This is a genomic window from Cellulosimicrobium sp. BMG9.22 (genome assembly GCF_059159975.1).
Genome location: NZ_JBZGBY010000029.1, coordinates 1 through 52,501 on the forward strand (window position 1 = coordinate 1; position 52,501 = coordinate 52,501).

Here is a 52,501-nt window from a genome sequence, read left to right on the forward strand (position 1 = left end):
AGGAACCACGGTTCTACCTCGACCGACCACGATTCTCCTTCGGCGGGCCGCCCGGGAATCGGAACGCAGCGCGCAGGGTTGCCGCCCGTATGCGAGCCATCACGTACTCCCGCTTCGGCGGACCCGAGGTCCTCGAGCTCTCCGAGCTCCCCACGCCCAAGGTCGGGCCCGACTCCGTGCTCGTGCGCGTGCGCGCCGCGAGCGTGAACCCGGTCGACTGGAAGGTTCGCGAGGGCTACCTGGACCAGGTCATGGACGCCGTGTTCCCGGTGGTCCCGGGGTGGGACGTCGCAGGCGTCGTCGAGCGGGTCGGCCTCGACACCCCGGAGCTCCAGGTGGGCGACGAGGTGTACGGCTACGTCCGCAAGGACGTCGTCGGCGGGTCCGTCGCAGGCGGCACGTTCGCCGAGCTCGTCGCGGCACCTGTCCGCACACTCGCGCGCAAGCCGGCGGCATGGTCGTTCGAGGAGGCTGCGGCGGTCCCGCTCGCGGGCCTCACGGCGTTCCAGACCATCCGTCGCACGGGGTTGGCGGAGGGCCAGACCGTTGTCGTGCACGCCGCGGCCGGTGGTGTCGGGTCGTTCGCGGTCCAGATCGCCCGAGCGCTCGGCGCGCGCGTGATCGGTACGGCGTCCGAGCGCAACCACGACTTCCTGCGCTCGCTCGGCGCGGAGCCCGTGACGTACGGCGACGGCCTCGCCGAGCGGGTGCGCGCGCTCGCACCCGACGGCGTCGACGTCGTCCTCGACTACGTCGGCGGCGATGCCCTGGACTCCGTGCCCCAGGTCCTGCGCGACGGCGGCACGGTCGCCTCGATCACGGACGCGCGGGCGCGCGACGAGCTCGGCGGACACTACGTCTGGGTCCGCCCGGACCCGGCGGACCTCACGGAGCTCGCGCGACTCGGCGACGAGGGGCTGCTCCGGCCGGAAGTGGCGGAGGTGTTCGACCTCGCGGACGCCGCCGACGCGCACCGCGCGAGCCAGTCCGGCCACGTGCGCGGCAAGGTCGTCGTCCGCGTCTGATCCCGCGAGATCGACCCCTGCGTGCCGAGATCGACCCACCGAGGGTCGATCTCGGACGCTCGGGTCGATCCCACGACCGGGCTCAGGCTGCCGGGAGCTCGCGAAGCGGCGACGTCATGTCGCCCCCGGCGTCACCCGTGTTCACGGTGCCCTGCGGCTCGACGAGCACGGCGGCCGTCTCGACGTCGGCGCGGGGGCGGTGCTCGACGCCCCTCGGGACGACGAACACGTCGTTCGGCCCGAGCACGACCTCACGCTCGACGCCGTCCTCGCGCAGGCCGATCGTCAGCTCGCCCGACAGCACGAGGAACAGCTCGTCGGTGTCCGGGTGGGTGTGCCACACGAACTCGCCGAGCACCTTGACGACCTTGACGTCGTAGTCGTTGAGGCTCGTCACGCGGTGGGGCTGCCAGTGCCCGTCGAACGCGTCGAGGACTGCGAAGAGGTTGCGCACGTCGGTCATGTGCTCACCCTGCCACGCGGCGGCGGAGCCGCGGCACCCGCGAGATCGACCCGGACGTTCGAGATCGACCTTCAGTAGGCCGATCTCGCGACGCTCAGGTCGATCTCGACGGCGAGCGGTGCCAGGCTGGCCGCATGACGAGCACCGACGCACGCACGGGGGCCGCGTTCGGCCCCGAGGTCTACGCCGCCCGCCGCGAGCGCGCGGCCGAGCACGCGCGCGACGCGGGCCTGGCGGGGCTCCTCGTCTCCCCCGGGCCGGACCTCGCGTACTTCACCGGGTACGCCCCGCCGGTGACCGAGCGGCTCACGCTGCTGCACCTCCCGGCGGGTGAGCCGGGCACGCCGACCCGTGCGACCGTCGTCGTGCCGCTCCTGGAGCGCGGCGACCTCACGAGCGCGCCCGGCGCGGACGGGCTGGACGTCGTCACGTGGCGAGACGGCGACGACGAGCACGACGCCGCGGCGCGGCTCCTCGACCGGACGGGTGCCTACGCCGTCTCCGACGCCACGTGGGCGCTCCACGTCCTCGGCCTCCAGCGCGCTCTCCCGGACGTGCGGTTCACGGCGTTCACCGAGTCGGTCCCGACCCTGCGCGCCGTCAAGGAGGCGGCGGAGGTCGAGCGCCTCGCCGCGGCAGGAGCGGCGGCCGACGCGGCCTTCGAGCAGGTCCTCCAAGTCAGGTTCGCCGGGCGGCGGGAGAAGGACGTCGCGGCCGACCTCGACCGGTTCCTGCGCGAGCACGGGCACGAGCAGGTCGACTTCACGCTCGTGTGCGCCGGACCGAACGGGGCCGACCCCCACCACGACGCCGGGGACCGGGTGATCGAGCCGGGCGACCTCGTCGTGCTGGACTTCGGCGGCCTGCGCGACGGGTACGGGTCGGACACGAGCCGCACCGTGATGGTCGATGGTGGGACCCACGAGGCGCTCGCAGCCCAGCAGCGGGAGGTGTACGACGTCGTGCGCCGTGCCCAGCAGGCGGGGGTGGACGCCGTCCGCCCGGGAGCGACGTGCCAGGACGTCGACCGGGCCGCGCGCGCGGTCATCGCCGAGGCCGGGTACGGCGAGCAGTTCGTCCACCGCACGGGTCACGGCATCGGCACGACGACGCACGAGCCGCCCTACATGGTCGAGGGCGAGGACCGTCCGATCGAGCCGGGCATGTGCTTCTCCGTCGAGCCGGGGATCTACCTGCCCGGACGGTTCGGTGTGCGGATCGAGGACATCGTCGTCGCGTTCCCGCCCGACGCGCCCGACGGTGCACGTCGCTTCAACACGTCGACGCACGACCTGCAGACGGTCCGCTGACCGACCTCGCCGTCGGTCGACCCGCCGGTCGGGCCCTGCTCACCGGCTCGGCTCGGCCCCCGGACGGTCCGGGGCGTCCTCGACGCCTGCCCCGTCAGACGCCCGCACGCTCTCGTTGCGGATCCCGACCCAGCTGAGGACACCGCCGAGAACCAGCAGGGCAGCGGCGACGAGGAGCGAGCGGTGGAACCCGTCGAGGTCGAGCACGCCGCCCACGATCACGCCCGCGAGGGCGATGACGACGAGCCCCGCGACGCGCGACACCGCGTTGTTCACCGCGGAGCCGATGCCGGCGTCCGCGGCCGGGATGGACCCGAGGATGGCGGACGTGAGCGGCGCGACGGTCATCGCGAGGCCGAGCCCGAAGAGCACGAGGCCGGGAAGGACCTGGGTGACGTAGACGGCGTCCTCGGTGGTGGTGAGCAGGAGCAGGTAGCCCGCCCCACCCACGATCGGGCCCAGCGTCATGAACAGCCGCGGCCCGTAGCGGCCCGCGAGCGCCCCGAACCGCGTGGACAGCACGAGAAGGACGAGCGTCACGGGGAGCTGCGCGAGCCCCGCGGCCGTGGCGCTGTACCCGCCGACCTGCTGGAGGAACAGCGTCACGACGAACCCGCCGAAGTACAGCGCGCCGTAGATCGCCGCGGTCGCGAGGTTTCCCCACGCGAAGTTCCGCACGGTGAACAGGCGGGGCGGGAGCATGGGGTCGGGGGCGCGCCGCTCCCACCAGACGAACGCGACCAGGCATGCCACCCCGACGACGCACGGCCCCCAGACGAGCGGGCTCGACCACCCGAACCGCCCCTGCTCGATGAGCGCGAACACGGTGCCGGCGAGCCCGACGGCGGCGAGGGTCGCTCCGACGACGTCGATCCGGCGCGTGGCGACCGCGCCCACCTCCTCCGCAGCAGAGCGCGGCACGCCGCGCAGCAGCCACAGCGTGACGGCGACGGGCAGCACGTTGATCCAGAAGACCCACCGCCACGAGATCGCGTCGATGAGGATGCCGCCGAGCAGCGGCCCGGCGAGCGATGCCGTGCTCGTCCAGGCGGTCCAGGACCCGATGGCGCGCGACTGCCGCTCGCCGTCGAAGGTGGAGATGATCATGGCGAGCGAGCTCGGCACGAGCAGGGCGCCCGCCACGCCCTGCAGGGCGCGTGCCACGACGAGGACCAGGCCGTCCGGGGCGACCGCGCACGCGACGGACGTCACGGCGAAGCCCACGAGGCCGATCGCCATGATCCGACGGCGGCCGTGCACGTCGGACAGCGAACCGGCCAGGAGGATGAACGCACCGAGCGTGATCATGTAGGCGTCGACGACCCACTGTTGGAGCGCCAGGCCCGTGACCGGGCCGGTCGTGAGCTCGTCCGAGATCGCGGGCAGCGCGACGTTGACCACCGAGCCGTCGAGGAACGACACGAACGACGCGAGGACCGCCACCACCAGCACCCGCTGCTGCACCGTCACCGACCCACCGTACGACGTGACTCTCCTGCCGTACCGACCGAGCGCCCGCCGGGTGTGTGACGGCCGGCGCACGCAGCCGCGACTAGCCACCATACCTAGAGGTAGGTATGGTGGCGACCATGACGACGACCGACGCCCGCGAGCGTCTCGTCGCCGCCGCGCAGGAGCTCTTCTGGGCCCAGGGCGTCGGCGCGACGAGCCCGCGCCAGGTCCTCACCGCGAGCGGCGTGGGCCAGGGCAGCCTCTACCACCACTTTCCCACCAAGCACGACCTCGCCGTGGCCGCCGTGCACGCCACGACGACCGGCGCGCTCGACGCCGCGCACCGCGACCTCGACGCCGGCGGGACCGCCGTCGAGCGCCTGGTGCGCTACCTGGAGCGGCCGCGCCCCGCGCTGGCCGGGTGCAAGGTCGGCCGCCTCGTGAGCGACCAGGCCGTCATGGACGACGCGACGCTCACCGCGGAGGTACGGGACTACTTCCGCGGTCTCGTCGACCTCGCGACCGCCGTCCTCGTCGCGGACGGCCTGCCCGACGACGTCGCGCGCGACCGCGCGCACGCCGCCGTCGCCGTCGTGCAGGGCGGGTACGTCCTCGCGCGCGCCCTCGACGACCCCGACGCGATGGCCGCTGCGGCGCGTGGGTTCGTCGCGCTGCTCGACCCCGGCGAGACCGCCCCTGAGGAGGACGCATGACTGAGAACCCGTCCCTGCGCGACCGCCTGCGCGCCCTGCCGGTCTTCGGCACCGACCTGCCCGGCCTCGACGTCGACACGGCGCCGGACGACCCGGTCGTGCTGTTCGTCGACTGGCTCGAGAACGCGATCGACGCCGGGCTGCGAGCGCCGCACGCGGCGACGCTGTCGACCGCCGACGCGAGCGGCCGGGTCGACGCCCGGACGCTGATCCTCAAGGACGTGGGCGGCGACGGCTGGCAGTTCGCGACGCGCGCCGACTCGCCGAAAGGCGTCGCGCTCGCGCAGAACCCGAACGCGGCGCTGACGTTCTTCTGGCGCGAGCACGGTCGACAGGTCCGGGTGCGCGGGCCCGTCGTCCCCCTCGGGCCGGACGCGTCCGCCACCGACTTCCTCGCCCGCTCCGACTTCTCGCGCGCCACCGCGCTCGCCGGCCCGCAGAGCGCCCCGCTCTCCTCGCATACCGAGTACCGCGCCGGCTGGGACGCCGCGCTCGCCCGGGTCCGCGCCGAGCCCGGCCTCGTCCTCGACGCGTGGACCGCGTACGCGCTCGAGCCGACGGCCGTCGAGTTCTGGGCGTCGTCCGGCGACGGACAGACCCGCCTGCACTACACCGCGTCGACCGACGCACCTCCCGCCTGGACCAAGGAGCTCTTGTGGCCATGACCGACACCCACCCCGTCGCCGTTCCGGACGTCGAGGAGGTGCGCCGGGACGCGCGCGCCGCCCTCGCCGCCGTGACCACCGCGACGCGCGGCCTCTCCGTCGGGGACGCCGTTCCTGGCGTCGCGTCCTCGACGGCGCGTGCGCTCGCCGGGCCGTCGGACCTGCCCGGCTGGTCGCGCAGCCACGTGCTCGCGCACGTCACCGCGATCGGCGAGGCGATGGCCCGCCAGGCGGAGCACGCCGCCCGTGGCGAGCTCGTCGAGGTGTACGACGGCGGAGCGGCCGGCCGCGAGGCCGGCATCCAGGAGGGTGCCCGTCGCACGGTCGACGAGCACCTCGCCGCGCTCGAGTCGCTCGCCGCCCGGCTCGACGCCGCCTGGCCCGAGGCCGCATCGCCAGGGTGGAAGGCGCCCGTGAAGTACCGCGACGGGACCGTCGCCGACGCGCTCGTCGCCTGGTGGCGCGAGGTCCGCATCCACGCGGTCGACCTCGACGCGGGCATCGGCCTCGGCACCTGGCCGCACGCGCTCGGCTTCCACCTCCTCGACTTCCTCGGGGTCCGCCTGTCCGACGACGTCGTGGTCGAGCTCCTGGACGACGCGGCGCCGGGCGAGGTGACCGGAGTCGCCCTCGCCGTCGGGCCGGCCGGGCTCCGCAGCGTCATCGATCCCGACGCAGACCGGCAGACCGAGGCCCAGGCCCAGGCCCCACACCGCAACATCAGCGACCAGCCCACCACTGTCGTCCGTGGGCGACTCATCGACGTCGCCGCCTGGCTCGCCGGCCGCACGCCCGGCGTCGAGCCGTTTGTCCGACGCGGAGACGAGCCGGCACCCCTGCCCGAGATCGGCCCCTGGCCCTCCCCCTACTCCCCGCCGAGGTAGCAACGCGGCGCCCGGCCGGCCGCGCGGGGCGGCGTCGGTGCTCGGGCGCGTTGGGCGTGCTGTGGTCGAGTCCGCGGGCGGGGCGGCGTCGATGCTCTGGCCGAGTTGGGCGTGCTGTGGTCGGGTCCGCGTGCGGGGCGGCGTCGGTGCTCGGGCTGTCCGCGCCGTCACCCTGGTCCGTCGGGCGTGGGTTTCAGGAGCGCGGCCTTGACGCCCTTCGCATCCGACGCCGCCCCACCCGCTCAGCCATCACCTCACCCTGGGCCGACGCTGGGCCGCGAGTCCCCGCGGAGGTAGAGCCCCGGTCCACCGAGGTAGAACCCTGGTCGCCCGAGGTAGAACTCTGGTCGGCCGAGGTAGAACCATGGTCGGCCGACGACGGCGGTGGGCCGGGCGTTGAGCAGACGTCGTCCCCTTTCGCGAGGCCGAGAAGTGAGAATCGGCTCCGGAATCGCGCGATTCCGGGGCCGATTCTCACTTCTCGACAACACCGAACCCGGTGCCCCGCGTGGGAGCGAGCCGACCGACCCGCCCGGCCCAGCACCCGGTAGGCAGTCCGCCGGGGCGAGCCGCCCGACCAACCCAGCCCGGCGCCCGGGCGGTCGCCGGGGTGTGGACCGACCAGGGCGAGACGACGCCGGGCGGGGCGGGTGGGGGCGCCGCGTCGTGGTCGGGCCTGGCGGGAGCCGCGAGGAACGAGCGGCGGATGGTAGACGCGGCGCCCCCACCCACCCCGACCACCCAACCCCGCCACGCGCCGTCAGTCATGACCACGGTTCTACCTCGGCCGACCACGGTTCTACCTCGGCGGACCAGGGCTCTACCTCGGCACCGGAGCGGCCGATGGGTTGTCCGATCGGGGCCTCCGGGACGTTCGTCGTGCGGGAGTGTGACGCACGCGCGTGATGCACCGCACACTTAGTGCACTCTTTCACAAGCGTAGAATCGCAGGGTGTCGAGTCGAGCGAGCAACCCCGCAAGCAGCGCAGACCAGATCGACGTAGCCCTCATCGGCGGTGGCATCATGAGTGCCACCCTGGGGGCTCTTCTCAAGGTCCTGGAGCCCACGTGGACCGTGCGCATCTACGAGCGTCTGGACGCCGTGGCGCAGGAGTCGTCGAACCCGTGGAACAACGCCGGGACCGGTCATGCCGCCCTGTGCGAGCTGAACTACACGCCGGAGAAGGCGGACGGCTCGATCGACATCACCAAGGCGGTGAAGATCAACGAGCAGTTCGAGGTGTCGCGCGAGTTCTGGCACCACCTGCTCACGACGGGCGCGCTGCCGCAGCCCGCGAGCTTCATCTCCCGCACGCCGCACATGACGTTCGTGCGCGGCGCGGAGAACGTCGACTACCTGCGCCGCCGGTTCGAGACGCTGCGGCAGCACCCGCTGTTCAGCGAGCTCGAGTTCAGCGACGACCCGGCCGTGATCGCCGGGTGGGCACCGCTCCTCGTCGCGGAGCGCGAGGGTGACGAGCCGGTCGCGGCGACGCGCGCGACGAGCGGGACGGACGTCGACTTCGGCGCCCTCACCGAGCAGCTCGTCGACCACCTCGTCGCGAGCGGCACGCAGCTCTACCTCGAGCACGAGGTGAAGAACCTCAAGAAGACGAAGGACGGCCGCTGGCGTCTGACGGTCAAGGACCGCTCGTGGAACGCCCCGAAGCGCCGCTCGACGGTCGAGGCCCGGTTCGTGTTCGTCGGCGCGGGCGGCGGCGCCCTGCCGCTGCTCCAGGCGGCAGGCATCCCCGAGGCCAAGGGCTACGGCGGCTTCCCCATCAGCGGCGAGTTCCTGCGCACCGACAGCCCCGAGCTCGTCGCGCAGCACCAGGCCAAGGTGTACGGCAAGGCCGACGTCGGCTCGCCGCCCATGTCGGTGCCGCACCTGGACACGCGCGTCGTCGAGGGCAAGACGTACCTCATGTTCGGCCCGTACGCCGGGTTCAGCCCCAAGTTCCTCAAGAAGGGCAAGTACCTCGGGCTGCTCACCTCCCTGCGCCTGCACAACCTCGGCTCGATGGTCGGGGCGGGCCTGAAGAACATGGACCTCACGCAGTACCTCGTGGGTCAGGTCGTCGCCAGCCCGGAGACCAAGTTCACCGCTCTCCAGGCGTTCATGCCGACGGCCCACCCGAAGGACTGGGAGACCATCACCGCGGGCCAGCGCGTCCAGGTGATCAAGAAGGACGCCGACGGCAAGGGCGTCCTCGAGTTCGGCACCGAGGTCATCGCCGCCGCCGACGGCTCGATCGCCGGTCTGCTCGGTGCCTCACCGGGTGCGTCGACCGCCGTCCCCGCGATGATCGACCTGCTCGAGCGCTGCTTCCCGAACCGCTTCACCAAGTGGCGGCCGGAGCTCGCGACGATGATCCCCAGCCTCGGCCAGGCGCCGTGGGAGGCCGAGGAGCTCGAGGGCCTCGACCAGCTCACCGGTGGCGCGGACGTCGACGCGATCGGCTCGCGCGCCTGATCTGACGCCTCTCCCCCGACGACGGCCCGGACCTCCCCGAGGTTCGGGCCGTCGCGCGTCCGGTATCTACCGAAGACCGACCGGGCTGCGGCCTGCCCTCCGGGCTGTCAGCGCGCGAGCGACGCGCGCCGCGACGAGGTCGACGGTGTGCCCGACGACGGCCGGGCGCAGGCCGGAGAAACACCCCGGACCCCGTCGCGCACCACCGGGTTCGCCACGACGCGCCGCAGCACGAGCTCGGCCGCGACCTCGTGCGGGTCGACCGACGGCGGTCGTGCGTCGGGGCGCGCGGCCGCTCCCCGCAGGTCGACGTCGAGCCGCTGCGCGTCGCGGTCCCCGCGAGCGGTCCGCTCCGCCCGGCCGCGCCACGCGTCTGCGCCCGGCCATGCGCCGTCCGACCCGGCGGGGAACCAGGGCCGCGCCGGGTCCTCGCGCCGTACCGCGAGCGCCGCCACGGTCGAGCCGACGACGAGGAGAAGAGCCACCACACCCCAGAAGATGTCCATGACCCCACCCTCGCGCCGTGCGCACCGGCGGACGAGTGGCAGGACTGACACCTCTCGACAAGATCCCGCCACAGGCGTAGCCTGCGCAGCATGTTGCGCTCCGTCGCGGCCGTCGTGTCCGACGGCCTGGCCCCGTTCGAGTTCGGCGTCGTGTGCGAGGTGTTCGGCCTCGACCGGAGCGAGGACGGCGTCCCGCGCTTCGACTTCCGCGTGTGCGGCCCGGAGGCCGGGCAGCCCGTGCGCACCTCGGTCGGGGCGCAGGTCGTCCCGGATCACGGCCTGGACGCGACCGACGACGTCGACCTCGTCGTGGTGCCCGCCATCCGGATCGGGTCGCACTACCCGCCCGAGGTGCTCGACGCCGTCCGCAGGGCAGCCGAGCGGGGCGCTCTGCTGCTCAGCGTGTGCTCGGGCGTGTTCGTGCTGGCGGCCGCGGGCGTGATCGAGGGACGGCGCGTCACGACCCACTGGATGCACGCCGACGAGCTGCGGCGCCGGCACCCGAGCCTCGACATCGATCCGGACGTGCTGTTCGTCGACGACGGCAACCTCATCACGAGCGCCGGCACCGCGGCGGGGATCGACGCGTGCCTGCACCTCGTGCGGCGCGAGCTCGGCGCCAAGATCGCGAACACCATCGCGCGCCGCATGATCGTGCCGCCGCAGCGCGACGGCGGGCAGCGCCAGTTCATCGAGCGCCCGGTGCCCGAGTGCGAGGAGGACTCGTTCGCCGAGCTGCTCGGATGGATGACCGAGCACCTCGACGAGCCGCTGACGGTCCGTGACCTCGCCCGACGCGCGCACACGTCCGAGCGCACGTTCGCGCGCACCTTCGTCGCGCAGACCGGCACGACGCCGCTCGCCTGGCTCACGTCGCAGCGCGTCGCGCACGCGCAGACGCTGCTCGAGGAGACGCGCCTCGACCTCGAGGAGGTCGCGCGCCGCTGCGGGCTCGGGTCGGCCGCGCTCCTGCGGCACCACTTCCGGCGCGCCGTCGGCATCACACCCACGGAATACCGCCAGACGTTCCGCTTCGCCGCCTGAGCACCGCACGGGCCGTACGGCTCCCGCACCGCTTCTTCACCTGCAGATCTCGCGCGTGCAACCTACGGTCCCGTAGGGTGGGGTGATCTGCACCACGAGCACCCGCTCAACTCCGCGGCTGGGAAGTCGACACCGACCTCAGCGAGGACGTCCATGACCTCAGCCACCGTACGCCCGGGCTTCCGGGCGACCCGCCCCCGCACCGACGACGGCAAGGCCGTCACGAGCACCTTCAGCGCCCTGTCACGCACGGTCCGTGACGCCGGGCTGCTGCACCGCACCCACGCCTACTACCTGTGGATGCTCGCGGTGCTCACGCTGGCGCTCGGCGGGGCCGTCGCGGGCTTCGTGCTCCTCGGTGACTCCTGGTTCCAGCTCCTCATCGCCGGCGCGCTCGGCCTCATCTTCACGCAGTTCGCGTTCGTCGCGCACGAGGCGTCCCACCGGCAGGTGTTCACGTCCGGCCCGGCGAACGACCGCCTCGGGCGCGTCCTGGCGAACGGCGTCGTGGGGATCAGCCACTCGTGGTGGATGAACAAGCACACGCGCCACCACGCGAACCCCAACCAGCGCGGCAAGGACCCGGACATCAACCCGGACGTCGTCGTCTTCGTCGACGAGGACGCGGCCGCCGCCAAGGGCTTCCGCTCCTTGATCAACCGGTACCAGGGGTGGCTGTTCTTCCCCCTGCTCACGCTCGAGGGCCTCAACCTGCACGTCCAGGCATACCGCTCGCTCCTCGCGGGTGGCCGGTCGCGCGGCAACGTCCGGGCCCGGGTCAACGAGCTCGTGATCCTCACGCTGCGCCTGTCGCTCTACGTCGCCGCCATCTTCTGGTTCCTGCCGCTCGGCATGGCGTTCGCCTTCCTCGGTGTGCAGCTCGCCGTCTTCGGCGTGTACATGGGCGCGTCGTTCGCGCCCAACCACAAGGGCATGGCGATCATCCCCGAGGACGCCAAGATCGACTTCCTGTCGAAGCAGGTCCTCACGTCGCGAAACATCCGCGGCGGCTGGTGGATGAACATCCTCATGGGCGGGCTCAACTTCCAGATCGAGCACCACCTCTTCCCGAACATGCCCCGGCCGCACCTCGTGCGGGCGCGCGAGATCGTGCGCGAGCACTGCGCGAACCTCGGTCTGCCGTACACGGAGACGAGCCTCGTGGAGTCCTACGGGATCGTGGTGCGCTACCTCAACCGCGTGGGCCTGTCCGCGCGCGACCCCTTCGACTGCCCGATGTTCAACCAGCTGCGCAAGGTCTGAGGACCTGCGACAGGTGACCTGCCGCCCGACGCCGTGCGGCAGGTCACCCGAGGGTCGTCGGCTCAGGCCGAGGCGGCCTGCCCGTGGCGCCAGTACCCGACGAAGTCCACGTGCGTCTTCGGCACACCACGGTCGTTGACGAGGTGCCGGCGCACGCCCGTCGCGAGCGAGGACTCCCCCACCGCGTAGGCGTAGACCGGCCCGGCGGGGAGCTCGGCGGACCGTACGGCCTCCAGCGCGAGGCGGCCGGGCACGCCGCCGTGACCCTCGCCCGCGTCCGCCCGCGTAGCCGCGTGGCCGTCGCGTGCGATCCAGCGCAGCTCGACGCCCGCAGGCACCCGGAAGTCCTGGATGTCGGCCGTCTCCGGGACCTCGACGACGGCGAGGCCGCGCGCGTCGTCGGGCAGGGACTCGCAGATGCCCGCGACGGCGGGCAGGCCCGTCTCGTCCGCGACGACGAGCGTCCAGTCGTGCGGGACCCGCGGGTTGTAGCCCACGCCCTGGTCGAGCAGGCCCACGCGGTCGCCGGGCTGCGCGGACAGGGCGAACGACGACGCCGGGCCCTCCCCGTCCCCGTGCACGACGAAGTCGACGTCGAGCTCGCGCAGGTCGGGCCGCGTGGCGCGCACGGTGTAGCTGCGCACCCACGGTCGCCGAGCCTTGGGCGTCGCGAGGTACTGGACGTACCAGAGGCCCGAGGTGCGGGTCGGCAGGCTCAGGGCGTCCTGGTCGTCGCGCGCGAGGAAGAGCCGGAACCACTGGTCGAAGCCCATCGGCGTGAACTGGTCCATGCCCTCGCCGCCGAGCGTCACGCGCACGACGTTCGGGCTCACGCGCTTCGACCCCACGACCTCGAGCGTGACGACGTGGGCATCGGTCGGCTTGACCGTCTTGAACGTGGCCACCATCGGCTCCTCGCGGGCGGCCCGGCGCCAAGGCCGGGCGGGACGACACTACCGCGGGCGCGGAGGTCGAAGGCTAGGCTAACCTCTCGTCGTGTCTCGCTCACGCTCCCCGGGCGGTCGGGGTGCTGGGCGTCCTCACGATCGTCTGAGCCCGGCCAGCCGCTCCGGGTTCCGGAACAGCAGGACACGGACGACGCGCTCGCCGTCGTTCTCGACGGTCGCCGCCATGGCAGGCTCCCCGGCGACGGACCACACGCCGCCCAGGGCGCCGTTGACGAGCGCCGGCTCGAAGTCCATCGCGGTCGTCTCCGGCTTCGCGGAGAGACCCACGAGCATCCGCGCCACCTTGTCCGCGCCCGCGACGGGCCGCAGCGCCGCGCGCGCCTTGCCGCCACCGTCGCTCACCACGACGACGGCCGGCGCGAGGACCTCGACGAGCGCGGCCGTGTCTCCCGTGGCGCACGCGACCATGAACCGCTCGACCGCGGCCCGTTGTGCGTCGTCGGGCGGGGTGAACCGCGGGCGGCGCGCCCGCACGTGCTCGCGCGCGCGGTGCGCGAGCTGCCGAACGGCATCGGGCGTGCGGTCGAGCGCTTGGGCGACCTCCCCGTAGGGGACGTCGAACACCTCGCGCAGTACGAAGACCGCGCGCTCGAGCGGGCTGAGCGTCTCGAGCACGACGAGCAGCGCCATCGACACGTCCTCCGTACGCTCGACCTGCAGCGCGGCGTCGGGCGTCGTGAGGAGCGGGTCCGGCAGCCACGAGCCGACGTACGTCTCGCGCCGCGACCGGAGCACGCGCAGGCGGTCGAGGGCGAGGCGGGTCGTGACGCGCACGAGGTAGGCGCGCGGGTCCAGGACGTCGGACCGGTCCGCCGACGACCAGCGCAGCCACGCCTCCTGGACCACGTCCTCGGCGTCCGCGGCCGAGCCTGTCATCTCGTACGCGACCGTGAACAGCAGCCGGCGGTCCTGCGCGAACGGCTCGAGCGGCCCCACGGGCGGCCCGTCGCGCGCCACCTCCCGCGCTGCGGTGTCGTCCTCGGTCACCCCTCCACCCTGCCAGCCGTCCCCGCCGCGCGCAGGGTGCCCGCAAGGGGGATCTCGCAGCGGTCGCTGAAGCCCTGGCTCGACAGGCCCAGTGCCGCGTTGATCCGGCTCCGCAGGTTCTCCAGCGCGACCAGGGCGGTGAGCTCGACGAACGCGGCCTCGCCCAGGTCGTCGACGAGCGCCGCGGCGAGCTCGTCGGTCACGGTGGGCGGGGTCGCCGTGACCGCCTCGGCGTACTCGAGCACGCGCCGCTCGACGGCCGTGTACGCGTCGCTGTCGCGCCACGCGGGCACGTCGTGGAGCTTGCGCGGGTCGACGTCGTCGTGCTCGGACTCCCAGTAGCCGAAGTCGACGCACCACGAGCAGCCGATCTGCACCGCCGACGCCATGACCGCGAGCGCCGTGAGAGCCGGGTCGAGGCTGCGCCAGCGGGCGACGCCCGCCTCCAGGACGCAGTACGTCGTCGCCACCCGCGGGTTGTGCCCGACGGCGGCGAGCGGCTCGAGCACGGCGCCGTACCGACGGCGGGACAAGGCTGCGAGGGCACGGTTGAGCAGGGTGCGGGGCGGGTCGAGCGAGATGCGGGCCACGACGTTCTCCTTCCGTCGCCGGCGCGGGCGTGCGCCGGTCGAGCATGAAGACGCGTGCCGAGCCTGTCGCGTGACATCGCGCGCGGTGACCTCCGTCACTCACGGCGCGTCGGACGACCCGCGCACGACCTTTTGCCCGGGGCCCCGCCGCACCAGGTTCGCGAGCGGCGAGTACCGCGGCACCCAGCGCGCGAGCGCCGCGGCCGAGCCGGCGCCCAGGGCCGCCGTCGCCCACACCCCCGCCGCGAGCGATCCGAGCGCCGCGCCCGCCGACAGGACGAGCGGGCCGAGCGCGTCGCCCGAGTCCTGGAAGAGCCGCCAGACGCTGAGGAAGGTCGGCCGCGCGTCGGGCGGGGCGACGTCGGCGCCGAGCGTCATGACGATGCCCGACCCCATCCCGTTGCCCACACCGAGCAGCGCCGCGACGACCGTGACCGCCGCCACCGTGTGGGCCAGCGGCATCAGGGCGAGCGCGACGGCCATCGTGAGCATCGACGGCACGGCGACCCACAGCCGGCCGAACCGGTCCATGACCTTGCCCGCCGGGTAGAAGAGCAGCATGTCGAGCGCGCCGGAGACACCGAAGACGAGGGACGTGACCTCCGCGTCGAGGCCGAGGTGCTCGCCCCAGAGCGGGATGACCGTCTGGCGCGCACCACGCACGGCGCTCACGAGCAGGATTGCGACGCCGAGCGTCGCGAACAGGTGGCGGCTCTCCCGGGCGACGCTCACGATGCTCACGCGCGGCCCGCGCAGCGAGCCGCGCGTGCTCCGCGAGCCGTCGTGCGGCGTCAGGTCGGGCTCGGGTCGCACGACGGCGAGGACCGCCACCGCGGTCGCCGCCGCCCCGACCCCCAACCAGTACGCACCCCGGACGTCCGTGGCGACGATCACGGCCGCGCCGGCGAACGGACCGAGGAACAGGCCGATGCGGTGCACCCCGGCGAGCGTCGACAGCACCCGCGCCCGCCGCAGCGGCGGGGTGATCTCCGTGAGGTAGGCCTGCCGCGCGAGGTTGAAGACGGCGGTCGACGCCCCGAGCGCCAGGACGCCGGCGGCCAGACCCCACAGGCTCGGCGTGAGCGCGATCGTCGCGAACGCGGCGGCGGCGACGCCACCGGCGAGCAGCATGGCCGTACGGTCGCCGAGCCGCTGGGCGAGCGCGCCCGCCGGGAGGTCGAAGAGGATCTTGCCGATCGGCAGGAGAGCGACGACGAGCCCGGCGACCGTGAGGCTCGCGCCTCGACCCGTCGCGGTGACCGCGACGACGGGGAGCATCGCCCCCACGCCGATCTCGAGGACGAGGGTGGGGACGAACGCACCGAGGACGACGCTGCGCAGCGGGAAGAGGGGCGCGTCGGCGAGCCGGTCCTCGCTCAGGTCCGACACGTGCGCTCACGTCCTGTCTGCAGGGTTCCTCCGCTCGCCGTCGTCCAGGCTAACGTCCGCGCAGCACCGCGACGCCCGCCCTGACGCGATACCCGGGCACGGGTGGTCGAGGTCACGCGCAGCCCGTCGGGACGGCACCGCGGGGCGGTCTAGGCTCGTTCCGTGGCGACCTTCTCGGCAGTGACCCGGCAGCACATCCTCCAGGCGATCGCGGACTGGGACGACCGCGGCCGGGACGCGTTCCTCGGGGTCTACGGCTTCACCGCGACGGCCGGCTTCCCGCTGGTCCACGACGACCGGGTGTACGACGCCCAGGCGGTCCTCGGCGTCGCGCACCGCTACGCCACCGGGCGCGTCGCGACGGCCGAGGAGTTCCGCAGCAGCCCCGTCGGCGTCGCCGACCTCCTGCGTCGTCGTGGCTTCGACGTGCCGGGCGCTGCGCCCACCCCGCCCACCGCTCCGGCCCGTCGTACCTCCGCCCGCGCCACGTCGTCGTCGGCTTCCGGCGCTCCCCGGCGCACGGCCACCTCGCGCTCCTCCGAGCCCGAGAAGCCCCCGGCGATCTGCCCCACGTGCTTCACCGTGCTCCCCGCCACCGGCGTCTGCGACGAGTGCGGCTGACACAGGTTCGCTCGGACGCCGAGGGGCGTCAGTTGACCTCGGACGGGTGCGCGCTCACGCGGCCCGAGCCGTCCCCCGTGTCGAGCGCGTCGATCGCCGCGACCTCGTCGCCCGTGAGCTCGAAGCCGAAGACGTCGAAGTTCTCCGCCATGCGCTCCTTGCGCGAGGACTTCGGGAAGACGATGAACCCTCGCTGGACGTGCCACCGGATGACGACCTGCGCGGGCGTCACGCCGTGCGCGGCGGCGGCCGCGGCGACGGCAGGGTTCTCGAACAGCGGGTACTTGCCCTGCCCGAGCGGGCCCCAGGCCTCGATCTTCGTGCCGTTCGCCTCGGCCCACGCGAGCACGTCACGCTGCTGGTAGGCGGGGTGCAGCTCGATCTGGTCGACGGCGGGGACGACCCCGGTGTCGGCGACGATCCGGTCGAGGTGCTCGGGAAGGTGGTTCGAGACGCCGATCGAGCGCGCCAGGCCCGCGTCACGGATCTCGACGAGCTTCGACCACGCGTGCGAGTAGGTGTCCTGCGCGGGTGCCGGCCAGTGGGTGAGGTAGAGGTCGACGTGCTCGAGGCCGAGCTTGTCCAGGCTCTCCCGGATCGCGTCGTGCGGCTGCTCGCCGGACTGGCGGTCGTTCCAGAGCTTCGTGGTGACGAACAGCTCGTCGCGCGCGAGGCCGCTCTTCGCGATCGCCGCGCCGACGCCCTCCTCGTTGCGGTAGATCGCCGCGGTGTCGATGTGGCGGTAGCCGACCTCGAGCGCCTCGGTGACGGCCTTCTCGGCCTCGTCCGGGGGCACGAGGAAGACGCCGAAGCCGAGCTGGGGGATGGTGTACCCGGAGTTCAGGGTCACCGGGGGAACGCTGGGAGAGGTCATGCGTCCACCCTAGACTCGCGACCCACGAGTCCGACAACCGTGGTGCTGGGCCGGCGGAGCCGACCACGCGGGTTGGACATCTTCTATAACAGTTTGGTTACACTGGCGCGGTCCCGTTCACCGACTCCCGGAGCGCTCATGTCTCGTGGCCGCCACAGCGCCGCACCCGCCAGCCCCGCGCGAACCTTCCGGTTCCCGACGGTCGCGCGGTCGCCCCGGCTCTCGGCGCCCGCACGGTCCCTCCGCCTCCCGGCCCTCGCGATGGTCACGCTGCTCGGGGCCGGAGTCGTCGGCTCGGGTCCGCAAGCGGCCGGTGACAGCACCGACCTCGCGCCGCTGAGCGCCGCACCGAGCACGGAGCGGTCCAGGGACTCTGCGAGCCGGTCCTTCGAGCGCGAGCCGCTCGTCGCCGCGGACGAGGTCGAGGAGCAGGCCGCGACGCCCGAGCCCGTCCCTGCACCTCCGATCGCCGTCGTCCCCGCACCGGAGCCCGCCGCGGCACCCGCGCCTGCTCCGCTGCCCGCCGTCTCCGGTCAGATGTGGACCACGGACGCGGTCAACGTCCGATCCGGCCCGGCGGCGGACACCGAACGCGTCACGACGGCGGCGTTCGCGACGGCCGTCGACGTCACCGGCGCCGCCGAGGGCGAGTGGAGCCAGGTCGTCTGGGAGGGTGCCGTCGCCTGGGTCAACTCGAGCTTCCTCTCCGCCACACAGCCCGAGGCGCCGGCGGCCGCCGCGAGCGCGGCGAGCGCGGGTGGGACCTCCGACGCCGCGTGCTCCGTGAGCGGCGGGATCGAGTCGGCCCTGCAGTCCAACGCGCGCGCGGTGTACCGCTCGGTGTGCGCCACCTTCCCGCAGGTGTCCTCGTACGGTGGCCCACGCGCGGGCGACAGCGGCGACCACGGCTCCGGCCGCGCCGTCGACATCATGATCTCCGGCGAGACCGGCTGGGAGATCGCCCGCTTCCTCCAGGCCAACGCCGGCTCGTTGGGCATCACCTACGTGATCTACGAGCAGCAGATCTGGATGGCGGGCGACCCCACGAGCGCCTGGTCCGGGATGGAAGACCGCGGCGGGGCGACCGCGAACCACTACGACCACGTCCACGTCAGCACCTCGTAGCACGTACCCCCCTGCGCTCCCGGGAGCAACCCGCTCACGCGGTGGCGAGCGCCCGGGCGAGGCCGACCAGCTCGTCCGTGAGCTCGGGGAGGTCTCGGTGCTGGTCGGTGAGCCAGTGCGCGATCATCTCGCCCGAGATCGTCGCGAGCAGCGCGTCGGCTCGCAGCTCGGGCGAGGGAGCTCCGGCCAGGTACAGCAGGTGACGACAGTGGGTGCGCCAAAGGGCGTGCGCCCCGCTGCGGAAGCGGGCGCCGGGGACGGCCGTCTCTGACAGCAGGACCAGCTCCAGCCGTTCGGCGACGAGCTCGACGTAGCCGGCGACGAAGGCGGCCAGGCGATCCACCGGCTCGGCGCCGGGTCCGAGCGGGGGCGGCCCCGAGATCATCAGTTCCTGGAACCGGCGTTCGTGCTCACCGAGCAGAGCCATCGCGAGCCCTGCCCTGTCGGTGAAGCCGCGGTAGAGCGTGCCCACGCCCACTCCGGCCTCCTTGGCGACCGCCTGCATGGTCACCTGCTCCACACCGTCCCGCGCGAAGAGCCGCTCGGCCGCGTCGAGGACCTTGGCGCGGTTGCGGACCGCGTCCGCGCGGCGTGCGCCCGTCGCCCCCGCCGGGGGCGCCGCCGCGAGCGGAAGGGACGACCCGGTTGACGAAGCGGAATCCATTCCGCTAACTTCCCTCATGAAGCGGAATCTATTCCGCTTCGGCGCTGCTGTCCACACGACCCACCGGAGCTGACCATGACCAGACTGTTGCACATCAGTGCCTCCCCCCGCGGCGAGGCGTCCGAGTCCCTCGGGCTCGCCGCGACGTTCCTCGACGCCTACCGGCGGGCCGATCCGGGTGCCCGCGTGGAGCACCTCGACCTGTGGGACGGCTCCTTGCCCGAGTTCGGTCCTGCCGCGGCGCAGGCGAAGATGGACGTGTTCGCCGGTGCGGAGCCGAGCGCCGACGGCGTCGCCGCGTGGGAGCGAGCCCGGACGACGTTCGCCCGGTTCGACGCGGCCGACCGATACCTGTTCAGCGTGCCGATGTGGAACGCGGGAGTGCCCTACGTCCTCAAGCAGTTCATCGACGTGGTCTCCCAGCCCGGGATGGCGTTCGCGTTCGACCCCGTGACCGGCTACCGGGGCCTGCTGAGGAACAAGAAGGCCGTGGTGATCTACACCGGCGGAGTCTGGGGCGAGGGCCGCGGCCCGGAGTTCGGCAGCGACTTCCAGCAGCCCTACGTCGAGAGCTGGCTCCGCTGGGTCGGGGTCGGCGACATCACCAGCATCCGATTCCAGCCGAACCTCGTCACCACGGAAGCCGACACCGCCCGAGAGCGGGCGCGCACGGCCGTCCGCGACGCCGCGGCGTCGTTCTGACCTCGCTGCCGGCTCGGGCCACGTAGCGCCGGGCGTGGTGGCGAGGATGGCCGGGGCGGACCGGTCCGGTGCCAGCGACGACGAAGGGCGGCGATCGGCTCGCACGAGCCGATCACCGCCCTCACACCAGAACCGACGCCTCCCGACGTCAGTGCGTTCTGGTACGTCTCTCCGGTGGAGCTGAGGGGACTCGAACCCCTGACCCCCTGCATGCCATGCAGGTGCGCTACCAGCTGCGCCACAGCCCCGTGGATCTGCGAAGATCCTGGTCAAACATTGGATGAACACTCCCCCGGGCGGTTTCCCGCCCTGCGGAGCGTCGCTAGTCTACGCAGAAACTGGCTCCAGATTCCAATCCGGCCCCGCGTTCCACTCGTCGAGCGGGAACCCTGCCCCGACGTTGTGCGCCACGAGCCGCCATGCGGGCGAGGCCTTCGGCGCGGAGCGGTGCAGGTGCGACCAGTGCACGTTGTGCAGGCCGGAGAGGCCGCGCCACCCGGCGGGGTCGATGCCGAGGAGGGCCGTCACCGCCAGGGTGATGGCCGCGCCGTGGGAGACGACGACGAGCGTGTCGTCGGCTCCCAGCGCCTCGACGTGCTCGGTGACGGCCGCGACCATGCGCGCCGCGACGTCGACCTTGGACTCCGCACCAGCCCGCGTGGGCTCGTCGCCCCGGCGCCACGCCACGTACTCCTCGGGCCAGCGCTCGGCGATCTCCGGCCCGGTCAGGCCCTCCCACTCGCCGAAGCCGCGCTCGCGCAGCCGGGTGTCGAGCGCGAGGTCGGCGCCGACCGCCGCGGCGTAGGCACGCGCCGTGTCCACCGCGCGCACGAGGTCGGACGCGACGACACGTGTCGCGCGGTGCGCGGTCGCGAGCGCCTTGGCGCCCTGCTCGGCCTGCCACTGGCCCACCGCGTCGAGCGGGATGTCGACCTGCCCCTGCAGCCGCATCGACGCGTTGTACGCCGTGCGGCCGTGCCGCAGCAGGACGAGCGTTCCCGCGCTCACGCCAAGGGCTCCCCCGAGAGCCGGATCGCGCCGTCCCCGCCGCGGCCACCGGTGTCGTCGGCGTCGTCGACGGCCCCGTCACCTCCGCGCGCGTCCTCGGGCAGCTCGATGAGCGGGCAGTCCTTCCACAGGCGCTCGAGCGCGTAGTACACACGGTCCTCGGCGTGCTGGACGTGCACGACGACGTCGCCGAAGTCGAGCAGGACCCAGCGGGACTCCTGCTTGCCCTCGCGCCGGATCGGCTTGACGCCGGCCTTGAACATCGCCTCCTCGACCGCGTCGACGATCCCGGACACCTGGCGCTCGTTCGTCCCCGACGCGATGAGGAACACGTCCGTGAGGACGAGCTGCTCGCTCACGTCGAGCGCGATGATCTCCTCGGCCTTGCGGTCCGAGGCCGCGCGTGCGGCGGTCACGGCGAGCTCGACGGCCCGTTCTGTTGCAGTCACGTGTCTCCGTTCGTCGGCCGCTCAGCGGCCGTTGTCGAGGGGTTCGGCGTCGGCCCACGCCTGCGCGGGGGTCGTCACCGTCCGGGTGACGCCCGAGGCGTCGGTCGCGAGGCCCGGGTCGTCGCGCGAGACGAGCTCCCAGACCAGCAGACCGAGCACGAAGGCGACCGCCACGAGGATGAGGTAGTGCAGCCAGGTGTACGACGGGCCGCGCGGCTCGTCGTCGAGGTCGTCGTCCGCCTCGGGGTCCTCGTCGACGCCCGCCCGGGCACCTGCGCGGACCTGGGGGAAGAGGCCGTCCGAGTCGTCGACGTGGGGCGTCGTCGAGGGCGCGGGACCGCGCACCGCACCGAAGGGCGCCGACGACTCGCGGACCGAGCCCGCGGGCTCGGGCGCCGAACCGGACGTGATCGCCGACCACGGCAGGTTCGCAGGCGCCTCCGCGGGCGCTGCCGTGGGACGGCTCGCGGTCACCGGGGGCTGAGCCGGGGGCGCCGACGGCGCCGCGGTGGCCCCCCAGGGGGAGTGCGCCGCCGACTGGGCCGGGGAGTGCGTGGGAGCGGGCGGCCGTGCCGCCGGGGGCGGCGTCGTCGACGAGGGTGTCGCGTTCGCGAACGCCGACAACCGCTGCGGCTGCGCGGGAGGCGTCCCCGGGCCGGCAGGCGCACCGGGAGCCGCGATCCGCCCGACGCTCGCGCCGAGGCCGCCGACCGGCGTCGGTGGACGCACCGGTCCCGACGCTCCGGGGACCTGCGGTCGCGCCCCGGGGAGGGGCGGCCGTGAGCTCGTGCGGGTCGGCACGACGGGTGTGGGTGCCGGGGGCCGGATCGAGACGCGCTCCGCCGTCTCCTGGACCGGCGTGAGCCGACCGGTCTCGTCGAGGCCGCGCATGCCGCCCGAGGCGGCGGGCGGGCGGACGACGGACGGTTGCGACGGGTACTCCGTCGGCCCGGTCGACTCGCGCAGCGTCCGCCGCGACGGTGGTGGCGCGGGGGCGGGCGCCGCGGGCGGCGTCGCGCCCGTCGGCGCGGCGCGCTCCGCGGCGGCCGCCTGCTCGCGCTCGCGGATCTCGCGCCGCGTGAGGGGGCGGACGGGTTGCATGTTGCTGCCGTTGTCACTCATCGTGCTGACCTCGATACAAACCGTGCTTGGCGATGTACTGGACCACGCCGTCCGGAACCAGGTACCACACCGGCTGGCCGGCCTCCGCCCGCCGACGGCAGTCCGTCGACGAGATCGCGAGGGCCGGGACCTCGAGCGTCGAGACGACGCCCGGCGGCATGCCCTCGACGCTCAGGTGGTGACCCGGGCGCGAGACAGCCACGAAGTGTGCCATCTTCCACAGCTCGTCGGCATCCTTCCAGGTCAGGATCTGCTCGATCGCGTCAGCACCCGTGATGAAGAAGAGCTCCGAGTCCGGACGTGCCTCGCGCAGGTCGCGCAGCGTGTCGACCGTGTACGTCAGCCCAGGACGGTCCACGTCGACCCGGCTCACCGTGAACCGCGGGTTCGAGGCGGTCGCGATGACCGTCATCAGGTACCGGTGCTCGGCGTGCGTGACCTGCTGGTGCTGCTTGAACGACGGCTGGCCCGTGGGGACGAAGACGACCTCGTCGAGCTCGAACCGCGCCGCGGCCTCGCTCGCGGCGACGAGGTGGCCGTGGTGGACGGGGTCGAACGTCCCGCCCATCACCCCCAGCCGGGGTCGGCGCGCGCTCATCGGTGCGTCATCGGATCGCGGGGCGCTTTCGTCGGCCGTCAGTGCCGCGTGCCGACGCTGCGGAACGCGTAGGTCACGAGCAGCAGGGCCACCAGCCCGCCGAACCCGAGCAGCCCGTACGCGAGCGGCGGGATGGGCAGGTGCGACGCGGCCTCGGCGCCTTCCTCGGCGGCCAGCACGACGGCAGAGATCACGACGTCCTCCTCGAAGGTCGTTCCCGGGCCGGGAACGAGTCACGGACCGGGCGGTGCGATGGAGCGGGACAACCGGCGGAACCAGGTCTGTCGGCGGACCGGACGGGCGCCGGTCGCCGACCAGTCTCTCACGGTCGCCCGTCAGCCCGGTCCGGCGGGTAGCAGGAACTTGTCGACGAAGCGCGCTTCATGGACGAACGTGACCGTCGCCGTGCACGACCCATTTCGTCGTCGTGAGCTCGGCGAGGCCCATGGGGCCCCGCGCGTGCAGCTTCTGGGTCGAGATCCCGATCTCGGCCCCGAGCCCGAACTGCCCGCCGTCGGTGAACCGCGTCGACGCGTTGACCATGATGGCCGCCGAGTCGAGCTCGGCGACGAACCGCTCGGACGCCGCGAGGTCGCGCGTCACGATCGCCTCGGTGTGACCGGACGTCCACGTGCGCACGTGCTCGATCGCCGCGTCCAGGTCGTCGACCACGCGCACGGCGATCTCCGGCGCGAGGTACTCGGTCGCCCAGTCCTCGTCCGTGGCCGCGAGCACCTCGGTGCCGTCGGGCGCGAGCCCCGCGGTGCGCTCGTCGCCGTGCACCACGACGCCCGCGTCCGCGAGCGCCGCGAGGGCGGCGGGCAGGAAGTCGGGCGCCGCGTCCGCGTGCACGAGGAGCGTCTCGGCCGCGTTGCAGACGCCCACGCGCTGCGTCTTGGCGTTGAGCAGGATCTCGAGCGCCATGGCCCGGTCCGCGCTCGCGTCGACGTACACGTGCACGTTGCCGACGCCCGTCTCGATCACCGGCACGCTGGACTCGCGCACGACGGTCCGGATGAGGTCCGCGCCGCCGCGCGGGACCAGCACGTCGACGAGACCGCGCGCCCGCATGAGTGCAACGGCTCCCGGGCGCCCGTGGCGGTCGATCGACTGCACGAGGTCGCCGGGCAGGCCCTGCGCCTCGAGCGCGCGCGCCAGGACCCCGACGATCACCTCGTTCGAGCTCGCCGCCGCGGACCCGCCGCGCAGGACCACCGCGTTGCCGCTCTTGAGCGCGAGCCCCGCGGCGTCGACGGTCACGTTCGGGCGCGCCTCGTAGATCATCCCGACGACGCCCATCGGCACGCGCAGCTGGCGCAGCCGCAGCCCGTTGGGCAGGGTCGAGCCGCGCACGACCTCCCCGACCGGGTCCGGCAGACCGGCGAGCGCGCGCAGCGCGTCCGCGATCGCCACGATGCGCGGCCCGTCGAGCGCGAGGCGATCGAGCAGGCCCGCGCTCATCCCGTTCGCGCGCTCGCGCTCCACGTCGACGGCGTTCGCCGTGACGATCTCGTCCGTCGCCGCGACGAGGGCGTCCGCGAGCGCGCAGAGCGCGGCGTCCTTCGTCGCGCGCGTCGCCGTCGCGAGCGTCCGCGACGCGACCTTCGACCGGCGCGCGACGTCCTCGACGGCGGCCTCGACGTCGTCGTTCCGATGCTCGGCGGCGCCCGTGACCTGGGGCGCGTCCTGCGTGGTGGTCATGACCCGAGCCTACGACGGTACCGCCGGGCCCGGGAGCGCCGTCCGACCGCCGGGACCCGCAGCCCTCGAATGCTCAGCGGGTGCGCCTGCGGACCAGCACGAGGTCGTCGCGGTGCACGACCTCGCGGTCGTACCCCTCCCCCAGCTCGTCGCGCAGGTCCTTCGTCGAACGGCCCAGGAGACCTGGGATGTCGCGCGACTCGAACGCGACGAGCCCGCGCGCGACCACGCGCCCGTCCGAGGTCACGAGCTCGACCGGGTCCCCGGCGTCGAACTCCCCCTCCACCGCGGTGATCCCCGCCGGCAGCAGCGACGCGCGCCCGCCCTGCACGGCTCGCACCGCGCCGTCGTCCAGGACGAGCCGGCCGCGCGTGCGGGCGGCGTGCGCGAGCCACAGCCGACGGCGCGTGGTGCGCTTTCCCGTCGCCGCGAACCACGTGCCCACGGGGTCGCCCGCGAGCGCGGCGGCCGCGTTCTCGGCCTTCGTCAGCACGACGGGGATGCCCGTGCCCGTCGCGATGGACACGGACTCGAGCTTGGTGACCATCCCCCCGGTCCCGACGGCGCTCCCCCGGCCGGTGACCTCGATGCCCTCGACGTCCGACGGCGAGCGCACCTCCGCGATGCGGCGGGTCCCCGCACGGGCGGGCGGGCCGTCGTAGAGCCCGTCGACGTCGGTGAGCAGGACCATGGCGTCGGCGCGCACGAGGTGCGAGACGAGCGCCGCGAGGCGGTCGTTGTCGCCGAACCGGATCTCGTCGGTCGCCACGGCGTCGTTCTCGTTGACGACGGGCACGACGCCGAGGTCGAGCAGGCGCTCGAGCGAGCGCTGGGCGTTGCGGTAGTGCCCGCGGCGCACGGTGTCCTCCGCGGTGAGCAGCACCTGGCCGACCCGTAGCCCGTGCGTCGCGAAGGCCTCGGTGTACCGCGCGACGAGCATGCCCTGCCCGACGGACGCGGTGGCCTGCGCCGTCGCGAGGTCCCGCGGCCGGCTCGGGAGACCGAGCGGGCCGAGCCCGGCGGCGATCGCCCCGGAGGTGACCAGGACGACCTGGCCCCCCGCCGCGCGTCGCGCCGCGAGGACGTCGACGAGCGCCCGCAGGGCCGCGAGGTCGAGGTGGCCGTCGGCGCCCGTGAGGGACGACGAGCCGATCTTCACCACGACGCGGCCCGCGGTGGCGATCTCGGATCGGGAGGACAGGGCGTTCACGCGACCCATCATCGCCTCCGGGCCGTCGAGACCGTGCATGGTTTCACGGAGCAGGACACCGCCGGCCGGTGCTGCGGGCAATCAGTCGTCGGCCGGGTCCGTCCAGGTTCCGGACTCACGCTCGGTCCACAGCTCCGCACGCGCCTCAGCCTTGGCGTCCATGCGCTCGGTGTACTCGCGGCGCTTGTCCCCGCGTGTGGGACGCAGGCTCTCCTCGAGGCGCAGGTCGGTACCGCGCGGGCCACCGAGCAGCTCGGCGCCCGAGATCAGGGTCGGCTCCCAGTCGAAGACCACGGCGTTCTTGTCGCTCCCGATCCGCACCTCGTCGCCCGCGACCGCACCCGTCCTGAGCAGCTGCTCCTCCACGCCCAGGCGCCCGAGGCGGTCGGCCAGGTAGCCGACGGCCTCGTCGTTGCTGAAATCGGTCTGGCGCACCCAACGCTCCGGCTTGGCGCCCCGCACCTCGAACCAGTAGTCGGTCGCGCCGCCCTTGCGCGTCACCGTGAACCCGGCCTCGTCCACGGCGCGCGGGCGCAGGACGACCCGCGTGGGCTCCGGGGCGGGAGCGTCGGCACGCGCCTTCTCGACGAGCTCCGCGAGCGCGTAGGTCAGCTGGCGCAGGCCCTCGTGGCTCGCGGCAGAGATCTCGAAGACGCGCAGCCCGCGCGCCTCGAGGTCGGGCTTGACGAAGTCGGCCAGCTCGCGCGCCTCGGGCACGTCGATCTTGTTCAGCACGACGAGCCGAGGACGCTCGGTGAGCGGGACGCGGCCACCCTCGATGTCGAGGTCCTGGGCGTACGCGGCGAGCTCGGCCTCGATCACGTCGAGGTCGCTGATCGGGTCCCGGTCGGGCTCCAGCGTGGCGCAGTCGAGGACGTGCACGATGACGGCGGTGCGCTCGATGTGGCGCAGGAACTCCAGGCCGAGGCCCTTGCCCTCGCTCGCGCCCGGGATGAGTCCGGGGACGTCGGCGACGGTGTACCGCGCGGAGCCCGCCTGCACGACCCCGAGGTTCGGCACGAGGGTCGTGAACGGGTAGTCGGCGATCTTGGGCCGTGCGGCCGAGATCGCGGCGACGAGCGACGACTTGCCCGCGCTCGGGTAGCCCACGAGCGCGACGTCCGCGATGGTCTTCAGCTCGAGGACGACGTCCCGCTCGTCGCCGGGCTCGCCCAGCAGCGCGAACCCGGGCGCCTTGCGACGCTGCGACGAGAGCGCGGCGTTGCCGAGGCCCCCGCGTCCGCCGGCCGCGATCACGAGCTCCGTGCCGTCGCCGACGAGGTCGGCGAGGATGGTCCCGTCCGGGTCCTTGACGACCGTGCCGTCGGGGACGCGCAGGACCAGGTCGTCGCCGTTCGCGCCGTCGCGGTCGTCGCCCATGCCCTGCGTGCCCGACGTCGCGTGCCGGTGCGGGGAGTGGTGGTACTCGAGCAGGGTCGTGGTCTGGGCGTCGACGACGAGCTTCACCGTGCCGCCGTCACCGCCGTTGCCGCCGTCGGGGCCGGCGAGCGGCTTGAACTTCTCGCGACGGACCGAGGCGCACCCGTTCCCGCCGTTGCCGCCGGAGACGTGCAGGACGACACGGTCGACGAAGCTGGCCATGGGGTTCCTCTCAGAGGTGATGCGGTGCCGCGGGGTCGCGGCGGGTGTCGCTGCGTGCTCGACCGCGGCAGGAACGGCAGGAGGGGCGCACCGCGTCGGTGCGCCCCTCCTGCTCGAAGCCTGCTGGTGTGCTCGTCAGCCCTCGACGGCGACGATGTCGATGACCTTGCGGCCACGACGCGTGCCGAACTGGACGGCGCCGGCGGCCAGGGCGAACAGCGTGTCGTCCTTGCCGCGGCCGACGTTCTCACCGGGGTGGAAGTGCGTGCCGCGCTGGCGGACGATGATCTCGCCCGACTTGACGACCTGCCCGCCGAAGCGCTTCACGCCGAGGCGCTGGGCGTTCGAGTCGCGACCGTTGCGCGAGGAGCTCGCGCCCTTCTTGTGTGCCATGACGAACCTGCTTTCGTGCTGGTGCTGAGGGAGGGTGCCGGTCGGCGCTGGTTCGGTCCGTCCGGACCGTCACCTCGCGCCGGGCGAGATCACTTGATGCCGGTGACCTTGAGGCGGGTCAGCTGCTGACGGTGACCCTGACGACGGCGGTAACCGGTCTTGTTCTTGTACCGCAGGATCGTGATCTTCGGACCCTTCTCGTCCCGCACGACCTCGGCGGTGACCTTGACCTTCGCGAGCTTCGCCGCGTCGGTGGTCACCTTCTCCCCGTCCACCAGCAGGAGAGCGGGCAGCTCGAGGGACTCACCGACCTTGACGGACACCCGGTCCACCACGACGATGTCGCCGACAGAAACCTTCTCCTGGCGGCCACCGGCCTTGACGATCGCGTACACCACGTTGCTGCTCATCTCTCCTAGTCTTGGCGTGCTCGTCACGGCGAGTTCGTCTTGGAGGACTCAGGTCACGCCGCGGCGTGCGAGTGCGAGTCGACCGTGGGCACACGGGACCGGCGCGCCTGGGCGCGCCGACGTTCAAGACTACGGAACCGCGGGCCCGTAGGTCAAATGCGGTCGCTGCTGGCGACCACGCTCGGGACTACTCCAGCACGAAGGTCACCTCGAGGACGACCTGCCACGCGACGATCCGCCCGTCCTGCACGTCGACCTTCTGGTCCTTCACCCAGGCCCCGGAGATGTTGCGCAGCGTGCTCGCGGCACGCTCCACCCCGGTCCGGACCGCGTCCTCGAAGCTCGTGTCCGACCGCGCGCTGATGTTCGTGATCCGTGCCACCGTGCCGCTCATGCCAGCTCTCCCTGTGCTCGGGGCGGGCGCTCCGGCGCGCCCGCGCACCCGTCGAGCATCCCGCCGTCGCCCGCAGCACGCCATCGGGACGACGCCGGGCGCCGGGCCCGGGGCGCTCCAGGCCGCGAGGTGCGCGGCCGGCGGGCGTGCCTACGCTGGCGGGAGGGAGGTGGTCGCGTGCGGGCCGACGCGCAGGACGACCGGGTGGCCGCCGCGATGCAGGCCCTGGACCGCCGCGTGTTCCTTCCCCGCGCACAGCGCCCGTGGGCGGACCAGGACCGCCCCCTCGGGATCGGGCGCGGCCAGACGAACTCCCAGCCGTCCACCGTCGCGGCGATGCTGCGTCTCCTCGACGTCCCCGAGGGTGTCCGTGTCCTCGACGTCGGTGCCGGGTCCGGGTGGACGACGGCGCTGCTCGCGCTCCTCGTCGGCCCCGCGGGGCGCGTGGTCGGCGTGGAGCGCGACCCTGCGCTCGCCGCGTGGGGTGCGGACAACCTCGCGACGGTCCGCGCGCCGTGGGCCTCGATCGCCGCGGCCCGCCCCGGCGTCCTCGGCACCCCGGGCGAGACCTACGACCGGGTCCTCGTCTCGGCGGCCGCCGACGCCCTCCCCCGCGCCCTGGTCGCCCAGCTCGCGGAGGGCGGCCAGATGGTCGTGCCGGTGCGGCACACCATGCTGCTCGTCGAGCACGACCCGGGCGCGCCAGACGGGTTCCGCGCGAGCGAGCACGGGTCCTACTCGTTCGTGCCGCTCGTCGAGGACCCTCCGCCCGACGCCGGCCCGCCCGCCGACGGCTGAGCCCGCCAGGGCGCGTCCGGCAGGTGCGTGCGGCACCGGGCCTCGTAGCTCTCGGCCCCGCCGACGTGCGCGGCGACCGGGGCGAGAGGGTCGCCCTGGTCGCGACCGGCGTCGGGCAGCAGGCGGACGTGGAACGCCGCGTCCTCGCCGCACACCGCGCACACCGCGGTGAGCTTGTCGACCCGCTCGGCCAGGGCCATGAGGGTGGGCAGCGGCTCGAACGGCCGCGCGTCGAACGTCACGTCGAGGCCCGCCACGACGACGACGTGCCCCTCGTCCGCGAGGCGCTGCACGACGTCGACGAGCCCGGCCCCGAAGAAGTGCGCCTCGTCGACCGCGACGAGGTCCAGGTCACCGGCCTCGCGCACGATCCGCTCGAGCTCGCGCGCGTCGCGAGCGGTGCGAGACGGGATCGCCAGACCCGAGTGGGAGCTCACGGTGCCGGTCCCGCGGCGTGTGTCGAGCACGTGCCCGACGACCTCGACCCGCCGGCCGGCGACCTCCGCGCGTCGCACCCGGCGCAGGAGCTCCTCCGTCTTGCCCGCGAACATCGGCCCGCACACGACCTCGACACGACCTCCGGGGCGGGGCGACGCGTCGCCCGTGGCTGCGGTGCGTCTCATGGCAGCAGTGAACCACCCGTCAGCGGTGCCGTGCGCCGCCGTTCGACGACGGACGCACGGGCAGCGGCTTCGGCTCCGGCGCGGGCCCGAGGACCGAGACCCGGTCCGGGGCTCCCGGCCGGGCGAGGTCGCGGCGGCTCACGAGGGCGGTCCCCGCCCGGGGCGCCGGTGCCTGCGCGGATCCGCCCTCCTCCCCGAGCGCCTCGGCGTCGGGCGCCCCGGCCGCGTCGTCCTCGTCGCTCGAGCGGTCCGCGCCGGGCGCGACGGTCGTCGTCCCGCCGGCGATCCCCGCGAGACCCGCGCCGCCCACGCCGGGCACGGATCGCACGAGCGGCAGCTCGCGCGTCCCCGTCCCCGTCGGCCGCGCCTCGGGAGCGGCAGGGGGCACGACGGCGTCGCGGTCCGGCTCCCGCGGCGTACCCACCGGGAGCACGCCGCGGTTCAGGGCCCCGTAAGGGACGTGCACGGAGGGAGCGACGCGCCGCGCGGCCTCGACGTGCGCACGCTGGTCGTCGAAGAAGATGTGCGGCCGCAGCACCTCGAGGACGCTGCCCTTGTCGATCCCGCCGAGGAAGAACGCGTCGTCGACCGTGACGCCCCACGACGAGAGCGTCGCCACCGCCCGCTCGTGCGCGGGCGCCGAGCGCGCCGTGACGAGCGCGACGTGCACGCGAGGGTCGTACGACGGGTCCGCCTCGTGGCGCTCGCGCTCGACCACCTGGATGCGGTGGATGCCGACGAGGAGGTCGCGCAGCGGGCCACGGCCGAGCGGCACGTCGGCGTTGAGCTCCTCGTGCGCCCGGTACGACGCGAGCCCGCCGTCCTGGAAGCGGCGCTCCGAGGAGTCGTCGGCGAGCACGCCGTCGAAGTCGAAGGCGATGCGCAGCTCGTCGCCCGGCTCGTCGGCGAACGTCGGGTCGAGCACGTACCCCGCGGGCAGGCCGAGGTCGACCGCGTCGCGCACCGACCGCTCGTCGGCGGAGAGGAAGAGGTCGACGTGCAGCGGACGGATGAACTCGTGCGGGCTGCGGCCCTGGCGGAAGACGGCGCGCGTGATGTCGAGCTCGTGGTGGTTGATCGAGCGCATGACGCGCAGGCCCGTCTCCGGGGAGTTGCGCGACATGACGATGACCTCGACGAGCGGGTCGTCCGCCGACGGAGCGAGGTCGTTGAGCGCGAGGAGGCGGCGGACGAAGCCGAAGGCCACCCCCGGAGCCAGCGGGTCGTCGCGGTGCTGCGCCTGGAAGTCGCGGTACGCCGCCACTCCCTGGGTGCGGAACACGCGGTCGGACTCGGTCAGGTCGAACAGTGCGGAGGAGGCGACGCCGACGACGAGGCGGCCCGAGAGGTCGTAACCCATGCGCGCACTATGCCAGGTGCGGGTGACGAGACGAAGACCGTCCCGTCGACGGCGCTCAGCGACGCGCCTGCGCTGCGCGGCCCGGCACCCACTCGTCGCGCAGGACCCCCAGGACGACGGCGTCGTACCGGACACCGTCCACGACGCGCGCCCTGCGGAAGCGGCCCTCCTCGACGAGCCCGAGCGCACGCCCGGCGCCGAGCATCGCCGCGTTGCCCGACCACGTCGCGAGGTCGAGCCGCACCCAGTCCGTGACGGAGAAGAGGTAGGTGATCCACGCGGCGAGGGCCTCGCGACCCAGGCCTCGGCCCCGCACGGCCGGGTCGTACAGGCCGATGCCGACGCGCGCCCACTGCGTCTCGGCCGACTCCCAGTACCACGAGCACGTCCCGACGAGGACGTCGTCCTCGTCGGCGACCACGACCCGGCCAGGCGGCAGACCGTCGTCGCGCAGGCCGCGCGGGTGCCGCGCCTCGGCCGCGGCCGACCGCGCGAGGCGGGCGACCGCCGCATCGGCGGACTCGTCGTCCGGCACCGGGTAGTAGGGCCCGTCCCAGCGGTGCCACTCGTGGTGCGGCCGCAGCCACTCCCGGTACGACACGAGGTCGTCCCGGCGCCAGCCACGGAGCCGCACCCCGGCGCCCGCGCCGTACGCGGGCACGGCGTCCGGGCTCACTCCTCGTCCGTGGTCGCTCCCTGGCCCGAGCCCTCGGCGGCCTCGGGAGCGGCGTCCACGGCCGCGGCGTCGTCCGGTACGACGACGTCGCCCGTGCCCTCGGCCGGCACGGCACCCTCGGGGTGGTCGTGCTCGTGGGCGTGCGCCGCGGCGGCCGCGATCGTGGCGAGCGTGGCCTTCACCGCCTCGCGCGCCTCGGACGAGACCTCCGGGAGGACGGGGACGGCCTGGTGGGGCAGCGTGATGCCCGCGTCGTTCGCCGCAGAGCCGCCCTGCGCCCCGCTCGCCGAACCGCGCTTGCGGCGGGAGCGCGACCGCGAGGACTCCGCCGCGTCGTCGGCCGCGGGGCCGGTCGCGTGCGAGTGCCCGTTGCCGTTGCTGCCCTGCTTCTCGATCGGGTCGGTGTGCACGATGAACCCGCGGCCGTGGCAGTGCTCGCACGTCTCGCTGAACGCCTCGACGAGGCCCTGGCCCACGCGCTTGCGCGTCATCTGCACGAGCCCGAGGGACGTCACCTCGGCGACCTGGTGCTTGGTCCGGTCACGACCCAGGCACTCGACGAGACGCCGCAGCACGAGGTCGCGGTTGGACTCGAGCACCATGTCGATGAAGTCGATGACGATGATGCCGCCGATGTCGCGCAGCCGGAGCTGGCGGACGATCTCCTCGGCCGCCTCCAGGTTGTTGCGCGTCACGGTCTCCTCGAGCGTGCCGCCCGAGCCCGTGAACTTGCCCGTGTTGACGTCGACGACCGTCATGGCCTCGGTGCGGTCGATGACGAGCGAGCCTCCGGAGGGCAGCCAGACCTTGCGGTCCATGCCCTTGGCGAGCTGCTCGTCGACGCGGTGCACCGTGAAGACGTCCTGGGTGCCGACCCACTTCGAGACGCGCTCGCGCAGGTCCGGCGCGAGCTCCTCGACGTACGCGGAGATCTCGCTCCACGCCCCGTCGCCCTCGACGACGAGCGAGCTGAAGTCGTCGTTGAAGATGTCGCGGACCACGCGGATCGCGAGGTCGGGCTCGCCCTGGAGCAGCGCGGGTGCCGACGCGCTCTTCGACTTCTTCTCGATGGCCTCCCACTGCCCGCGCAGGCGCTCGACGTCGGCGCGCAGCTCGTCCTCGCTCGCGCCCTCGGCGGCGGTGCGCACGATGACGCCCGCGCCGTCCGGCACGACCTCCTTGAGGATCTTCTTCAGGCGGTTGCGCTCGGTGTCGGGGAGCTTGCGGCTGATGCCCGTCATCCCGCCGCCCGGGACGAACACGAGGTAGCGGCCCGCGAGCGTGACCTGCGACGTGAGGCGTGCGCCCTTGTGCCCGATCGGGTCCTTGGTCACCTGCACGAGCACGGAGTCGCCCGACTTCAGCGCCTGCTCGATGCGACGCGGCTGGCCCTCGAGGCCCGCGGCGTCCCAGTTGACCTCGCCCGCGTAGAGCACGGCGTTGCGGCCCTTGCCGACGTCGATGAACGCGGCCTCCATGCTGGGCAGCACGTTCTGGACGCGGCCCAGGTACACGTTGCCGGCCATCGACGCCTGGGACTGCTGGGACACGTAGTGCTCGACGAGCACGCCGTCCTCCAGGACCGCGATCTGGGTGCGCCCGGCGCGCTCGCGCACGACCATCGCGCGCTCGACCGACTCCCGGCGTGCCAGGAACTCGGCCTCGGTGATGATCTGGCGACGACGGCCGGCGTCGCGCCCCTCGCGACGACGCTGCCGCTTCGCCTCGAGGCGCGTCGAGCCCTTGAGCGCCGTGACCTCGTCGGCCAGGCTCCGCTCGCGCGGACGCGCACGCGTCGAGGTGCCCTCGCCGTTCTCACGACCGCCACGGCGACGGCGACGACGGCGGCGGCTGCTCCCGGCGTCCTCGTCGCCGTGGTCGCCCTCCGCGCCCTCGCCCTCGGGCTCGTGCTCGTCCGGCTCCTCGCCGGTCTCGGACCCGTCCGTCGCCTCGCGCCCGGACTCGCCCCCCGGCTCGCGCTCGGACTCGCCACGTGCCGGCTCGTCGGACTCGTCCTGGTCGCGCACCGAGTCGTTGCGCCCGCGACGACCCCGGCCGCCGCGACGACGACGACGGCGCGGTCCGGACTCGGAGTCCTCCGTCTCGTCATCGCCCGTCGCCCCGGTCTCGTCCTCGACCGCCTCGTCGTCGAAGTCCGTCGGGCCGAAGCCCTCCTCGGGCAGCTCGACCCCCTCGGCGACGAGCTCGGTCTCGATGGCCTCGATCTCCTCGATCGCTGCGCGGTCCTCGCCGCTGAGCACGAGCTCGACGGCGACGTCGATCCCCTCGTTCTCGCCCGGTGCCTGTGTCGGTGCCGGTGCCTGTGCGGGCGCCGTCTCGCGCGTCGACGCCCCTCGACGCCGTCGACCGCTCGGACGCTCGGCGACGGTCTCGGTCGCCTCCCGGCCGGTCGCCGTGCGGGGCTCCGCGGTCGCCGTGCGGGGCTCCGCGGTCGCTGCGGGCTCCGCGACGGGTGCCGGATCCACGTGGCGCGGGGGGCCTGCGGGGCTCTGCGCCCGGCGCGGACGACGCGGCGCCGCCGCGGGGTCCGGCGCCTGGAACAGCAGCGCGGTGGTCGCGAGGCGCGGCGTGCTCGTGCCGCCACGGGTCGCCGCGGGCGACGCCGACGCCGGTGCGTCGGACGCGGCGGGCGCCGTGGACGGCGGGGTCGAGTCGGCGGCGGGAGTCGCGTCGGCGGCAGGCTTCGACGTCGCGCGACGCGAACGGCGCGCGGGCTTCTCGGGCTCGGCCGTCGAAGCGGCGGCCGGGGAGCCCGTGGCGCTCTCGGCTCCCGGGACGTCGACCGTCGGGGTCTCGACGGTCGCGCCGGCGGCGTCCTTGGTCTTCGACGTCGCCCGGCGTGAACGGCGCGCGGGCTTCTCCTCGGCCGGACGTTCGACCGGGGATGTCGTCACGCCGTCGGCCGGCGCGACGGTCGCGGGCTCCTCCGCGGGGATCGCTGCGGTCTTGCGCGTGGCCCGCGTCCGCTTCGTCTTGCGAGGCTCGTCGGGGGCGCCCAGGAGCGCAGCAGCATCGGGCCCTGCCTCGACGGTCCGGCCCGCCGCGTCGTCCGCCGGCGGGGCACTGAGACCGAACTCGGAGAGGACGTCGAGGACGGGGGCCGCCGCGTCGTCGAGCGCGCCGGCGTTCTCGTCCTCGGGCGCGGCGGCCGGCTCCTCGGTGGCGGCAGACGGCGCCGCAGCCTTCGCGCGCGCCGAGGCGCTCGTGGCGCGCCGGGGCGTGCGGGTCTTGCGCGCCGGGGCGCTCGATGCCTCGCTCGACGCCTGAGGCGCCGGCTCGGTGCTCGTGGCCGGGGCGTGGGGAGCCGGCTCCGCGCTCGGGCTCGGCGGCTCCACGGACGCAGCGGTGACCGGCGTGGAGGTGCTGCGCGTGGCCCGACGCGAACGGCGCGCGGGCTTCTCGCCCGCAGCGCTCGCCTCGGCCGGCGCGACGGGAACCTCGGCCCCGGCCGGCACGGCGGGCGCGCTCTCGGCGGTCTGGGGCGAGTCCGTCCCCGGGGCGTCGGCGTCGGGCGTGGCGGCGTCGGACATGGCGAGAGGCGCGGGAGGCGCCGTGGTGCGTGTCGCGCGGCGGCCGCCGCGCTTGCGGGCCGCCGTCGGGATCGCGTCCTCGGCCGGGGCCGAGCCCTGGGCCGTGGTCTCTGAGGGGGTGCTGTCGGAGGTGCTGTCGAGCGTCACGCGTCGTGCTCCTGCTGCCACAGGGACCGCCCCGCACCGTGCGGCCCCACGGGGCGGTCGGTCGTCGCTCGTGACGAGCGCACCGGAGCGCGTCGTCCGGCGACGGAAGTCGTCGGTCACGGCTGCGGCACGCGTAGACGGCGCGGGCGCCTGCCACCGGACCCTTCGCCCCGTGGCGGCGCTCCGCCTGCCGCGGTGCGCGGTAGCTGCGAGCTCGTGTGCGCCGGGGAGCGATGCGGAGCCCACCCGGCTGCGCCCAGTATCGCACAGGGCCACGAGCGCACCCCGACGACACGCGACCACCTCCGGGCCCCTCGGCCCACCGCGCGGCGACCAAGGACGCCCAGCGCTTGTGAACATGGTCACAAGCGGCGATTTTCCAGCACATTTCGGCCCCGCACACCCCGTCGATGGGGCAGATTGGGCCTAGCGCCGATTCTCGGCCGGATGCCAGGTCGGTCCGGTCGTTCGGCGGCGCCGACGTCCCCGAAGACCCCGTCCCCCGATCCGGTCCGGCCTCCCGAGGAGCGCACGTGGATGCTCTAGATCTCGCCCGGTGGCAGTTCGCCATCACGACCGTCTACCACTTCATCTTCGTCCCGCTGACGATCGGGCTCTCTCCCCTCGTCGCGATCATGCAGACGGCATGGGTCCGCACCGGCAACGAGCGGTGGCTGCGGCTGACGAAGTTCTTCGGCAAGCTCCTGCTCATCAACTTCGCGCTCGGCGTGGTGACGGGCATCGTGCAGGAGTTCCAGTTCGGGATGAACTGGAGCGAGTACTCGCGCTTCGTGGGCGACGTGTTCGGTGCGCCGCTCGCGATGGAGGCGCTCGCCGCGTTCTTCATCGAGTCGACGTTCCTCGGGCTGTGGATCTTCGGCTGGGACCGCCTCAACAAGAAGGTGCACCTCGCGTGCATCTGGGCCGTCGCGATCGCGACCAACCTCTCCGCGTTCTTCATCCTCGCCGCGAACTCGTGGATGCAGCACCCGGTCGGCGCGATCTACAACCCCGAGACGGGTCGCGCGGAGATGAACGACATCGGCGCCGTCCTCACCAACAACACGCTCTGGGCGGCCTACCCGCACCAGATCACGGCGACGTTCCTCACCGCGGGCACCTTCGTCACCGGCGTCGCCGCGTGGTGGATGGTCCGCCTCGTGCGGACGCGGAAGGCCGAGAACGTCGAGCTCGCGCGCGACGTGTACCGACCCGCCGTCACCCTCGGGGTCGTCGCGATGCTCGTCGGGGGGATCGGCGTCGCCGTCTCGGGCGACATCCAGGGCAAGATCATGTACGAGCAGCAGCCCGGCAAGATGTCGTCGGCCGAGGCGCTGTGCGAGGGCGAGGAGGGCGCCGCGTTCTCCGTCCTCACGATCGGCGACCTGTCGAACTCGTGCGAGAACGTGCGGCACCTCATCGAGATCCCCGGCCTCGCGTCCTACCTGGGCACCGGCCACTTCTCGGGCCCGGAGAGCTACCTGCCCGGCGTCGAGGACGTCCAGGAGCAGATGACCGAGCGGTTCGGCGACGTCACCGCGTCCGGCGACCCCGTGACCTACACGCCGAACCTCGCGATCACCTACTGGTCGTTCCGGCTCATGATCGGCATGGCCGCCGGCTCCGTCCTCCTCGCGCTCATGGCGCTGTGGCTCACCCGCAACGGCCGGGTGACGGACAACGTGTGGCTCGCGCGCGTCGGGCTGGTCGCGATCCCCATGCCGTTCCTCGCGAACTCGTTCGGGTGGATCTTCACCGAGGTCGGCCGGCAGCCGTGGGTCGTCGCGCCGAACCCCACCGGCATCGACCAGATCCGGCTGCTCACCGAGCGCGGCGTGTCCACGGTGGTGAGCCCCGGCGTCGTGCTCACGTCGATGATCGTCTTCACGCTCCTCTACGGTGCGCTCGCGGCCGTGTGGTTCACCCTCATGCGCCGCTACGCGATCGAGGGCGTACCCCTGAGCGTGCGCGACGAGTCGCCCGAGGCGCAGGAGCCCCCGGGAGACGACGACACCGACTCCGCCGACCGTCCCCTGTCCTTCGCGTACTGACGCGCCGCCCGCGGACCCCGCCCAGAAAACCCAGGAGACACCACCGTGGATCTCGCCGTCGTCTGGTTCGTGATCATCGCCGTCCTGTGGACCGGCTACCTCGTCCTCGAGGGCTTCGACTTCGGAGTCGGCATGCTGCTGTCGATCCTCCCCCGGGGTGACTCCGAGCACCGCGAGAAGGAGCGCCGCGTCCTCATCAACACCATCGGGCCCGTCTGGGACGGCAACGAGGTCTGGCTGCTCACCGCGGGCGGCGCGACCTTCGCCGCCTTCCCCGAGTGGTACGCGACCCTCTTCTCGGGCTTCTACGTCCCGCTCCTGCTCATCCTCGTCGCGCTCATCGTGCGCGGGGTGGCGTTCGAGTACCGCGGCAAGATCCGCGACGAGGGCTGGGCCCGGCGCTGCGACGTCGCGATCCAGGTCGGCTCGTGGGTGCCGGCCGTGCTGTGGGGCGTCGCGTTCGCCAACCTCGTGCGCGGCGTCCAGCTCGACGCCGACCACCAGCTCGTCGGCGGGTTCTTCTCGCTCCTGTCGCCGTTCGCGCTGCTTGGCGGCCTCGTGACCCTGAGCCTGTTCCTCCTCCACGGGTCGGTGTTCGTCGCGCTCAAGACCGACGGCGAGATCCGGGCCCGGGCCCGGCAGCACGCGTCGGTCTTCGGAGTCGTCGCGCTCGTCCTCGCGGGCGGCTGGGCCGTGTGGGCGCAGGTCGCGTACTCCGTGCCCTGGACGTGGGCGGCCGTCGTGCTCGCGGCCGCCGGCCTGGTCACGACCCTCGTCGCGAACCGCAAGGGCTCCGAGGGCCGGGCGTTCACGGCCTCGGCCCTGACGATCGTGGCGGCAGTCGTGCTCATCTTCGGCTCGATGTACCCCGACGTCATGCCCGCGGTGGACCCGGCGAACTCGCTGACGGTCCACAACGCGTCGTCGACCGACTACACGCTCACCGTCATGACGTGGGTCGCCGTGATCCTCACGCCGCTCGTCATCGGGTACCAGTCGTGGACGTACTGGGTCTTCCGCCGTCGCCTGTCGACCAAGGACATCCCGGCCCCCGCCGGACTGTCGCTCAAGAAGGTCCGCGAGGCGGCGTTCGGCGGCGCGTCGTCGGGCGGTGCGGCCGGGCGCGACCTCGGCTCCGGCGGGTCGGGCGGCGCGTGAAGCCCCTCGACCCCCAGCTCCTGCGCCACGCGCGCGCCGCACGGGGATACGTCGTCCTGACGGCGGTGCTCGGGTTCGCCACGGCGGGCCTGGTCGTCGCCCAGGCGATCGTGCTCGCGTCGATCCTCGCACCGGCGATCGAGGGGACGGTCACGCTGTCCGACGTCGGCACCCGCCTCGGCCTGCTCGCCGCCGTGGTCGCGGCGCGGGCCGGCACCTCCTGGGCCCAGGAACGCTTCGCGCTGCGCGCCGCGACGCGGACCGTGACCGAGCTGCGCGAGCAGGTCGTCACGCACGCCGTCGCGCTCGGGCCGCGCTGGCTCGCGTCCGGCCGCGGTCCCGAGGTCGCCACGCTGGCGACACGCGGGCTCGACGCGCTCGAGCCGTACATGGTGCGCTACCTGCCGCAGCTCCTGCTCGCCGCGACCGTCACGCCCGCGACGCTCGCCGTCGTCCTCGGCCTCGACTGGGTCTCGGCGGTGATCATCGCGGTGACCATTCCCCTCGTCCCCCTCTTCATGGTCCTCGTCGGCCGGCTCACGGCCGGGACGTCGGAGCGACGCCTCGTCGTCATGCAGCGCCTCGGTGCCCAGGTGCTCGACCTCCTCGCCGGCCTGCCCACGCTGCTCGCGTTCGGCCGCGCGCGCGGCCCGGAGCGGCGCGTGCGCGCCCTCGGTGAGGCCAACCGGCGAGCGACCATGGGAACGCTGCGCGTCGCCTTCCTCTCCGGCATGGTGCTCGAGCTCCTTACGACGCTGTCTGTCGCCGTCGTCGCCGTGGGGGTGGGTCTGCGGCTCGTGCACGGCGGCATGGAGCTCGAGCCGGCGCTCGCGGTGCTCGTCCTCGCGCCCGAGGTGTATCTCCCCCTGCGCCAGGTCGGCATGCACTTCCACGCGTCCACCGACGGCATCGCCGCCGCCGACCAGGCGTTCGCGATCCTCGACGAGGACGTGCCGGAGCCCGGCCGCACGCCCGCACCGGCGCTCGCGGGGGCGACCCTCGCGCTGCGCGGCGCCTCCGTGCGCGCCGGCGACCGCGACGTGCTCGCGCCTGCCGCGCTGGACGTCGCCGTCCGCGTCGACGCGTCGTCGGGTCGGGTCGTGGCCCTCACCGGACCGAGCGGCGCGGGCAAGACGACGACGGCGCTCCTAATGCTCGGCCTCGTGCGTCCGGACCTCGGCACGGTCACGCTCACCGGACGGTCGGGCGAGCACCTCGACCTCGCCGACGTGGATCTCAGCACCTACTGGCCCCAGGTCGCGTGGCTCCCCCAGCGGCCCGTGCTCGCGCCGGGGCGCCTGCGCGACGTCGTCGCGGGCGGACTCGCCGTCGACGATGCCGACCTCGACCGCGCCGCTCGCACCGCCGGCCTCGACGCCGTCCTCGCGACGCTCCCGGGCGGCTGGGACACCGAGGTCGGGCAGGGCGGCGTCGGCCTCAGCGTCGGCCAGCGCCAGCGGGTCGCGCTGGCCGCGGCGCTGCTCGGCGACCCGGCGGACGTCCCGTTGGTCGTGCTCGACGAGCCCACCGCGCACCTCGACGCGCGCGGCGAGCAGGTGGTGCTCGACGCCGTGCGCGCCTTCCGCGACCAGGGCCGGACCGTCGTCGTCGTGGCGCACCGAGCCTCGCTCGTGCTCGCCGCGGACGAGGTCGTCGAGGTCCGCTCCGCGCCGCTCACCGGCACGTCCGCGCCGAGCACCGACCCGGACCCGTCGACCGGCACGACCGCGCTCGCGGCCGCCACCGCGGCCGATGAAGGGAGGCACCCGTGACCAGGCCTCGTGACCGTCTCGCCGCCGACCCGCTGTGGCGCGCCGTCGGACTGCTCGACGTGCGCTGGCGGCGCGTCGTGTGGGCCGTCGTCCTCGGCACGCTCTCGCTGGGCAGCGCCGTCGGGCTCGCCGCCGTCGCGGCGTGGCTCATCGCGCGCGCCTCGCAGATGCCGCCCGTCCTCACCCTGTCCGTCGCGGTCGTCGGCGTCCGGGCGTTCGGCATCTCGCGCGGAGTGTTCCGCTACCTGGAGCGGCTCGCGTCCCACGACGTCGCCCTGCGCGGCATGGCCGCGCTGCGGGCGAACCTCTACACCGCCCTCGCCGAGGGCTCGCCCGCCGCGCTCGTGGGGCTGCGGCGCGGTGACCTGCTCGCGCGCGTCGGTGCGGACGTCGACGCCGTGGGCGACGTCGTCGTCCGGGCGTTCGTCCCCGCGGGCGTCGCGCTCGCCGTGTCCGTCGGGTCGGTGGTGCTCGTCGGGGCGTTCCTGCCCGCGGCGGGCGTCGCGCTCGCGCTGTGCCTGCTCCTGGCGGCCGTCGTCGCTCCGTGGCTGTCCGCCCGGTCGGCGCGCACGGTCGAGGCCCGCGGCGCGGCCACGCGTGCGGCGATGACCGCGACGACGCTCGAGATCCTCGAGCAGTCCGGTCCGCTCGCCGTCTCCGGGCGCCTGGAGACCCGGCTCGACGACCTGCGCGCGACCGACCGTGAGCTGGCCCACGTGACCGACGACGGCGCCCGCCCCGCGGGTGTCGCCGCCGGGATCGCGGCGCTCGCCGTCGGGGTCGCGGTGCTGGCGTCGCTCGTGCTCGGCATCCCCGCGCTCACCGCAGGGAAGCTCGCGCCGGTCGAGCTGTCGGTGATCGTCCTGACGCCGCTGGCCGTGTTCGAGGCCGCGAACGTCCTTCCCGCCGCGGCGGTGCAGCTGCATCGCTCGCGTCAGGCGGCCGCACGCATCGTCGCCCTGCTCGGCGTGTCAGCACCGCACGCCGCTCCGGTGTCACCTCGTGCTGACACGAACGAAGCGGCGCCCGTCGTGTCAGCACGACAGGTCACCCCGGGGTCACCCGATGCTGACACGGGCCTCGTGCTCGACGGCGTCGCGACGGGCTGGCCGGGGATCGACCGCTCCGGCGTCGCCGGGTCGCACGTCGTCGTCGAGGGCGTGGACCTCGACGTCCGGCCGGGCCGGGCGGTCGCGCTCGTCGGGCCGTCGGGCGTGGGGAAGACGACGCTGCTCGCCACCGCGGCCGGGCTGGTCCTCCCGCTCGACGGCCGTGTGACGCTCGACGGTGCGGACGTGCGCGACCTCGACCGTGAGGAAGCGGCGCGCGGCGTCGTGCTCGCGGCCGAGGACGGCCACGTGTTCGACACGACCGTCCTGGAGAACCTGCGCGTCGCACGGGGCGACGTGACGCCCGAGGAGGCGGTGACGACCCTGGCCGCCGTCGGGCTCGCGGGGTGGCTCGCGGCGCTGCCCGACGGCGTCGAGACGCTCCTCGGCCCCGACGCGACGACGGTCTCCGGGGGAGAGCGTCGTCGGCTGCTCGTCGCCCGGGCGATCCTGGCACCCGCTCCCCTGCTGCTCGTCGACGAGCCGGCCGAGCACCTCGACGCGGCCGGGGCGGACGCGCTCGTCGGCCACCTCGTCGCGACGACGCACGGCGGGTCGCACGACGCACCCCGCCGGGGGGTGGTCCTCGCGACCCACCGGCTCAGCGCCCTCGAGGCGGTCGACGAGGTGCTCCTCCTCGGGACCCCGCCGGGTTCCCCGGACGGTGCGCCGGCCCGCGTCGTCGCGCGCGGCACGCACGACGAGCTGCTCGCCCTCCCCGCCTACCGCTGGGCGCTCGACCAGGAGGCACCCGCCGCCTCCTGAGCCGGGCGTCGGCGAGGGTCCTCAGGCCGGGACGACGGCGAGGGTCGCGTACTCTCGCAGCGTCCGCCGCGCGGCGCGGACGATGTAGAGCCCGTACGCGCTCGTCACGATCGCCCCGCCCAGTCCCGTGACCGCCCAGACCGTCTGCCAGTTCGCCTCGTTGCCCGCGAGGACGAGCCCGAACCCTGCGGCGACGAGCATGGCGGTGCCGAGGTAGTAGTCGACCGTGCGTCCGAAGATCGCCGGCATCGGGTAGAAGTGGAGCGCGACGACCAGCGCGACCACCGGCAGGATCCACACGGCGTGGCCGAGCAGCACCAGCACGACCACGGAGGTGAGGACGAGCCCGCCCTGGACGCTGCTGACGATCGTCATCCCCTTCGCGATCCGCGCGTCGTACGCGTTCGTCTCGTGCGGGAGCTCACGACCGAGCCGCAGGAGCCTGCGGGCCGTGACGGCCAGGTACGCCGACCAGGTGAGCGCCAGGGCGAGGAAGACGCCGCCCGCGACAGGCCACGCCACGACCGGCCAGACCGCGTACACGGGCGTGAAGACGGCCATCGGGATCAACCCCGACGCCGTGCCGTTCAGGACTGTCCCCACCCGCGTGCGCAGGTCCTCCATGCCGAGCTCCCCGCCTCGTCGCCGCACAGTGCGCGCAGTCTTCCATGCCGAGCGGCACCGGCCGACCACCGCACGGACAGCGAGACGGGCGGCGATCCCGTCAGCGAGCGACCGGCCCCGACTGGCCGAGGCGTGCGAGGAAGAGCGCCTCGCCGACGGCGAGGTTCTCGATCTCGCTCGGAGCGACGGACTCGTTCGGGGCGTGGATGAGGCACGCCGGTTCCTCGACGCCGAGGAGCACGATCTCGGCGTCCGGATACTGCTCGGCGAGCACGTTGCACAGCGGGATCGACCCACCCTGCCCGGCGGTGACCGTCTCGCGGCCGTACGCGTCCGCGAGCGCCGCGGTCAGCGTGTCGAACACGTGCCCGCTCGTGCGGGCGGCGAAGGGCTGCCCGGCGGCATCCCGCTCGACGCGCACCCGCACGCCCCAGGGCGCGTGCGCCTCGAGGTGCGCGACGAGCCGGTCCTGCAGGTCCTGGGCGTCCGAGCCCGGCGGGACCCGGAGGTTCAGCCGGGCGGACGCGCGGGGCTGGATCGCGGCGGCCGAGCCGACGACGCTCGGCGCGTCGATCCCGAGGATCGTCACCACGGGGCGCGCCCACAGCCGGTCGGCGACGCTCCCGGTCCCGACCAGCCCGACGTCGTCGAGCACGCCCGCGTCGCGGCGGAACTGGTCCTCGTCGTACGCGACGCCGTCCCAGGTCCCCTGCGCGACGGCGGGCGGGACCCCGTCGATCGTCGTGTCGCCGCGGGCGTCGCGCAGGCTCGCGAGAACCGCGACGAGCGCCGCCAGCGCATCCGGTGCGGCCCCGCCGAACATGCCCGAGTGGAGCTCTCCCTCGAGCGCCTCGACGTGCACGACGACGTTCGCCGCGCCGCGGAGCGTGACCGTGAGCGTCGGCAGCCCGAGCTCGGCGTTGCCCGTGTCCTGGACGAGCATCGCGTCGGCCGCGAGCGCCCCGGGGTTCGCCTCGACCCACCGGTCGAGGCCTCCGGTCCCCTGCTCCTCCGACCCCTCGACGACGAGCCGGATCCCCACGGGGTAGTCCTCGCCACCGAGCGCGCGCAGAGCACGGAGCGCGGTGAGGTGCGTGATGACGTTGCCCTTGCAGTCGGCGGCCCCGCGCCCGTAGAGACGCCCGTCGCGCTCGGTGAGCGCGAACGGCGGGGTCGTCCACGCGGCGTCGTCGAGCGGGGGCTGCACGTCGTAGTGCGCGTAGAGCAGGACGGTGGGCGCGCCGTCGGGCCCGGGCCGGTGCCCGAGCACGACCTGCGACCCGTCGGGTGTGACCTCGAGCCGTGTGTCGACCCCCTCCGCGCGGAACGCGTCGGCGACCCACGTCGCCGCCCGCTCGCACTCCTCGCGGGGGAACTGCCGCTCGTCGGCGACCGACGGGATCGCGACGAGGTCGCGCAGGTCGTCGAGCGCGCGGGGCAGGAGCCCGCGGACGGCGCGACGGACCTCCTCGACGTGCCCGGCGTCGTCGGTCGTCGCACCGGTCCCCGCGGCTCCGGTGCCGGCTGTGCCGGAGGTGGGCTGGTTCACGCGTCCTCCTCGGTCGTCTCGGTGTCGGCGGCGCCGTCCGTCGTCGTGCGGCCCGGGTCGAGGTCCAGCGAGTCGACGTAGTCGTCGAACGCGTCGAGCTGCTCGGGGCAGTAGACCTCGATGACGAGCCGGTCGCCGGCGAGACGCCGCTCGTCGAGCACCGACGGCCGCAGGCCCGGGCCGACGGCACCGTTCGCGGCGCCGAGGTTCGCGGTCGCGTCGACGAGGGCGGCGGGGTCGGCGCAGAACCCGCCCGCGTCGTCGCCCAGGACCTGCGCGAGGGTGTCCTCGCTGAACGCGGTGATCCCGATCTGGGAGAAGCGCTCGTGCAGCTCGGCGGCCCTCTGCTCGGCCTCCCGCGCGTCGCGGTTGGTCCGCACGTTCTGGAACACGGTCACCATGACCGCCCCGAGCGCGAGCAGGAGCAGCCCGACGGCGGTGTAGGTGACCCACCGCCGCGGCGCGACGGGCTCCGGCTCGTGCTCGGGCACATGGCCGGGTCGTGCGGTGCTCATGCGGACTCCCCCGCTTCGTCCGCCGCGGTGGTCGCGGCCGCGTCCGGGTTCTTCCACGACGGCTTGCGCAGCAGGTAGAACAGCGCGGGCACGAGGAGCCCCACGATCCCCAGGCCACCACCCACGACGAGCACGTAGACACCCACGCTCCCGCTCGAGAACTGCGCCGGCGGGACGAACCCGATGACCATCGCGGCGACCGACGCGCAGAACCCGACGACGCACAGGAGCGTGAGCGCCGGGGCACGGTAGCCGCGGGGGTGGTCGGGGGCGCTGCGGCGCAGGCGGACGGCCGCGACGAACAGCAGCAGGTACATGACGAGGTACACCTGCGTCGTGATGACGGACAGGATCCAGTACGCGCTCGACACGTCGGGGATGAACGCGTACAGGAGGGCGATGCCGGTCGTCACGACGCCCTGGGTCACGAGGATGTTCTGCTGGACGCCGTGCTTGTTGAGGCGCTGGAGGAACGGCGGCAGGCAGCCCTCCTCGCGCGCGACCGTGAGCAGGCCCTTGGACGGGCCGGCGAGCCACGTGAGCATCCCGCCGAGCGAGGCGGCGATGAGCATGAGCCCGAGGATCGGGGTCAGCCAGCTCACCCCGAAGTTGGCGAAGAACGCGTCGAACGCCTGCATGACGCCCGCCGTGAGGCTGAGCTGGTCGGCCGGGATGACCCAGCTGATGGCGACCGCCGGGAGGATGAAGATGACGAGGACGAGCCCGATCGCGAGGAACATCGAGCGCGGGAACTCCGTCGCCGGCTTGCGCAGGCTCGTGACGTGCACGGCGTTCATCTCCATGCCCGCGTACGAGAGGAAGTTGTTGACGATGAGCACGAGCGAGGCCAGGCCGGTCCACGCGGGCAGCAGGTGCTGCGCGTCCATCGGCGCGGCGGACTGGTTGCCCTGGCCGAGGAACACGATGCCGAGCACGACGAGGATCGCGGCGGGGATGAGCGTGCCGATGATCAGGCCCATGCTCGACAGGCCCGCGACGGTCTTGGTCCCCTGCGAGGACAACCACACCCCGGACCAGAAGAGCACGACGATGACGATCGCCACGTAGAGCCCGTTGCTCGCGAGGTTCGGGTTGATGACGTAGGCGAACGTGCTCGCGACGTACCCGAGCAGGCTCGGGTAGTAGAAGATCGTCATCGCGAACTGGCACCAGACCGCGAGGAACCCGAGCGGCTTGGACACCCCGTCCGCGACCCACCGGTACACGCCGCCCGACCATCCGGAGGCCAGCTCGGCCGACACGAGCGACGTCGGCAGGAGGAACACGAGCGCGGGCACGATGTAGAGGAACACCGCGGCGAGGCCGTAGACCGCCATCGTCGGTGCGGCCCGCAGGCTCGCGACCGACGACGTGATCATGAACGCGAGCGTGATCCAGGTGACGTAGTTCTTCGGCGTGCGGGCCGTGATCGCCGCGCGCATCTCCGCGCGCGTCGGCGCCCCCGTGGACGACCCCATCCCTACCCCCGATGCCACGACCCGCGAGCGGGCCGGACGGGACGGCGCGCACCGGGCGGCCCGCGTCGTCGGACACCGCGAACATAACCCCGGCCCGGCCGCCGCGCCTGCGGACGTGCAGGTCGGAGGCTCGCTGGCGACGGACGGACGGACGTCCCGGTCCCGGTGGGCGGACGCTCCCCCGGTGATACGTTCGCGGGGCGGGCCGCACCGCGAGCGGGCCGCAGTCGCACGCCGAACCACCCGGGAGCAGCGTTGAAGATCCTCGTGCCCGACACCATCGCCCTCGACGTGCACGCGGAGCCGGGCGACGACGTCGTCGTCTACGACGCCGCGGCGCCGTTCGCGGCCGAGCACGCCGCCGCGGAGGTGCTCGTCGCCTGGGCGAACTCCTCCTCGAACCTCGCCGACGCCGCGTCGCGGCTCGCTCGCCTGCGGTGGGTGCAGACCCTCGCCGCCGGCCCCGACGCGGTGCTGGCCGCCGGGTTCGGCCCGGACGTGACGATCACCTCCGGGCGGTCCCTCCACGACGGACCGGTCGCCGAGCACGCGCTCGCGCTCGTCCTCGCCGCCGTGCGCCGGCTCGACGCGCTGGGCGTGGCGCAGCACGAGCACCGCTGGGACACCGTCGTGAACCGCGCGCAGGCCGACCCCGCGACGGCGGGCCGCTACACGCTCGACGGCGCCCCCGTGACGATCTGGGGCTTCGGGTCGATCGCGGCCCGGCTCGCGCCGCTCCTCGCCGCGCTCGGCGCCGACGTCACGGGCGTCGCCCGGAGCCGCGGCGAGCGGCACGGCTTCCGGGTCGTCACCGACGACGACCTGCCGGGCCTGCTCGCCACGACGGACGTGCTGGTCTCGCTGCTCCCGGCTCTCGACACGACGCGCCACGCGTTCGGCGCCGAACGGATCGACCAGCTCCCGGACCACGCGCTCTTCGTCAACGTGGGTCGCGGTGCGACCGTCGACGAAGACGCGCTCGTCGCCGCCCTCCGCGAGCACCGCCTCGGCGGCGCCGCGCTCGACGTCACCGAGTCCGAGCCCCTGCCGGAGACCTCACCCCTCTGGGACGCACCCCGCCTGATCCTCACCCCGCACGTCGCCGGCAACCGCCCGCAACGCGCGTCCGACCTCGTCAACGCCAACCTCGAAGCCCTCCGCGCAGGCCGAGCCCTCCGCAACGTCGTCCACCGCTGACCCTGCGACGACGGCGAGACGAACGGAGTGCCGACGCCGGAGCGAGGGGCGGGGCGGGTCGTGGCGGGTCTGGCGGGAGCCGCGAGGAACGAGCGGCGGATGGTAGACCCGCCCCGCCCCTCGCTCCGGCGTCGGCGGACCCCTACCAGCGACCGTTGCGCGGCCGCGGCTGGCAGCGGGGGCAGGTGTACGACGACCGGTTCATGAACTCGTCGCGCCGCACCGGCGTGCCGCACCGTGGGCACGGCTCGCCCTCCTGCCCGTACACGGCGAGCGAGCGCGAGAAGTACCCGGACTGCCCGTTGACGTTGACGTAGAGGGAGTCGAAGCTCGTCCCGCCCTGGAGGAGCGCCTCGCTCATGACCTCGGCGGCGGCGTCGAGCAGCCGGTGCGCCTCGGGCCGGCGCAGCGTGTCGGTCGCGCGCGCGTAGTGCAGGCGCGCGCGCCACAGCGCCTCGTCGGCGTAGATGTTCCCGACGCCGGAGACGACCGTCTGGTCGAGGAGCGCGCGCTTGACCCCGGTCCGACGACGGCGGATCGCCTCGACCACGTCGTCCCGCCGCAGCGCGGGGTCCAGCAGGTCACGACCGATGTGGGCCACCGGGGCGGGGACCGCGGCGAGGTCGGAGCCTAGGCCGCCGGGGGCGCCGTCGGGCGTGGGCACGAGGTCCTGGACGGACAGGTGGCCGAACGTGCGCTGGTCGACGAAGTCGATCGCGAGCGCTCCTGCGGGGCCGGAGCCGTCGGGCTGGAGCAGGATCCGCACCCGCAGGTGGGGCGAGCGCTCGGCGAGACCGGGGCCCGAGCGCACGAGGAGCTGCCCGGACATGCCGAGGTGCGCGAGCAGCGCCGCCGCGGGGCCGGCGTCGGGCGCCTCGGTCTCGTGCGGGCCGACGTGCGTCCCCCGAGTCGGGGCCGTCGCCGGGACGAGCGGGAGCCACAGGAACTTCCCGCGGCGTACGGCCGCGTCGAGCCGTTGGCCGAGGAGCTGGTCCCGGAAGTCCTGCGGGCCGCCGTCGTGGCGACGCACGCTGTAGTCGCGCAGCACCTCGACGTCGGTGACGACGCCGCCCAGCACGTGCCGAGCGAGACCGTCACGGACGGTCTCGACCTCGGGCAGCTCAGGCACCGGCGCCCTCTGGCGCGTCGTCGGCGTCCGCCGCCGCGGCGGTCTGGGCGTCCTGCCGCTCCGCGTGCTCGACGGCGAGGGCCTCGTAGGCACGCTCCGCCGCCTCCTGCTCCGCGTACTTCTTGGCGGTCCCGCTGCCCGTCCCGTAGAGCCGGCCGCCGAGGTGGACGTAGGACGTGAAGACGCGTGCGTGGTCCGGTCCGACGGCGTCGCTCGAGTACACGGGCGCGCTGAGGCCGGCGGCGGCGGCCGCCTCCTGGAGGGACGTCTTCCAGTCGAGCCCGGCACCGAGGCCCGCGGCCGCGGCCAGAGTCGACTCGACGAGGCGGTGCACGAGCTCGCGCGCCGCCTCGAGGCCGTGGCTCAGGTAGACGGCGCCGATGATCGCCTCGACGGTGTCGGACAGGATCGAGTCCTTGTCGTTGCCGCGCGTGCGGATCTCACCCTTGCCGAGCAGCACGTACTGGCCGAGCCCGAGCGTGCGCGCGATGGCCGCGAGCGACTTCTGCGAGACCGTCGCGGCACGCATCTTGGCAAGCTCGCCCTCGGACAGGTCGGGATGACGGCGGTACAGCGCCTCCGTCACGACCAGCCCGAGAACCGTGTCGCCGAGGAACTCGAGACGCTCGTTCGTCGGGATGCCGCCGTTCTCGTGGGCGAACGACCGGTGCGTGAGCGCAAGCACGAGAAGCTCGGGGTCCAGGTGGACCCCGAGCTTCTCGAGAAGACCGGATGCCGGTGCAGCCGGTGCCACTCGCCTCAGCCCGCGTGCTCGGAGCGCAGCGCCTCGGCGTACTGGCGGCCCTTGTAGGTGCCGCACGTCGGGCACGCCGCGTGCGACAGCTTGTCGCCCTTGCACTGCGGGCAGGTGGTGAGGTTCGCGGCGGTGGTCTTCCACTGCGAACGACGCGCACGGGTGTTGCTGCGCGACATCTTGCGCTTCGGAACAGCCACGGCTAGCTCTCTTTCGTCTCGTCGGACACGTTCGAGGTGTCGAACATGCTCTCCAGCGCCGACCAACGAGGGTCGACAAGGTCGTGTGCGTGCCCAGGGTCGTCCGCCAGCCGCGCTCCGCACTCGGAGCACAGTCCCGGGCAGTCCGCTCGGCACACCGGACTGAATGGTAGTGCAGTGACCACCGAATCCCGTAGCGCGGGCTCGATGTCCGCCCGCTCGCCGTCGAGGTCGTAGACGTCCTCGGCGTCCTCGAGGTCGTCGCCCGAGTCCTCGGCGGCCTTCGCACGCTCCGGGTAGGCGAAGAGCTCGCCGAGCTCGACCGTCACGTCCTGGTGCACCGTCTCGAGGCAGCGGACGCACTCCCCGACCGCGTGACCGGTGACCGTCCCGGAGACGAGGACACCCTCCATCACGGCCTCGAGACGCAGGTCGAGCTCGAGCTCGCTGCCCTCGGGGATGCCGATGACGGCCGTGCCGAGGTCGCCCGGGGCGGCGACGGTCCGCTGGACCGTCCGCATGCTCCCGGGTTGCCGACCGAGCTCGTGCGTCTCGAGCACGAGCGGCGACGTCTTGTCGGCTGTGATGGCGCGCTCCAGGTTCGGTGCCGCGGGCGCGACGGCCTGCGGACTGGTGATCGATGGTCGAGGTGGGCCGGCTGGAACTCCTGCCGGGCACGGGCCCGCGCAAGATGCGGGGCCAAAGGTCGATCTTACGGCACCGGGAGACCCCGCCGCCACCTACCTGCGGAGCGCCCCGCAGCTACCGTCCCGTGCGTTCGCGCATCGTCGCCGGGAAGGGCGACGGCTCGTCCTCCTGCCCGGGCGACCCGAGCCGGTCGGCGAGCTTGGCGCGCCCCGCCTGCACCTGGGCGAGCAGCTTGCCGAGGTCCACCTCGAAGTCGGCGAGCCGGCGGTCGCAGTAGTCGTCCGCGTCCCTGCGCAGCCCCGCCGCGGCCTCCTGGGCCTCGTCGACGATCTCCAGGGCCCTCGACTGGGCCTGGACCACCACCTGCTCGGTCTGCACGAGCTCGATCGCCCGCGCCCGCGCCGTCGTGAGGATCTCCTCCGCCTGGCGGTGCGCGTCCTCGAGGACCTGGTCCGCCTCCGCGAGCACCTCGTCCGCGTGCGCGAGCTGCTCCGGAAGAGCGGAACGCAGCTCGTCGACGAGCGCGAGCGCGTCCCCCTTGTGCACGAGCACCGACGACGACATCGGCATCGTGCGGGCCGTCTCCACGAGGTGCGCGAGGTCGTCCAGGATCGCGTTGAGCCCGACCCGCGCCTCCTCCGCCGCTCGCTCGTCGGCCTCTGCCGCCACCCGTCGGTCCTGCTCGCTCATGTACCCGGTCCTTCCCGTCGTGCTCACCTGCTGCTCGCGTCCTGCGTCCGTGGTGGTGCCAGCGCCGCCCTGACCGCGCCACCCACGCCCGGGGGCACGAGGTCGTCGATCGGTCCGCCGTACCTCGCGATGTCCTTGACGAGCGACGACGCGACGTGCAGCAGAGCGGCGTCGCCCGCGACGAAGACCGTCTCGACGCCGGCGAGGTGCCGGTTCATGAGCGACATCGGCAGCTCGGCGTCGAAGTCGGCGCCGCCCCTCAGACCCTTGATCACCGCCGTGGCGCCGACGTCCCGACAGAAGTCGACGAGGAGCCCGGGCACCACCTCGACCCGGACCCCGTCGAGGCCCGCGCCCTCGACCGCGGACCGAGCGAGCGCGACACGCTCGTCGACGCTCAGGAGTGCAGTCTTCGACGCGTTGCGTGCGACGCCCACGACGACGTCGTCGAACAGCGCACGCGCACGCCGGACGATGTCGAGATGGCCGAGGGTGATCGGGTCGAACGACCCGGGACAGACGGCTGTGGTCACCTCGTCACGGTAGTACACGAGACCCGCGCGACCGCGGCGCCACGACCGAGCGCGCTCGGTGTCACGACGGCACCGTCGAGAACTCCGCCGGGTCCGCGGCGGCCACCCGCAGCGGGACGTCGCGTCGGTGCTCGGGTCGGCTGGGCAGGTCGGGTCCGGTCGGACGTCGTGCTGTGGTCGGGTCCGGTCGGGCGTCGTGCTGCGGTCGGGTCCGGTCGGACCTCGTGCTGCGGTCGCGTCCGGTCGGACCTCGTGCTGCGGTCGGGTCCCGTCGGACGTCGTGCTGTGGTCGGGTCCGCGGGTGGGGCGGCGTCGGTGCTCGGGCTGTCCGCGCCGTCACCCTGGTCCGTCGGGCGTAGGTTTGAGGAGCGCGGCCTTGACGCCCTTCGCATCCGACGCCGCCCCACCCGCTCACCCATCACCTCACCCCGGGCAGACGCCCGGGCCCCGGACTCCCGCCGAAGTAGAACCCTGGTCAGGCCGAGGTAGAACCCTGGTCTGCCGAGGTAGAGGCCTGGTCGGGCAGGTCGGACCGTGGTCACGCGCCGAACACGACATCAGTGTCGCTC

General features: G+C 73.8%; 51 protein-coding genes and 1 tRNA gene. 17 read left to right on the top strand and 35 right to left on the bottom strand.

What is annotated here, in order from left to right; genetic code table 11:
- Positions 1–89 precede the first annotated feature (89 nt).
- Positions 90–1,025, top strand: coding sequence for an NADP-dependent oxidoreductase (locus tag AC4H2H_RS16345; protein WP_494371880.1), 936 nt, complete (start codon positions 90–92; stop codon positions 1,023–1,025).
- Between the two features lie 82 nt (positions 1,026–1,107).
- Here the strand turns inward: AC4H2H_RS16345 and AC4H2H_RS16350 are convergent, their stop codons facing one another.
- The gene (locus AC4H2H_RS16350; protein WP_494371881.1) at positions 1,108–1,488 is read right to left on the bottom strand and encodes a cupin domain-containing protein; all 381 of its coding nucleotides are present in this window, start codon (positions 1,486–1,488) and stop codon (positions 1,108–1,110) included.
- A gap of 134 nt (positions 1,489–1,622) precedes the next feature.
- On the opposite strand from AC4H2H_RS16350, the gene AC4H2H_RS16355 reads away from it, so the two are divergent.
- Entirely contained in the window at positions 1,623–2,798 is a 1,176-nt protein-coding gene (locus tag AC4H2H_RS16355) for an aminopeptidase P family protein (RefSeq protein ID WP_494371882.1), read from the top strand.
- A gap of 39 nt (positions 2,799–2,837) precedes the next feature.
- On the opposite strand, the gene AC4H2H_RS16360 is transcribed toward AC4H2H_RS16355, so the two are convergent.
- Positions 2,838–4,268, bottom strand: a complete 1,431-nt coding sequence (locus AC4H2H_RS16360; protein WP_494371883.1) for an MFS transporter — start codon at positions 4,266–4,268, stop codon at positions 2,838–2,840.
- Positions 4,269–4,387: 119 nt separating this feature from the next.
- Here AC4H2H_RS16360 and AC4H2H_RS16365 point away from each other — a divergent pair, with 119 nt between their 5' ends.
- From AC4H2H_RS16365 to mqo, 4 genes are all read left to right on the top strand, one after another.
- Positions 4,388–4,963, top strand: a complete 576-nt coding sequence (locus tag AC4H2H_RS16365; RefSeq protein WP_494371884.1) for a TetR/AcrR family transcriptional regulator — start codon at positions 4,388–4,390, stop codon at positions 4,961–4,963.
- Positions 4,960–5,628 carry a pyridoxine/pyridoxamine 5'-phosphate oxidase gene (locus AC4H2H_RS16370; protein ID WP_494371885.1) on the top strand — a complete coding sequence of 223 codons (669 nt, stop codon included), beginning with the start codon at positions 4,960–4,962 and terminating at the stop codon, positions 5,626–5,628. The genes AC4H2H_RS16365 and AC4H2H_RS16370 overlap by 4 nt, the downstream gene beginning before the upstream one ends.
- Positions 5,625–6,512, top strand: a complete 888-nt coding sequence (locus AC4H2H_RS16375) for a maleylpyruvate isomerase family mycothiol-dependent enzyme (protein WP_494371886.1) — start codon at positions 5,625–5,627, stop codon at positions 6,510–6,512. Before AC4H2H_RS16370 ends, AC4H2H_RS16375 begins: the two co-directional genes overlap by 4 nt.
- A 952-nt stretch (positions 6,513–7,464) precedes the next feature.
- Entirely contained in the window at positions 7,465–8,985 is a 1,521-nt protein-coding gene (gene mqo / locus AC4H2H_RS16380) for a malate dehydrogenase (quinone) (RefSeq protein ID WP_494371887.1), read from the top strand.
- A gap of 107 nt (positions 8,986–9,092) precedes the next feature.
- On the opposite strand, the gene AC4H2H_RS16385 is transcribed toward mqo, so the two are convergent.
- Entirely contained in the window at positions 9,093–9,491 is a 399-nt protein-coding gene (locus tag AC4H2H_RS16385) for a hypothetical protein (protein ID WP_494371888.1), read from the bottom strand.
- Between the two features lie 90 nt (positions 9,492–9,581).
- Here AC4H2H_RS16385 and AC4H2H_RS16390 point away from each other — a divergent pair, with 90 nt between their 5' ends.
- Positions 9,582–10,535, top strand: coding sequence for a helix-turn-helix domain-containing protein (locus tag AC4H2H_RS16390; protein WP_494371889.1), 954 nt, complete (start codon positions 9,582–9,584; stop codon positions 10,533–10,535).
- Between the two features lie 153 nt (positions 10,536–10,688).
- Positions 10,689–11,798 carry a fatty acid desaturase family protein gene (locus AC4H2H_RS16395; protein ID WP_494371890.1) on the top strand — a complete coding sequence of 370 codons (1,110 nt, stop codon included), beginning with the start codon at positions 10,689–10,691 and terminating at the stop codon, positions 11,796–11,798.
- Between the two features lie 62 nt (positions 11,799–11,860).
- On the opposite strand, the gene AC4H2H_RS16400 is transcribed toward AC4H2H_RS16395, so the two are convergent.
- The 4 genes from AC4H2H_RS16400 to AC4H2H_RS16415 form a co-directional block, all read right to left on the bottom strand.
- Positions 11,861–12,703, bottom strand: coding sequence for a siderophore-interacting protein (locus AC4H2H_RS16400; RefSeq protein ID WP_494371891.1), 843 nt, complete (start codon positions 12,701–12,703; stop codon positions 11,861–11,863).
- Positions 12,704–12,838: 135 nt separating this feature from the next.
- The gene (locus AC4H2H_RS16405) at positions 12,839–13,753 is read right to left on the bottom strand and encodes an RNA polymerase sigma-70 factor (RefSeq protein ID WP_494371892.1); all 915 of its coding nucleotides are present in this window, start codon (positions 13,751–13,753) and stop codon (positions 12,839–12,841) included.
- Positions 13,750–14,343, bottom strand: a complete 594-nt coding sequence (locus AC4H2H_RS16410; protein WP_494371893.1) for a carboxymuconolactone decarboxylase family protein — start codon at positions 14,341–14,343, stop codon at positions 13,750–13,752. The genes AC4H2H_RS16405 and AC4H2H_RS16410 overlap by 4 nt, the downstream gene beginning before the upstream one ends.
- A 99-nt stretch (positions 14,344–14,442) precedes the next feature.
- Positions 14,443–15,732, bottom strand: a complete 1,290-nt coding sequence (locus tag AC4H2H_RS16415; RefSeq protein ID WP_494371894.1) for an MFS transporter — start codon at positions 15,730–15,732, stop codon at positions 14,443–14,445.
- Between the two features lie 162 nt (positions 15,733–15,894).
- Here AC4H2H_RS16415 and AC4H2H_RS16420 point away from each other — a divergent pair, with 162 nt between their 5' ends.
- Positions 15,895–16,353 carry a ScoMcrA-related endonuclease gene (locus AC4H2H_RS16420; RefSeq protein ID WP_494371895.1) on the top strand — a complete coding sequence of 153 codons (459 nt, stop codon included), beginning with the start codon at positions 15,895–15,897 and terminating at the stop codon, positions 16,351–16,353.
- A gap of 28 nt (positions 16,354–16,381) precedes the next feature.
- On the opposite strand, the gene AC4H2H_RS16425 is transcribed toward AC4H2H_RS16420, so the two are convergent.
- Positions 16,382–17,227 carry an aldo/keto reductase gene (locus AC4H2H_RS16425; protein WP_494371896.1) on the bottom strand — a complete coding sequence of 282 codons (846 nt, stop codon included), beginning with the start codon at positions 17,225–17,227 and terminating at the stop codon, positions 16,382–16,384.
- A gap of 138 nt (positions 17,228–17,365) precedes the next feature.
- On the opposite strand from AC4H2H_RS16425, the gene AC4H2H_RS16430 reads away from it, so the two are divergent.
- Positions 17,366–18,352 carry an SH3 domain-containing protein gene (locus AC4H2H_RS16430; protein ID WP_494371897.1) on the top strand — a complete coding sequence of 329 codons (987 nt, stop codon included), beginning with the start codon at positions 17,366–17,368 and terminating at the stop codon, positions 18,350–18,352.
- A gap of 34 nt (positions 18,353–18,386) precedes the next feature.
- Here AC4H2H_RS16430 and AC4H2H_RS16435 read toward each other — a convergent pair whose 3' ends face one another.
- A complete protein-coding gene (locus AC4H2H_RS16435) occupies positions 18,387–19,016 on the bottom strand; it encodes a TetR/AcrR family transcriptional regulator (RefSeq protein ID WP_494371898.1) in 630 nt (209 codons plus the stop codon).
- Between the two features lie 75 nt (positions 19,017–19,091).
- On the opposite strand from AC4H2H_RS16435, the gene AC4H2H_RS16440 reads away from it, so the two are divergent.
- Entirely contained in the window at positions 19,092–19,718 is a 627-nt protein-coding gene (locus AC4H2H_RS16440; protein ID WP_494371899.1) for an FMN-dependent NADH-azoreductase, read from the top strand.
- A 175-nt stretch (positions 19,719–19,893) separates the two neighbouring features.
- Here AC4H2H_RS16440 and AC4H2H_RS16445 read toward each other — a convergent pair.
- From AC4H2H_RS16445 to AC4H2H_RS16500, 12 genes are all read right to left on the bottom strand, one after another.
- A tRNA-Ala gene (locus AC4H2H_RS16445) sits at positions 19,894–19,966 on the bottom strand.
- Between the two features lie 79 nt (positions 19,967–20,045).
- A complete protein-coding gene (locus AC4H2H_RS16450) occupies positions 20,046–20,726 on the bottom strand; it encodes a histidine phosphatase family protein (protein ID WP_494371900.1) in 681 nt (226 codons plus the stop codon).
- Complete coding sequence (rsfS, locus tag AC4H2H_RS16455; RefSeq protein WP_494371901.1) at positions 20,723–21,175, bottom strand: ribosome silencing factor; 453 nt, start codon at positions 21,173–21,175, stop codon at positions 20,723–20,725. The genes AC4H2H_RS16450 and rsfS overlap by 4 nt, the downstream gene beginning before the upstream one ends.
- Positions 21,176–21,196: 21 nt before the next feature.
- Positions 21,197–22,297 carry a hypothetical protein gene (locus tag AC4H2H_RS16460; protein WP_494371902.1) on the bottom strand — a complete coding sequence of 367 codons (1,101 nt, stop codon included), beginning with the start codon at positions 22,295–22,297 and terminating at the stop codon, positions 21,197–21,199.
- The gene (gene nadD, locus AC4H2H_RS16465) at positions 22,290–22,895 is read right to left on the bottom strand and encodes a nicotinate-nucleotide adenylyltransferase (RefSeq protein ID WP_494371903.1); all 606 of its coding nucleotides are present in this window, start codon (positions 22,893–22,895) and stop codon (positions 22,290–22,292) included. Before nadD ends, AC4H2H_RS16460 begins: the two co-directional genes overlap by 8 nt.
- 38 nt (positions 22,896–22,933) lie before the next feature.
- Entirely contained in the window at positions 22,934–23,089 is a 156-nt protein-coding gene (locus tag AC4H2H_RS16470; protein ID WP_021483496.1) for a hypothetical protein, read from the bottom strand.
- 187 nt (positions 23,090–23,276) lie between these two features.
- Positions 23,277–24,596: a glutamate-5-semialdehyde dehydrogenase gene (locus AC4H2H_RS16475; protein WP_494371904.1), complete on the bottom strand. Its 1,320-nt coding sequence runs from the start codon at positions 24,594–24,596 to the stop codon at positions 23,277–23,279.
- 73 nt (positions 24,597–24,669) lie between these two features.
- Entirely contained in the window at positions 24,670–25,815 is a 1,146-nt protein-coding gene (proB, locus tag AC4H2H_RS16480) for a glutamate 5-kinase (RefSeq protein ID WP_494371925.1), read from the bottom strand.
- A gap of 72 nt (positions 25,816–25,887) precedes the next feature.
- A complete protein-coding gene (gene obgE, locus AC4H2H_RS16485; protein WP_494371905.1) occupies positions 25,888–27,408 on the bottom strand; it encodes a GTPase ObgE in 1,521 nt (506 codons plus the stop codon).
- Between the two features lie 135 nt (positions 27,409–27,543).
- The gene (gene rpmA, locus AC4H2H_RS16490) at positions 27,544–27,801 is read right to left on the bottom strand and encodes a 50S ribosomal protein L27 (RefSeq protein WP_047234735.1); all 258 of its coding nucleotides are present in this window, start codon (positions 27,799–27,801) and stop codon (positions 27,544–27,546) included.
- An 89-nt stretch (positions 27,802–27,890) separates the two neighbouring features.
- Complete coding sequence (gene rplU, locus AC4H2H_RS16495; protein WP_483773527.1) at positions 27,891–28,211, bottom strand: 50S ribosomal protein L21; 321 nt, start codon at positions 28,209–28,211, stop codon at positions 27,891–27,893.
- A gap of 187 nt (positions 28,212–28,398) precedes the next feature.
- Positions 28,399–28,605 (bottom strand): dodecin family protein, encoded by a 207-nt coding sequence (locus tag AC4H2H_RS16500; RefSeq protein ID WP_494371906.1) that lies wholly within the window; start codon positions 28,603–28,605, stop codon positions 28,399–28,401.
- Positions 28,606–28,821: 216 nt separating this feature from the next.
- Between AC4H2H_RS16500 and AC4H2H_RS16505 the strand changes: the two genes are divergently transcribed.
- The gene (locus tag AC4H2H_RS16505) at positions 28,822–29,403 is read left to right on the top strand and encodes a protein-L-isoaspartate O-methyltransferase family protein (protein ID WP_494371926.1); all 582 of its coding nucleotides are present in this window, start codon (positions 28,822–28,824) and stop codon (positions 29,401–29,403) included.
- On the opposite strand, the gene AC4H2H_RS16510 is transcribed toward AC4H2H_RS16505, so the two are convergent.
- Genes AC4H2H_RS16510 through AC4H2H_RS16525 form a run of 4 tightly spaced genes read right to left on the bottom strand, consistent with a single transcriptional unit; the run spans position 29,340 to position 35,760 of the window.
- Positions 29,340–30,026, bottom strand: a complete 687-nt coding sequence (locus tag AC4H2H_RS16510; protein WP_494371907.1) for a thymidine kinase — start codon at positions 30,024–30,026, stop codon at positions 29,340–29,342. The two genes, AC4H2H_RS16505 and AC4H2H_RS16510, sit on opposite strands and share 64 nt — an antisense overlap.
- Positions 30,027–30,045: 19 nt before the next feature.
- Positions 30,046–31,386 (bottom strand): 5'-nucleotidase, encoded by a 1,341-nt coding sequence (locus tag AC4H2H_RS16515; RefSeq protein ID WP_494371908.1) that lies wholly within the window; start codon positions 31,384–31,386, stop codon positions 30,046–30,048.
- A 55-nt stretch (positions 31,387–31,441) separates the two neighbouring features.
- Entirely contained in the window at positions 31,442–32,062 is a 621-nt protein-coding gene (locus AC4H2H_RS16520; RefSeq protein WP_494371909.1) for a GNAT family N-acetyltransferase, read from the bottom strand.
- Positions 32,059–35,760, bottom strand: coding sequence for an Rne/Rng family ribonuclease (locus AC4H2H_RS16525; protein WP_494371910.1), 3,702 nt, complete (start codon positions 35,758–35,760; stop codon positions 32,059–32,061). Before AC4H2H_RS16525 ends, AC4H2H_RS16520 begins: the two co-directional genes overlap by 4 nt.
- 533 nt (positions 35,761–36,293) lie before the next feature.
- Between AC4H2H_RS16525 and AC4H2H_RS16530 the strand changes: the two genes are divergently transcribed.
- From AC4H2H_RS16530 to cydC, 4 genes are read left to right on the top strand one after another with little or no spacing between them, the layout of a single operon-like run.
- Positions 36,294–37,811: a cytochrome ubiquinol oxidase subunit I gene (locus AC4H2H_RS16530; protein WP_494371911.1), complete on the top strand. Its 1,518-nt coding sequence runs from the start codon at positions 36,294–36,296 to the stop codon at positions 37,809–37,811.
- Positions 37,812–37,856: 45 nt separating this feature from the next.
- Positions 37,857–38,969: a cytochrome d ubiquinol oxidase subunit II gene (cydB, locus tag AC4H2H_RS16535; protein WP_494371912.1), complete on the top strand. Its 1,113-nt coding sequence runs from the start codon at positions 37,857–37,859 to the stop codon at positions 38,967–38,969.
- Complete coding sequence (gene cydD / locus AC4H2H_RS16540; RefSeq protein WP_494371913.1) at positions 38,966–40,741, top strand: thiol reductant ABC exporter subunit CydD; 1,776 nt, start codon at positions 38,966–38,968, stop codon at positions 40,739–40,741. Before cydB ends, cydD begins: the two co-directional genes overlap by 4 nt.
- On the top strand, positions 40,738–42,615 hold the full coding sequence (gene cydC / locus AC4H2H_RS16545; RefSeq protein WP_494371914.1) for a thiol reductant ABC exporter subunit CydC: 1,878 nt from the start codon (positions 40,738–40,740) through the stop codon (positions 42,613–42,615). The genes cydD and cydC overlap by 4 nt, the downstream gene beginning before the upstream one ends.
- A 21-nt stretch (positions 42,616–42,636) precedes the next feature.
- Here the strand turns inward: cydC and AC4H2H_RS16550 are convergent, their stop codons facing one another.
- The 4 genes from AC4H2H_RS16550 to gadC all read right to left on the bottom strand — a co-directional run bounded on the left by AC4H2H_RS16550 (position 42,637) and on the right by gadC (position 46,781).
- Positions 42,637–43,239, bottom strand: a complete 603-nt coding sequence (locus tag AC4H2H_RS16550; RefSeq protein ID WP_494371915.1) for a hypothetical protein — start codon at positions 43,237–43,239, stop codon at positions 42,637–42,639.
- Positions 43,240–43,339: 100 nt separating this feature from the next.
- Positions 43,340–44,788 carry a dipeptidase gene (locus AC4H2H_RS16555; RefSeq protein WP_494371916.1) on the bottom strand — a complete coding sequence of 483 codons (1,449 nt, stop codon included), beginning with the start codon at positions 44,786–44,788 and terminating at the stop codon, positions 43,340–43,342.
- Positions 44,785–45,303 carry a hypothetical protein gene (locus AC4H2H_RS16560; RefSeq protein WP_494371917.1) on the bottom strand — a complete coding sequence of 173 codons (519 nt, stop codon included), beginning with the start codon at positions 45,301–45,303 and terminating at the stop codon, positions 44,785–44,787. Before AC4H2H_RS16560 ends, AC4H2H_RS16555 begins: the two co-directional genes overlap by 4 nt.
- On the bottom strand, positions 45,300–46,781 hold the full coding sequence (gene gadC / locus AC4H2H_RS16565; RefSeq protein ID WP_494371918.1) for a glutamate/gamma-aminobutyrate antiporter GadC: 1,482 nt from the start codon (positions 46,779–46,781) through the stop codon (positions 45,300–45,302). The genes AC4H2H_RS16560 and gadC overlap by 4 nt, the downstream gene beginning before the upstream one ends.
- Positions 46,782–47,036: 255 nt before the next feature.
- Here gadC and AC4H2H_RS16570 point away from each other — a divergent pair, with 255 nt between their 5' ends.
- Positions 47,037–47,978 carry an NAD(P)-dependent oxidoreductase gene (locus AC4H2H_RS16570; protein WP_494371919.1) on the top strand — a complete coding sequence of 314 codons (942 nt, stop codon included), beginning with the start codon at positions 47,037–47,039 and terminating at the stop codon, positions 47,976–47,978.
- A 142-nt stretch (positions 47,979–48,120) separates the two neighbouring features.
- On the opposite strand, the gene mutM is transcribed toward AC4H2H_RS16570, so the two are convergent.
- From mutM to coaD, 6 genes are all read right to left on the bottom strand, one after another.
- Entirely contained in the window at positions 48,121–49,107 is a 987-nt protein-coding gene (gene mutM, locus AC4H2H_RS16575) for a bifunctional DNA-formamidopyrimidine glycosylase/DNA-(apurinic or apyrimidinic site) lyase (protein ID WP_494371920.1), read from the bottom strand.
- Positions 49,100–49,861 (bottom strand): ribonuclease III, encoded by a 762-nt coding sequence (gene rnc, locus AC4H2H_RS16580; protein WP_494371921.1) that lies wholly within the window; start codon positions 49,859–49,861, stop codon positions 49,100–49,102. The genes mutM and rnc overlap by 8 nt, the downstream gene beginning before the upstream one ends.
- A 5-nt stretch (positions 49,862–49,866) precedes the next feature.
- Positions 49,867–50,061, bottom strand: a complete 195-nt coding sequence (gene rpmF / locus AC4H2H_RS16585; protein ID WP_069387572.1) for a 50S ribosomal protein L32 — start codon at positions 50,059–50,061, stop codon at positions 49,867–49,869.
- Positions 50,062–50,063: 2 nt separating this feature from the next.
- Positions 50,064–50,582: a YceD family protein gene (locus AC4H2H_RS16590; protein ID WP_494371922.1), complete on the bottom strand. Its 519-nt coding sequence runs from the start codon at positions 50,580–50,582 to the stop codon at positions 50,064–50,066.
- Positions 50,583–50,823: 241 nt separating this feature from the next.
- Positions 50,824–51,399: an ATP synthase subunit B family protein gene (locus AC4H2H_RS16595; protein WP_494371923.1), complete on the bottom strand. Its 576-nt coding sequence runs from the start codon at positions 51,397–51,399 to the stop codon at positions 50,824–50,826.
- A gap of 23 nt (positions 51,400–51,422) precedes the next feature.
- Entirely contained in the window at positions 51,423–51,932 is a 510-nt protein-coding gene (coaD, locus tag AC4H2H_RS16600) for a pantetheine-phosphate adenylyltransferase (protein ID WP_494371924.1), read from the bottom strand.
- Between the last annotated feature and the right edge of the window lie 569 nt (positions 51,933–52,501).

What these genes read in the sequence shown, in the direction of transcription:
- AC4H2H_RS16345 (WP_494371880.1), top strand. Translation starts at nt 90, where the DNA reads ATGCGAGCCATCACGTACTCCCGCTTCGGCGGACCCGAGGTCCTCGAG.
- AC4H2H_RS16350 (WP_494371881.1), bottom strand. Translation starts at nt 1,488, where the DNA reads ATGACCGACGTGCGCAACCTCTTCGCAGTCCTCGACGCGTTCGACGGG.
- AC4H2H_RS16355 (WP_494371882.1), top strand. Translation starts at nt 1,623, where the DNA reads ATGACGAGCACCGACGCACGCACGGGGGCCGCGTTCGGCCCCGAGGTC.
- AC4H2H_RS16365 (WP_494371884.1), top strand. Translation starts at nt 4,388, where the DNA reads ATGACGACGACCGACGCCCGCGAGCGTCTCGTCGCCGCCGCGCAGGAG.
- AC4H2H_RS16370 (WP_494371885.1), top strand. Translation starts at nt 4,960, where the DNA reads ATGACTGAGAACCCGTCCCTGCGCGACCGCCTGCGCGCCCTGCCGGTC.
- AC4H2H_RS16375 (WP_494371886.1), top strand. Translation starts at nt 5,625, where the DNA reads ATGACCGACACCCACCCCGTCGCCGTTCCGGACGTCGAGGAGGTGCGC.
- AC4H2H_RS16385 (WP_494371888.1), bottom strand. Translation starts at nt 9,491, where the DNA reads ATGGACATCTTCTGGGGTGTGGTGGCTCTTCTCCTCGTCGTCGGCTCG.
- AC4H2H_RS16390 (WP_494371889.1), top strand. Translation starts at nt 9,582, where the DNA reads ATGTTGCGCTCCGTCGCGGCCGTCGTGTCCGACGGCCTGGCCCCGTTC.
- AC4H2H_RS16395 (WP_494371890.1), top strand. Translation starts at nt 10,689, where the DNA reads ATGACCTCAGCCACCGTACGCCCGGGCTTCCGGGCGACCCGCCCCCGC.
- AC4H2H_RS16425 (WP_494371896.1), bottom strand. Translation starts at nt 17,227, where the DNA reads ATGACCTCTCCCAGCGTTCCCCCGGTGACCCTGAACTCCGGGTACACC.
- AC4H2H_RS16430 (WP_494371897.1), top strand. Translation starts at nt 17,366, where the DNA reads ATGTCTCGTGGCCGCCACAGCGCCGCACCCGCCAGCCCCGCGCGAACC.
- AC4H2H_RS16435 (WP_494371898.1), bottom strand. Translation starts at nt 19,016, where the DNA reads ATGGATTCCGCTTCGTCAACCGGGTCGTCCCTTCCGCTCGCGGCGGCG.
- AC4H2H_RS16440 (WP_494371899.1), top strand. Translation starts at nt 19,092, where the DNA reads ATGACCAGACTGTTGCACATCAGTGCCTCCCCCCGCGGCGAGGCGTCC.
- AC4H2H_RS16460 (WP_494371902.1), bottom strand. Translation starts at nt 22,297, where the DNA reads ATGAGTGACAACGGCAGCAACATGCAACCCGTCCGCCCCCTCACGCGG.
- nadD (WP_494371903.1), bottom strand. Translation starts at nt 22,895, where the DNA reads ATGAGCGCGCGCCGACCCCGGCTGGGGGTGATGGGCGGGACGTTCGAC.
- AC4H2H_RS16475 (WP_494371904.1), bottom strand. Translation starts at nt 24,596, where the DNA reads ATGACCACCACGCAGGACGCGCCCCAGGTCACGGGCGCCGCCGAGCAT.
- proB (WP_494371925.1), bottom strand. Translation starts at nt 25,815, where the DNA reads ATGGGTCGCGTGAACGCCCTGTCCTCCCGATCCGAGATCGCCACCGCG.
- obgE (WP_494371905.1), bottom strand. Translation starts at nt 27,408, where the DNA reads ATGGCCAGCTTCGTCGACCGTGTCGTCCTGCACGTCTCCGGCGGCAAC.
- rpmA (WP_047234735.1), bottom strand. Translation starts at nt 27,801, where the DNA reads ATGGCACACAAGAAGGGCGCGAGCTCCTCGCGCAACGGTCGCGACTCG.
- rplU (WP_483773527.1), bottom strand. Translation starts at nt 28,211, where the DNA reads ATGAGCAGCAACGTGGTGTACGCGATCGTCAAGGCCGGTGGCCGCCAG.
- AC4H2H_RS16500 (WP_494371906.1), bottom strand. Translation starts at nt 28,605, where the DNA reads ATGAGCGGCACGGTGGCACGGATCACGAACATCAGCGCGCGGTCGGAC.
- AC4H2H_RS16505 (WP_494371926.1), top strand. Translation starts at nt 28,822, where the DNA reads ATGCAGGCCCTGGACCGCCGCGTGTTCCTTCCCCGCGCACAGCGCCCG.
- AC4H2H_RS16510 (WP_494371907.1), bottom strand. Translation starts at nt 30,026, where the DNA reads ATGAGACGCACCGCAGCCACGGGCGACGCGTCGCCCCGCCCCGGAGGT.
- AC4H2H_RS16515 (WP_494371908.1), bottom strand. Translation starts at nt 31,386, where the DNA reads ATGGGTTACGACCTCTCGGGCCGCCTCGTCGTCGGCGTCGCCTCCTCC.
- AC4H2H_RS16550 (WP_494371915.1), bottom strand. Translation starts at nt 43,239, where the DNA reads ATGGAGGACCTGCGCACGCGGGTGGGGACAGTCCTGAACGGCACGGCG.
- AC4H2H_RS16560 (WP_494371917.1), bottom strand. Translation starts at nt 45,303, where the DNA reads ATGAGCACCGCACGACCCGGCCATGTGCCCGAGCACGAGCCGGAGCCC.
- gadC (WP_494371918.1), bottom strand. Translation starts at nt 46,781, where the DNA reads ATGGGGTCGTCCACGGGGGCGCCGACGCGCGCGGAGATGCGCGCGGCG.
- AC4H2H_RS16590 (WP_494371922.1), bottom strand. Translation starts at nt 50,582, where the DNA reads ATGCGGACGGTCCAGCGGACCGTCGCCGCCCCGGGCGACCTCGGCACG.
- AC4H2H_RS16595 (WP_494371923.1), bottom strand. Translation starts at nt 51,399, where the DNA reads ATGAGCGAGCAGGACCGACGGGTGGCGGCAGAGGCCGACGAGCGAGCG.